Source organism: Phenylobacterium sp. (assembly GCF_030697305.1).
Classification (GTDB): domain Bacteria; phylum Pseudomonadota; class Alphaproteobacteria; order Caulobacterales; family Caulobacteraceae; genus Phenylobacterium.
Genome location: NZ_JAUYQL010000063.1, coordinates 1 through 51,679 on the forward strand (window position 1 = coordinate 1; position 51,679 = coordinate 51,679).

The 51,679-nt window shown below is 67.3% G+C and carries 43 protein-coding genes; 19 read left to right on the top strand and 24 right to left on the bottom strand.

Going from position 1 to position 51,679, the window contains the following annotated elements; translation table 11 throughout:
- The coding region (locus tag Q8R27_RS07185; protein ID WP_305698370.1) for a tannase/feruloyl esterase family alpha/beta hydrolase at nt 1-936 on the top strand (936 nt) is incomplete at its 5' end.
- On the opposite strand, the gene Q8R27_RS07190 is transcribed toward Q8R27_RS07185, so the two are convergent.
- Nucleotides 923-1,111 carry a TetR/AcrR family transcriptional regulator C-terminal domain-containing protein gene (locus Q8R27_RS07190; protein ID WP_305698371.1) on the bottom strand — a complete coding sequence of 63 codons (189 nt, stop codon included), beginning with the start codon at nt 1,109-1,111 and terminating at the stop codon, nt 923-925. The two genes, Q8R27_RS07185 and Q8R27_RS07190, sit on opposite strands and share 14 nt — an antisense overlap.
- A gap of 91 nt (nt 1,112-1,202) precedes the next feature.
- On the opposite strand from Q8R27_RS07190, the gene Q8R27_RS07195 reads away from it, so the two are divergent.
- Both Q8R27_RS07195 and Q8R27_RS07200 read left to right on the top strand, forming a co-directional pair.
- The gene (locus Q8R27_RS07195) at nt 1,203-1,907 is read left to right on the top strand and encodes a hypothetical protein (RefSeq protein WP_305698372.1); all 705 of its coding nucleotides are present in this window, start codon (nt 1,203-1,205) and stop codon (nt 1,905-1,907) included.
- Between the two features lie 2 nt (nt 1,908-1,909).
- Nucleotides 1,910-2,671: an FkbM family methyltransferase gene (locus tag Q8R27_RS07200; protein WP_305698373.1), complete on the top strand. Its 762-nt coding sequence runs from the start codon at nt 1,910-1,912 to the stop codon at nt 2,669-2,671.
- On the opposite strand, the gene Q8R27_RS07205 is transcribed toward Q8R27_RS07200, so the two are convergent.
- Nucleotides 2,668-4,575, bottom strand: a complete 1,908-nt coding sequence (locus tag Q8R27_RS07205; RefSeq protein WP_305698374.1) for a bifunctional 2-polyprenyl-6-hydroxyphenol methylase/3-demethylubiquinol 3-O-methyltransferase UbiG — start codon at nt 4,573-4,575, stop codon at nt 2,668-2,670. The genes Q8R27_RS07200 and Q8R27_RS07205 overlap by 4 nt on opposite strands.
- A 135-nt stretch (nt 4,576-4,710) precedes the next feature.
- Here Q8R27_RS07205 and Q8R27_RS07210 point away from each other — a divergent pair, with 135 nt between their 5' ends.
- From Q8R27_RS07210 to Q8R27_RS07225, 4 genes are all read left to right on the top strand, one after another.
- The gene (locus Q8R27_RS07210) at nt 4,711-7,110 is read left to right on the top strand and encodes an HAD family hydrolase (RefSeq protein ID WP_305698375.1); all 2,400 of its coding nucleotides are present in this window, start codon (nt 4,711-4,713) and stop codon (nt 7,108-7,110) included.
- 180 nt (nt 7,111-7,290) lie between these two features.
- Nucleotides 7,291-10,773, top strand: a complete 3,483-nt coding sequence (pyc, locus tag Q8R27_RS07215; protein WP_305698376.1) for a pyruvate carboxylase — start codon at nt 7,291-7,293, stop codon at nt 10,771-10,773.
- A 47-nt stretch (nt 10,774-10,820) separates the two neighbouring features.
- Entirely contained in the window at nt 10,821-11,735 is a 915-nt protein-coding gene (locus Q8R27_RS07220; RefSeq protein ID WP_305698377.1) for an aldo/keto reductase, read from the top strand.
- Between the two features lie 134 nt (nt 11,736-11,869).
- Nucleotides 11,870-13,210: an MFS transporter gene (locus tag Q8R27_RS07225; protein ID WP_305698378.1), complete on the top strand. Its 1,341-nt coding sequence runs from the start codon at nt 11,870-11,872 to the stop codon at nt 13,208-13,210.
- Nucleotide 13,211: 1 nt separating this feature from the next.
- Here the strand turns inward: Q8R27_RS07225 and Q8R27_RS07230 are convergent, their stop codons facing one another.
- The 4 genes from Q8R27_RS07230 to Q8R27_RS07245 all read right to left on the bottom strand — a co-directional run bounded on the left by Q8R27_RS07230 (nt 13,212) and on the right by Q8R27_RS07245 (nt 19,520).
- Nucleotides 13,212-15,344: an ATP-binding protein gene (locus Q8R27_RS07230; RefSeq protein ID WP_305698379.1), complete on the bottom strand. Its 2,133-nt coding sequence runs from the start codon at nt 15,342-15,344 to the stop codon at nt 13,212-13,214.
- Between the two features lie 255 nt (nt 15,345-15,599).
- Nucleotides 15,600-17,690, bottom strand: a complete 2,091-nt coding sequence (locus Q8R27_RS07235; RefSeq protein ID WP_305698380.1) for an ATP-binding protein — start codon at nt 17,688-17,690, stop codon at nt 15,600-15,602.
- Nucleotides 17,691-17,848: 158 nt separating this feature from the next.
- The gene (locus tag Q8R27_RS07240; protein WP_305698381.1) at nt 17,849-18,589 is read right to left on the bottom strand and encodes an SDR family NAD(P)-dependent oxidoreductase; all 741 of its coding nucleotides are present in this window, start codon (nt 18,587-18,589) and stop codon (nt 17,849-17,851) included.
- A 103-nt stretch (nt 18,590-18,692) separates the two neighbouring features.
- Nucleotides 18,693-19,520 carry a transglutaminase family protein gene (locus Q8R27_RS07245; protein WP_305698382.1) on the bottom strand — a complete coding sequence of 276 codons (828 nt, stop codon included), beginning with the start codon at nt 19,518-19,520 and terminating at the stop codon, nt 18,693-18,695.
- A 171-nt stretch (nt 19,521-19,691) separates the two neighbouring features.
- Between Q8R27_RS07245 and Q8R27_RS07250 the strand changes: the two genes are divergently transcribed.
- Nucleotides 19,692-20,474: an N-formylglutamate amidohydrolase gene (locus tag Q8R27_RS07250; protein WP_305698383.1), complete on the top strand. Its 783-nt coding sequence runs from the start codon at nt 19,692-19,694 to the stop codon at nt 20,472-20,474.
- A 4-nt stretch (nt 20,475-20,478) separates the two neighbouring features.
- On the opposite strand, the gene Q8R27_RS07255 is transcribed toward Q8R27_RS07250, so the two are convergent.
- From Q8R27_RS07255 to Q8R27_RS07265, 3 genes are read right to left on the bottom strand one after another with little or no spacing between them, the layout of a single operon-like run.
- Nucleotides 20,479-21,420, bottom strand: a complete 942-nt coding sequence (locus Q8R27_RS07255; protein WP_305698384.1) for a transglutaminase family protein — start codon at nt 21,418-21,420, stop codon at nt 20,479-20,481.
- On the bottom strand, nt 21,417-23,951 hold the full coding sequence (locus Q8R27_RS07260; RefSeq protein WP_305698385.1) for a circularly permuted type 2 ATP-grasp protein: 2,535 nt from the start codon (nt 23,949-23,951) through the stop codon (nt 21,417-21,419). The genes Q8R27_RS07255 and Q8R27_RS07260 overlap by 4 nt, the downstream gene beginning before the upstream one ends.
- The gene (locus Q8R27_RS07265; RefSeq protein ID WP_305698386.1) at nt 23,941-27,249 is read right to left on the bottom strand and encodes a DUF2126 domain-containing protein; all 3,309 of its coding nucleotides are present in this window, start codon (nt 27,247-27,249) and stop codon (nt 23,941-23,943) included. The genes Q8R27_RS07260 and Q8R27_RS07265 overlap by 11 nt, the downstream gene beginning before the upstream one ends.
- 262 nt (nt 27,250-27,511) lie before the next feature.
- Here Q8R27_RS07265 and Q8R27_RS07270 point away from each other — a divergent pair, with 262 nt between their 5' ends.
- Together Q8R27_RS07270 and Q8R27_RS07275 are read left to right on the top strand one after the other, a co-directional pair.
- Entirely contained in the window at nt 27,512-28,411 is a 900-nt protein-coding gene (locus tag Q8R27_RS07270) for a DMT family transporter (RefSeq protein WP_305698409.1), read from the top strand.
- A gap of 54 nt (nt 28,412-28,465) precedes the next feature.
- The gene (locus Q8R27_RS07275) at nt 28,466-29,692 is read left to right on the top strand and encodes an NAD(P)/FAD-dependent oxidoreductase (protein ID WP_305698387.1); all 1,227 of its coding nucleotides are present in this window, start codon (nt 28,466-28,468) and stop codon (nt 29,690-29,692) included.
- A gap of 75 nt (nt 29,693-29,767) precedes the next feature.
- Here Q8R27_RS07275 and Q8R27_RS07280 read toward each other — a convergent pair whose 3' ends face one another.
- From Q8R27_RS07280 to Q8R27_RS07295, 4 genes are all read right to left on the bottom strand, one after another.
- Nucleotides 29,768-30,328 carry a Rieske 2Fe-2S domain-containing protein gene (locus Q8R27_RS07280; protein WP_305698388.1) on the bottom strand — a complete coding sequence of 187 codons (561 nt, stop codon included), beginning with the start codon at nt 30,326-30,328 and terminating at the stop codon, nt 29,768-29,770.
- A gap of 185 nt (nt 30,329-30,513) precedes the next feature.
- A complete protein-coding gene (locus tag Q8R27_RS07285) occupies nt 30,514-31,347 on the bottom strand; it encodes an SDR family NAD(P)-dependent oxidoreductase (protein ID WP_305698389.1) in 834 nt (277 codons plus the stop codon).
- Between the two features lie 93 nt (nt 31,348-31,440).
- Entirely contained in the window at nt 31,441-31,953 is a 513-nt protein-coding gene (locus Q8R27_RS07290) for an aromatic-ring-hydroxylating dioxygenase subunit beta (protein WP_305698390.1), read from the bottom strand.
- 85 nt (nt 31,954-32,038) lie between these two features.
- Nucleotides 32,039-33,358: an aromatic ring-hydroxylating dioxygenase subunit alpha gene (locus Q8R27_RS07295; RefSeq protein WP_305698391.1), complete on the bottom strand. Its 1,320-nt coding sequence runs from the start codon at nt 33,356-33,358 to the stop codon at nt 32,039-32,041.
- Between the two features lie 450 nt (nt 33,359-33,808).
- Here Q8R27_RS07295 and Q8R27_RS07300 point away from each other — a divergent pair, with 450 nt between their 5' ends.
- Entirely contained in the window at nt 33,809-34,582 is a 774-nt protein-coding gene (locus Q8R27_RS07300; protein ID WP_305698392.1) for an enoyl-CoA hydratase, read from the top strand.
- A gap of 4 nt (nt 34,583-34,586) precedes the next feature.
- On the opposite strand, the gene Q8R27_RS07305 is transcribed toward Q8R27_RS07300, so the two are convergent.
- Complete coding sequence (locus tag Q8R27_RS07305) at nt 34,587-35,693, bottom strand: alpha/beta fold hydrolase (RefSeq protein ID WP_305698393.1); 1,107 nt, start codon at nt 35,691-35,693, stop codon at nt 34,587-34,589.
- A gap of 319 nt (nt 35,694-36,012) precedes the next feature.
- Between Q8R27_RS07305 and Q8R27_RS07310 the strand changes: the two genes are divergently transcribed.
- Together Q8R27_RS07310 and Q8R27_RS07315 are read left to right on the top strand one after the other, a co-directional pair.
- Nucleotides 36,013-36,393, top strand: a complete 381-nt coding sequence (locus Q8R27_RS07310) for a hypothetical protein (RefSeq protein WP_305698394.1) — start codon at nt 36,013-36,015, stop codon at nt 36,391-36,393.
- Nucleotides 36,302-36,805, top strand: a complete 504-nt coding sequence (locus Q8R27_RS07315; RefSeq protein WP_371134664.1) for a siderophore-interacting protein — start codon at nt 36,302-36,304, stop codon at nt 36,803-36,805. Before Q8R27_RS07310 ends, Q8R27_RS07315 begins: the two co-directional genes overlap by 92 nt.
- Here the strand turns inward: Q8R27_RS07315 and Q8R27_RS07320 are convergent.
- The 4 genes from Q8R27_RS07320 to Q8R27_RS07335 all read right to left on the bottom strand — a co-directional run bounded on the left by Q8R27_RS07320 (nt 36,802) and on the right by Q8R27_RS07335 (nt 40,157).
- Nucleotides 36,802-37,803 carry a hypothetical protein gene (locus tag Q8R27_RS07320; protein ID WP_305698396.1) on the bottom strand — a complete coding sequence of 334 codons (1,002 nt, stop codon included), beginning with the start codon at nt 37,801-37,803 and terminating at the stop codon, nt 36,802-36,804. The two genes, Q8R27_RS07315 and Q8R27_RS07320, sit on opposite strands and share 4 nt — an antisense overlap.
- 79 nt (nt 37,804-37,882) lie before the next feature.
- Nucleotides 37,883-38,821 (bottom strand): methyltransferase, encoded by a 939-nt coding sequence (locus Q8R27_RS07325; RefSeq protein ID WP_305698397.1) that lies wholly within the window; start codon nt 38,819-38,821, stop codon nt 37,883-37,885.
- Nucleotides 38,818-39,378 carry an SRPBCC family protein gene (locus Q8R27_RS07330; RefSeq protein WP_305698398.1) on the bottom strand — a complete coding sequence of 187 codons (561 nt, stop codon included), beginning with the start codon at nt 39,376-39,378 and terminating at the stop codon, nt 38,818-38,820. Before Q8R27_RS07330 ends, Q8R27_RS07325 begins: the two co-directional genes overlap by 4 nt.
- Nucleotides 39,375-40,157 carry a DUF3313 family protein gene (locus Q8R27_RS07335; RefSeq protein ID WP_305698399.1) on the bottom strand — a complete coding sequence of 261 codons (783 nt, stop codon included), beginning with the start codon at nt 40,155-40,157 and terminating at the stop codon, nt 39,375-39,377. The genes Q8R27_RS07330 and Q8R27_RS07335 overlap by 4 nt, the downstream gene beginning before the upstream one ends.
- A 140-nt stretch (nt 40,158-40,297) precedes the next feature.
- Between Q8R27_RS07335 and Q8R27_RS07340 the strand changes: the two genes are divergently transcribed.
- From Q8R27_RS07340 to Q8R27_RS07350, 3 genes are all read left to right on the top strand, one after another.
- A complete protein-coding gene (locus Q8R27_RS07340) occupies nt 40,298-40,465 on the top strand; it encodes a hypothetical protein (protein WP_305597293.1) in 168 nt (55 codons plus the stop codon).
- A gap of 7 nt (nt 40,466-40,472) precedes the next feature.
- Nucleotides 40,473-40,901: a hypothetical protein gene (locus Q8R27_RS07345; RefSeq protein ID WP_305698400.1), complete on the top strand. Its 429-nt coding sequence runs from the start codon at nt 40,473-40,475 to the stop codon at nt 40,899-40,901.
- A 72-nt stretch (nt 40,902-40,973) separates the two neighbouring features.
- Nucleotides 40,974-41,144 (top strand): hypothetical protein, encoded by a 171-nt coding sequence (locus tag Q8R27_RS07350; RefSeq protein ID WP_305698401.1) that lies wholly within the window; start codon nt 40,974-40,976, stop codon nt 41,142-41,144.
- A 101-nt stretch (nt 41,145-41,245) separates the two neighbouring features.
- Here Q8R27_RS07350 and Q8R27_RS07355 read toward each other — a convergent pair whose 3' ends face one another.
- The 4 genes from Q8R27_RS07355 to Q8R27_RS07370 all read right to left on the bottom strand — a co-directional run bounded on the left by Q8R27_RS07355 (nt 41,246) and on the right by Q8R27_RS07370 (nt 46,316).
- Nucleotides 41,246-42,559: an aromatic ring-hydroxylating dioxygenase subunit alpha gene (locus Q8R27_RS07355; RefSeq protein ID WP_305698402.1), complete on the bottom strand. Its 1,314-nt coding sequence runs from the start codon at nt 42,557-42,559 to the stop codon at nt 41,246-41,248.
- A gap of 278 nt (nt 42,560-42,837) precedes the next feature.
- Nucleotides 42,838-44,151, bottom strand: a complete 1,314-nt coding sequence (locus Q8R27_RS07360; RefSeq protein ID WP_305698403.1) for an MFS transporter — start codon at nt 44,149-44,151, stop codon at nt 42,838-42,840.
- Between the two features lie 132 nt (nt 44,152-44,283).
- A complete protein-coding gene (locus tag Q8R27_RS07365; protein WP_305698404.1) occupies nt 44,284-45,414 on the bottom strand; it encodes an alpha/beta fold hydrolase in 1,131 nt (376 codons plus the stop codon).
- Between the two features lie 149 nt (nt 45,415-45,563).
- Nucleotides 45,564-46,316, bottom strand: coding sequence for an IclR family transcriptional regulator (locus Q8R27_RS07370; protein WP_305698405.1), 753 nt, complete (start codon nt 46,314-46,316; stop codon nt 45,564-45,566).
- Nucleotides 46,317-46,546: 230 nt separating this feature from the next.
- Between Q8R27_RS07370 and Q8R27_RS07375 the strand changes: the two genes are divergently transcribed.
- The gene (locus Q8R27_RS07375; RefSeq protein ID WP_305698406.1) at nt 46,547-47,410 is read left to right on the top strand and encodes a VOC family protein; all 864 of its coding nucleotides are present in this window, start codon (nt 46,547-46,549) and stop codon (nt 47,408-47,410) included.
- 42 nt (nt 47,411-47,452) lie between these two features.
- Here the strand turns inward: Q8R27_RS07375 and Q8R27_RS07380 are convergent, their stop codons facing one another.
- Nucleotides 47,453-48,259, bottom strand: a complete 807-nt coding sequence (locus Q8R27_RS07380; protein ID WP_305698407.1) for a crotonase/enoyl-CoA hydratase family protein — start codon at nt 48,257-48,259, stop codon at nt 47,453-47,455.
- 359 nt (nt 48,260-48,618) lie between these two features.
- Between Q8R27_RS07380 and Q8R27_RS07385 the strand changes: the two genes are divergently transcribed.
- A complete protein-coding gene (locus Q8R27_RS07385) occupies nt 48,619-50,274 on the top strand; it encodes an FAD-dependent monooxygenase (protein WP_305698408.1) in 1,656 nt (551 codons plus the stop codon).
- A 60-nt stretch (nt 50,275-50,334) separates the two neighbouring features.
- A complete protein-coding gene (locus tag Q8R27_RS07390) occupies nt 50,335-50,664 on the top strand; it encodes a hypothetical protein (protein WP_305594691.1) in 330 nt (109 codons plus the stop codon).
- A gap of 378 nt (nt 50,665-51,042) precedes the next feature.
- On the opposite strand, the gene Q8R27_RS07395 is transcribed toward Q8R27_RS07390, so the two are convergent.
- Nucleotides 51,043-51,636, bottom strand: a complete 594-nt coding sequence (locus tag Q8R27_RS07395) for a TetR/AcrR family transcriptional regulator (protein WP_305594315.1) — start codon at nt 51,634-51,636, stop codon at nt 51,043-51,045.
- Between the last annotated feature and the right edge of the window lie 43 nt (nt 51,637-51,679).

Below are 51,679 nucleotides of genomic sequence, written 5' to 3' on the forward strand. Positions count from 1 at the left end.
GAGGGCGTCATCGCCGGGGCGCCGGCCTTCGCCAACCGGCCCCTGGCCAGCATGACCATGGCCGGCCGCGCCTTCGCCGATCCCGCTTCGAAGCCCTCGAAGGCGCAGATCTCGTTGATCAACGACTCGGTGCTGGCGGCGTGCGATGCGAACGACGGGCTGAAGGACGGCCTGGTCACCGAACCGCTGAAGTGCGCCTGGGACCCCAAGGTGCTGGCCTGCAAGCCCGGCCGGTCCGGCGACGCCTGCCTGACCCCCGCCCAGGTGGCGGGCGTGCGGGCGGTCTATCAGGACCACCATGCGGCGGACGGGACCTTGGTGACCTTCGGGCTGCCCAAAGGGTCGGAGCTGAGTTCCTACGGCTTCTTCGTCACGCCGACGCGCGACATCCAGTATGTCTGGGGCATGCACCACCAGGCGGCCGGCCTGGAGCGCGACGCCGACCTTGACCTCTCCAAGAACGATCCGGTGGCCAACTACGCCGGCGAGCGGAACGCTCTCTCGAACGTGCTGATCTACAGCGAGAACCCGGACATCTCGCCGTTCATGCGCCGCGGCGGCAAGCTGCTGATGTGGACCGGGACCTACGACCAGCTGATTCCGGCGCGTTCGACCTACGACTACTTCGAGGCGATGCGCAGGGTGACCGACGTGCAACTCAAGGCGGGCGCCAGCAAGATCGAGGTGACGGATCGCACGCGGCTGTTCACCGCCGTGGGCGTCTCCCACTGCGGCGGCGGCGCGGGTCCGGGGCGGTTCGATGCGTTGTCGGCGCTGGAGGCCTGGGTCGAGAAGGGCGAGGCGCCTTCTCAGCTCGTCGCCAGCGATCCGGAGGGCGCTACGCCACGCCGCTCGCGCCCGATGTGCCAGCACCCGACCCTGCCGCGCTACAAGGGCGGCGACCCCAACAGCGCGGCGAGCTTCACGTGCGGCTAGTCGGCTCGCGCCGATGATCGCCGGGTTGCGGGCCGAAAGCGGCCAGGAAGGTCTCAACTGACTGGTCCACCTCGAGGCGGATCTCCGTGTCGTCGGGCTCGGGGACGGCGTTGCACATCCGGGCCTTCCACAGCCGGCTCTGGCAAAGGCCGATCAACTGCTGTGCGGCGACCATCGGATCGCAAGGGGGCCGGTGGCCGCCGACTAGGGTCTCGTTAACCATAAACTCGCATGCTCGCCGCTTACGGCTGTGCGAGGAGGCTCAGTTGACGGAAGACCACGCTCTCTGCGTCGCTAAGCGCCTGGCCGAGGCGATCGGCGCGGCCACGATCGAGTCCCGCCCGAGCGAGAACTTCTACATCGAGGACGCCTTCGCCCCTGAAGTGTTCCAGGAAATCCTCGCCCGCCTGCCGGCCGACGAGGCGCTGGACGACATTCGCCACCCCGACGCCGTCGCGCCGGATGGCCGCGTCACCCGCAAGCTGCTGGACTTCACCGAACAGTCGTTGGAGCGGCTGGATGCGGCCGACCGCGAGTTCTGGCGAGGCCTGACCCAGGCGCTGACCTCCCAGACGCTGCTGAACGCGCTGGCCGCCAAGTTCCGCGTCACCCTGGAGACGCAATACGGCGCCGACCGCCCTGCGATGACCGCGGTGCCGCTGCTCTACCGCGACCTGCCGGGCTACCGCATCGGCGTGCATCCGGACGCGGCGACCAAGATCGCGACTCTGCAGTTCTACCTGCCGGCCGACGATAGTCAGGTCCACCTGGGCACCACGTTCCACGAGCGTACGCCGGACGGCTTCCAGGAGCTGAAGACCAATCCGTTCAAGCCCAATTCGGCCTACGGATTCGTGCGCACCGACGAGAGCTGGCACAGCGTCAAGGAGCTCGGGCCCGACGAGGCGATCCGCAACTCGCTGGCGCTGACCGTCTACCACCGCGGCCTTCAGTATAGCTCGGCGATGTAGCCATGATCGACGTCGACGTGGCGAGCGCCCTGGGCCTGGGCGATGTGGGCGTCACCTCGACCCCGGCGGGCCCAATCTTCTTCGCCCGCCAGGGCAGCGGCTGGCGCTACGACACCCTGCTCACCAAGGAGCCGGAGACTATCGAGTGGATCGACGGCTTTGAGCCCGGCGAGACGCTGTGGGACATCGGCGCCAACGTCGGCGTCTATTCGCTGTACGCGGCCAAGCGGGGATTACGGGTCCTGGCCTTCGAGCCGCATTTCGCCAACTACTTCCACCTGTGCGCCAACATCATGCTCAACGGCCTGCAGGACCAGATCACCGCCTATTGCCTGGCCTTCGCGCAAGCGCCGGCGGCCAGCACCATCAACCTCGCCGACGTCAGCTTCGGCCACTCCATGTCCAGCTTCGGCAGCGACCTGGATTTCCGCGGGCGCCCCTATGAGGTCGCCTTTCGGCAGGGGATGATCGGCTACGACATCGATGGTTTCTGCCGCGACCTCGGCGTCGCCGTCCCCGACCATGTGAAGATCGATGTCGACGGCATCGAACTCGACATCGTGCGCGGCGGCCGCTCCGTGCTGGCCGACGCGCGCGTCAAGTCGGTGTCCATCGAGCTGATCGAGACCGACGCGGCCCAGGTCGCCGGCGTCGACGAGGTGCTGGGCGCGGCGGGGCTGACCTTCATCCACAAGAAGCAGAATCCGGAGTTCCGCGACACGCCCACCGGCGATGTGCTGAACTTTCTGTACCGGCGCCCCTAGAATCCCACGCCGGCGAGGCGGCGGTTCTCCTGCTCCAGGTCCTTGGCCCAACTGGCGAGGCCGAAGCGTCGTGTGTCGATCTGGCGGGCGAACAGGCCCGGGCTGCGGCGCCACAGCGGCAGGTTGGCCAGCGCGCTGGCGCACTGCGAGCCCATGTCGATCACCTCGGCCAATTCCTGCAGCCCGAAGGGCAGGGGGCTGGCTGCGTCGCCGATGACCTCGGTTGTGGGGGCTCGGGCGGCCTCCAGGGCTTCGCGCACGCCAGCCTCGAAACAGGCGCGCGCCGCGCCTTCGTCTCCAGCGGTCAGGTGCAGTCGGCCTTCGAAGAAGCTGGCGGCCACGGTCTTCGTGGCCAGCAGCGGCGAGAACGCGCGCCAGTCGAGCTCGGCGGCCTTGCGGTACCAGGCGATGGCGCCGGCATGGTCGCCCGTGAGCTCCATCAGCTTGCCGGCCAGGAAGGCGTGGGAGATGCGCCAGCGCGCGGTGTGCGCGTCGCCGCCGTTGTCGCCTGCCGCCTCGTAACTCTCGATCAGCCCGATGACGTTCGGCACGTCGTCCAGGCTGCGACCCTCGAGTACGCGATAGCCTAGCACGGTGATCGCGCCGCCGCGGTCCGGGGAATCGGCGCGGGCGTTCTCGGCGATCATCAGCGCCAGGCGGAAAAGCTTGTCGTCGTCGCGCAGCCGTTCGCCCATCTGAATCAGCGTGCGGTAGAGATATGGGTTGTCGTAGGAGCCGGCGAAATCCACCACGGTGGGCAGGCTCGCGCCGTCGGCGGCGGCGAACTGCGGATGCCGGAAGTCGGCGATCTGCGCCTCGTCCGCGGCGAAAGGGTTGGCCGAGACCACCGCCAGCAGCCACTCGGTGTCGTCGTTGGCTTCCATCGGCCACTGGCGCAGCAGGCGCGGAGATTCCGGCAGCTTGAAGCCGCCCGGCGCCGACTGCACGTACTTGGACTCCAGGATGAAGTGCTGGCCGAGGCCCTGTGCAAGCTTGTCCCAATCGAAGACGTGCAGGTGGTGGGGATTGGGGTCCTCGCCGGTCTCGTCCATCCAGCGGTCGGGCACCGAACAGACGACGCGGCCGTCAGGCTTCAGCACCCGGCGAAAGGCGGCGACCGCGGCCTCCCAGTCGGGCACGTGTTCGAGCGTCTCCATCGAGACGATCAGGTCGATGGAGCTGTCGGCCACACCCTCCAGAACGGCCACGTCGCCGGCGGCGTAGCGCAGGCCGGGCCCGCCGTAGTTGGCCTGCGCGTACTCGGCGGTCTCCGGGTCCAGGTCCATGCCCAGGAAGTCCGCGCCGCGCGACAAAGCCGCCAGCACGGCGGTGCCGTATCCCAGGCCGCAGGCGCAATCCAACACCCGGTCGCCGGGCCGCACGTACTCCGCCGCCAGCGAATAGCGCACGACATGGGCGTCGGCGCGCGAGCCGGACTCGCGCAGCATGTCCATGTGCAGGCCGCGGTCTTTCTGCAGGTCCTCCACCGACCAGCGCGCGGCGGCCGCCGCCGGGATCCGCTGGTAGAAGTTGACGATTCCATAGGCCGTGTCGTTCAGGCCCTCGTACTCGTGGGTCAGCAGGCCGGCGGGGTGGCGGCGCCAGCCGGCCGCGAACAGCACCTGGTCGCCCTCCCAGCGGTTCACCTCGAGGCAGCGCAGCACCAGGGTGTCGGCGCTCTTGAAGCCCGACAGGGCGCGCAGGATCGGCGCGATCGGGCTGACGCCAGCGAGGTCGAGGATGACCACGTCGAACGCCTCGCCCACCGCGTCCTCGGCGCGGCGCGCGCGGCAGCCGTTCAGCGCCAGTTCGCGGACCAAGGCGTCGTCCTCGGATGCGCCGACATGGACCATTGAGCCGGCGCCGACGCGCTCGACGATGGCCTTGGCGAATTGGATGCTCATACGCGGCTCCGCGAGGGGGGCTTCGGACCGTCGGACCCTCGCGCGCGTGGAGAAATTTAGCGTTAACGGAAACCAAATGCCCAGCGCCTAGGACCAGAGCCAAGGATCATCGCCCTGCTCGAAAGGCGCACCCTCATGACCGAACGGTCGATCACCCCCGATCGCCTGGCCAGCGCCCTCGACGGCGCGCCCGCCGGCCTGAAGGTGCTGTCGCTGGACTGCTTCGACACCCTGATCTGGCGCAACACGCATGCGCCGCGCGACGTGTTCGCCGAGCTGTTCTCCGACACCGCGGGCGTCTACCACCGCATGTGGAGCGAGGAGGCGGCGCGCGAACGCGCCATGGTCCGCCACGAACGCTCCGAGATCACCATCGCCGAGATCTACGATGGGTTGCTGGAAGACGCCGACCCTGCCGAGCGCGCAGACGCGATCGCCCGTGAGCTGGCGGCCGAGACCCGGCACACCTTCGCCTTCGCCCCCACCGTGGCGCTGATGCGCGCGGCGAAAGCGCGCGGCATGAAGGTGGTGGTGGTCAGCGACATCTACCTCAGCCGCGACCACCTGGAAGCGCTGATCCGCTCGGCCGCCGGCGACGAGGTGCTGGGCCTGATCGACCGGATCTTCTGTTCCAGCGAGTACGGCGTGACAAAGTCGACGGGCCTGTTCCGTGATGTCCTGCGCGAGTTGGCCGTTCCCGCCGGCGCCGTTCTGCACCTGGGCGACAACCGCGTCCCCGACTACGAAGCGCCGATCGCCATGGGTATCAAGGCGATCCACCTGGAGCAGTTCGACGAGGCGACCACCCAGCGCCTGCGGCTGGAGGCTGCGGTCAGCGCGATCATCGAGCCGGCCGGCATGGCCGCCCAGGCGATTCGCCAGCCGCACCGCGCCCAGATCGCCATGGTCGGCGCCGACGTCTCACCGGCGCCACGCTTCGGCTACGCGACCCTGGGCCCCATCCTCCACGGCTTCGCCCGATGGGTGAAGGACGAGGCGAAGGCGCTTCGTCAGCATACGGACGGTCAGGTGCGCCTGGTGTTCCTGATGCGCGACGGCCACCTGCCGCGCAGGGTCTACGAGGCGATCGCCGACGCCGACGGTCCGCCCGTCTCGTCGCTGGAGCTCAGCCGGTTCACCGCCACGGCGGCGGCGATGACCGATGCGGAGAAGATCCGCCGCTTCGTCGAGAGCGAGCTGACCATCACCCGCCAGGACGTCATCGCCCGCCAACTCCTGTTCGATCGCGACGAGGTGAAGCGCCTGGTGCGCGACGCCGACGGATCGGCCGCCGCATTCGCCGAGGCCGTGCTCGCGCCCAAGTCGATCGAACGGATCATCGCCCGATCGACCGCCTTCGCCGCGCGGCTGATCAAGTACGTCGCCAAGGAAACCGGCGCGCGGGCCGGCGACACCCTGGCGCTGGTCGACCTGGGCTATAACGGCACCGCCCAAAACCAGATCGCGCCGCTGTTCGAGACCGCGCTCAAGGTCAAGGTCGCCGGCCTCTATCTGCTGTTGCGCGCCCAGGAGCGTACCCGCCACGACAAGCGCGGCTTCATCGGTCCGGACCACTACGACTTCACGACGCTGTCGGGCCTCAGCACCAACGTCTCGGTGTTGGAGCAACTCTGCACCGTGGCGCAAGGCTCGGTCGTCGACTACACGGCCGACGGCAAGTCGGTGCGGGCCAAGGTCAGCGTCAAGGGCCGCCAGAGCGCGGTGCGCGAGGCGATCGGCGAGGCCTGCGTCGACTATGCGCGAAGCTACGGTCAGGCGTTCGTCCGACCGCCGGCTTCCGACGACGCCGACGCCAGCCGCCAGGCCGCTGCGGCCGCCATGGCCCGTCTGATGTTCCTGCCGACCAAGGACGAGATCGATGTGCTCAAGGACTTCGAGCACGACGTGAACCTCGGCACCGAGGACATGTTGAAGCTGTTCGACGCCGACCGCGGGGCCGAGGGCTTGCGCCAGAGCGGGCTCTACTACCTGAAGAACGCCGACCGGATGTACCTGCCGGCCGAGATCCGCGACGAGGGCCTGCCGCTCAGCCTGGCGCTGCTCACCCAGCGGCGGTTCGGGCTTCAGCTCCGCTACGCCGATTTCCTGCACAAGCCGACGATGATCCCGATCATGGTCGCCGGCGGCGGTTCGGTGGAGCTGACCCAGGTCGAGGCCTACGCCACCCACGACGGCTACTTCCGCGCCACCGCGCCGGTGGGCGACTGCCGCTTCGCGATCGGACTGCAGTTCGGCAAGCTGTATGAGTTCGTGCAGATCGAGGCCGTGTCCTTCGCGCCGCTGCAGGACCTGGAAGTCAAGGTGGGTCATGCCCTGGCGGCGCCCATTCCCGCCCAGCGCCTGTACGAAGGCATGAGCGAGGCCGCGCCGGGCCTGTTCCGCTGCGACGACGAGAACGCCTTCATGATGGTCCCGCCGCCAGCCCGCAACGACGACCGGCCGATGGTTCTGAACGTGATCTTCCGCCCGATCGCTGAACGGGCGCCCTCAGCCGGTCAGGTCGTCGCGGCCTGAACCGGCCGACGGCAAAGCTGCGAGATTGCATGCAGGCCTGCATTTTTTGGGCGCGCGCCTGCCCGCCTCTCGTATAGAACGCAGCCGTGCCTGCCCTGGCGGCAGGCGGGACGTTCCGGGGGCGGGCGAAGGGCCGGTTCAAGGATTCCAGCGTCTTGACCTCAAGCCGAAGATCATCACTTGCGCGCCATCAAACGCCTGCTCGTCGCCAACCGGTCGGAAATCGCCATCCGCGTGTTCCGCGCCGCCGCGGAAATGGGGATCGCCACGATCGCGATCTATGCCGAGCAGGACAAGCTGTCGCTGCATCGGTTCAAGGCTGACGAGGCCTATCTGATCGGCGCCGGGATGGGGCCGATCGAGGCCTATCTGTCGATAGACGAGGTGATCCGCGTCGCGCTCGAGGCCAAGGCCGACGCGATCCATCCCGGTTACGGTTTCCTGTCGGAGAGCCCCGAATTCGCCGAGGCCTGCGCCGCTGCTGGCATAGCCTTCATCGGTCCCAGCCCCACCACCATGCGCGCCCTTGGCGACAAGGTGGCGGCGCGCAACCTGGCGATCTCCGCCGGCGCGCCGGTGATGCCAGCGACCACACCGCTGCCGAACGACCCGTCGGAGATCAAGCGGATGGCCCAGGCCGTCGGCTATCCGGTGATGCTGAAGGCCTCGTGGGGCGGCGGCGGGCGCGGCATGCGCCCGATCGAGTCCGAGGGCCAGTTGCTGGACGCCGTGGCCTCGGCCCGGCGCGAGGCCAAGGCGGCGTTCGGCAAGGACGAGGTCTATCTGGAGAAGCTGGTCCAGCGGGCGCGGCACGTCGAGGTGCAGTTGCTGGGCGACAACCACGGCAACCTGTTCCACCTGTTCGAGCGGGACTGCTCGATCCAGCGCCGCCACCAGAAGATCATCGAGCGCGCGCCGGCCCCCTATCTGGACGAGGCGCAGCGTGCGGAGCTTTGCGAGGCGGCCCTGAAGATCGGTCGCGCCGCCAACTACGTGGGCGCGGGCACCGTCGAGTTCCTCATGGATGTGGACACCGGCGCGTTCTATTTCATCGAGGTCAATCCGCGCATCCAGGTGGAGCACACCGTCACCGAGACGGTCACCGGCATCGACATCGTCAAGGCGCAGATCCGCATCACTGAAGGTGGACGCCTGGGCGTCGCCGAGGAGACCGGGGTGCCGCCGCAGGCCGAGCTGCGGCTCAGCGGCCACGCGCTCCAGTGCCGGATCACGACCGAGGACCCCGAGAACAACTTCATCCCCGACTACGGCCGGATCAGCGCCTATCGCGGCGCGTTCGGCTTCGGCATCCGCGTCGATGGCGGCACCGCCTATTCGGGCGCCGTGGTCACCCGCTTCTACGATCCGCTGCTGGAGAAGGTCACCGCCTGGGCGCCGACGCCGGCCGAGGTGATTGCGCGGATGGACCGGGCGCTGCGCGAGTACCGGATCCGCGGGGTGGCGACGAACCTCGCCTTCGTCGAGGCCGTGCTGGCGCATCCGAAGTTCCAGTCGAACGCCTACACCACCCGCTTCATCGACGAGACGCCGGAGCTGTTCCGCCGCAGCGCCCGGCGCGACCGGGCGACCAAGCTGCTGCGCTATGTCGCCGACGTCAGCGTCAACGGCCAGCCCGAGGTCCGCAACCGTCCCAGGCCCTCGCCCCAGGCCCGCAAGCCCGTGGCGCCGGTGTTCGCGCCGGCTGCGTCGGCCGACAGCGCGCGCAAGCGCCTGGAACGTCTCGGGCCCAAGGGTTTCGCCGACTGGATGTTGGCCCACGACCGGCCGCTGGTCACCGACACCACCATGCGCGACGCCCACCAGTCGCTGCTGGCCACCCGGTTCCGCACCATCGACATCGCCCGCGCCGCGCGCGCCTACGCCGACGGCCTGCCGGAGCTGATGTCGCTGGAGTGCTGGGGCGGGGCGACCTTCGACGTCGCCATGCGCTTCCTGCTGGAGGACCCGTGGGAGCGGCTGGCGATGCTGCGCGAACGCACGCCGCATGCCCTGATGCAGATGCTGCTGCGCGGCGCCAACGGCGTCGGCTACGCCAACTATCCCGACAACGTGGTGCGCTTCTTCATCCGCCAGGCGGCGGACGCCGGCGTCGACCTGTTCCGGGTGTTCGACTGCTTCAACTGGGTCGAGAACATGCGCGTCGCCATCGATGCGGTGGCCGAGGCCGGCAAGATCGCCGAGGGTGCGATCTGCTACACCGGCGACATCCTCGATCCCTCGCGGCCCAAGTACTCGCTGGCCTACTACGTGGGCGTGGCCAAGGAGCTGGAGGCCGCCGGCTGCCACGTGCTGGCGATCAAGGACATGGCCGGGTTGCTGAAGCCCGCGGCGGCCAAGGTGCTGATCACCGAGCTGAAGCAGCAGGTCGGCCTGCCGATCCACCTGCACACCCACGACACCTCCGGCATAGCCGGGGCGACGATCCTGGCCGCGGTCGACTCCGGCGTCGACGCCTTCGACGCGGCGATGGACGCGATGTCCGGCACCACCTCGCAGCCCTGCCTGGGCTCGATCGTCGAGGCGCTGCGCGGCACGCCCCGCGACACCGGCCTCGATCCCGAGGCGATCCGTTCGATCAGCTTTTACTGGGAGGCGGTGCGCGGCCAGTACGCGGCGTTCGAGAGCGATCTGAAGTCCGGCGCCTCGGAGGTCTATCTGCACGAACTGCCGGGCGGCCAGTTCACCAACCTGCGCGAACAGGCCCGCGGCCTCGGCCTGGACTCCCGCTGGCATGACGTGGCCCGCGCCTACCGTGCGGCCAACGACATGTTCGGCGACATCGTCAAGGTGACGCCGTCTTCGAAGGTCGTCGGCGACATGGCGCTGATGATGGTCTCGCAGGGGCTGACGCCCAGCGACGTGCTGGACCCCGCGCGCGACGTGGCCTTCCCGCAGTCGGTGGTGGAGATGCTGCGCGGCGACCTGGGGCAACCGCCTGGCGGCTGGCCCGCCGATCTGCAGAAGAAGGCGTTGAAGGGCGCCGAGGCCTATACCGCGCGCCCCGGCTCGCTGATCCCGCATGCCGACCTGGAGGCGGTGCGTACGGCCGTCAGCGCCCGCGTCGGCCGTCAGATCGACGACAAGGGCCTGGCCTCGTCGCTGATGTATCCGAAGGTGTTCGAGGACTTTTGCGCCAGCGACCGCGCCTATGGGCCGGTGTCGCGGCTGCCGACGCCGACCTTCTTCTACGGCATGAGCGTTGGCGAGGAGATCGCCGTCGAACTGGAACGCGGCAAGCGGCTGGTGGTCACCCTGCGCGCGATCGGCGAGGCGGACGACGACGACGGGCTGGTCTCGGTGTTCTTCGAGCTCAACGGCCAGCCGCGGGTGGTCAAGGTTCCCGACCGGTCCGTCACCGGCAAGACCGCCGTGCGGCCCAAGGCCGACGACGAGGACGAGGGCCATGTGGCGGCCCCGATGCCGGGCGTGGTCTCCTCGATCAGCGTGCAGGAGGGTCAGACGGTGGCGCGCGGCGATCCGCTGCTGTCGATCGAGGCGATGAAGATGGAGACCCAGCTCTACGCCCAGGTCTCCGGCATGGTCGCCAAGCTGCACGTGACCCCGGGCGCCGCGATCGACGCCAAGGACCTGCTGATCGAACTGGTCGTCGTCGACGAGCCGGTCCTCGAGACGTTGGACTAGACCGGCTCCGAGCCCATAGGGTCCGCGCCGCCAATCAGGAGCTGCCTATGAGCGATCTCGAACGACGTCAGCTGGGCCGGACCGGCCTTTCGGTCACCGTGCTGGGCTTCGGCGCCATGGACCTGGGCGGGCCGCCCGCCGCCAACGAGATCACCGACGACGAGGCGGGCGCGGTCCTGAACGCGGTGCTCGACGCGGGCATCAACTTCATCGACACGGCGGTCTGCTACGGCGTCAGCGAAGAGCGGATCGGCAAGGCGATCTCCGGGCGCCGCGACGAGTTCGTGCTGGCCACCAAGTGCGGCTGCACGCCGGGCGCTGGCATGGGCGGACCCCACGTCCATACCCAGGAAAACATCCGCGCCGGCGTCGAGCACAGCCTGCGCACCATGAAGACCGACCACCTGGACGTGGCGCAGTTCCACCGCAGCCTGACCCGCAAGGGTTGGGAGGAGGACGGAGCGCTAGAGGAACTGCTGAAGCTGAAGCAGGAGGGCAAGGTCCGCTACATCGGCGTCTCGGGCACGCTGCCGGAGCTCGCCGAGCAGGTTGATGCGGGTGTGTTCGACGTCTTCCAGATCCCGTATTCCGCATTGCAGCGCGAGCATGAGGCGATCATCGCCAAGGCCTCTGCGGCCGGAGCGGGCATCATCATCCGCGGCGCCGTGGCCCGTGGCGCACCCGATAACTGGGATAAGCGCTACTACATGCTGAGCCGCGACGAGATGACCGGTCGCTGGGAACAGGCCAAGCTCGACGACCTGATGGATGGCATGGGCCGCATCGAGTTCATGACCCGCTTCGCGCTCGCCTCGCCCGATCTCGACACCACGATCATCGGCACCAAGAGCCTTGAACACCTGCGCAGCAACGTCGAGGCCGCGCGCAAGGGGCCGCTGCCCGCCGACGTCGTCGCCGAAGCCAAGCGACGGCTGGACGCCACGGCGTCGCGGCCGTCCTAGGAAGGGCGTTAGCTTCCCGCCCAAGGATCGTAGGCTGAGTTCACCACCACGCGCGCGGCGGAATCGCGATGACGCTACGCCGCCCGCATCGTAGAAGCGGATGACGCCTGGGCGGCGGGTATTGGGGAACCACGATGGCTGAGACCGGCGCCACGTCCGATCTGTCTCCGGTCGGCGCCGTGGGGCTGACGCCCATGCAGCGTCTGCGCAACATCCTGGGTGGATCGGCAGGCAACTTCGTCGAGTGGTTCGACTGGTTCGCCTATGTCTCCTTCGCCATCTACTTCTCGTCGGCGATCTTCCCGGACGACGACCAGACCACCCGGCTGCTGAAGACCTATCTGCCGTTCGCCCTCGGCTTCGTGGCGCGGCCGCTGGGCGCCTATCTGATGGGTGTCTACGCCGACAAGGCGGGGCGCAAGGCGGCGCTGACCTTGTCGGTGTCGCTGATGTGCGCGGGCTCGCTGATGATTGCGCTGATCCCAACCGGCGGCCAGATCGGCCTGCTCGCGCCGGTGCTGCTGACCATCGCGCGGATCGCCCAGGGCCTGTCGGTCGGCGGCGAGTACGGCGCCTCGGCCACCTACGTCAGCGAGATGTCCAGTCGCAAGCATCGCGGGTTCTGGTCGGGCTTCCTCTATGTGACGCTGATCGCAGGCCAGCTCGCCGCCGTGCTGCTCCTGGTGATCCTGCAGCAACTGCTCACCGAGGCGCAGCTCCAGGCCTGGGGCTGGCGCATCCCGTTCGTCATCGGCGCGATGTTCGCCGTGGTGGTGTTCTGGATCCGCATGCGCATGCACGAGACCCCGGCTTTCGCCACGGCCGGTGAACATGAGTCCCGCGGCAAGTCGATGATGCTGTTCACCCACTATCCGCGAGAGACGGCGATGATCTTCGTGCTCACCGCCGGCGGCGGCGCGGCCTTCTACTTCTTCACGACCTACATGAAGGACTTCCTGGTCAACAGCGCGGCAGGGCCGGGAGGCGACGGCTTCGGCAAGGAGGCCGCAGCCCTGATCACCACCGCCCTGCTGGTCTGCTTCATGGCCATGCAGCCGCTGGTCGGCTGGCTGTCAGACCAGGTGGGCCGCAGGCTGATCCTGATCGCCAGCTTCGGGCTCGGGGCGTTGATGACCTATCCGATCAGCATGGCGATCATGGCGGCGACCACTGCGAGCCAGGCGTTCCTGCTGTGCCTGCCGCCGCTGGTCGCGCTGACCGGCTACACCGCGATCAGCGCGATCATCAAGGCGGAGCTGTTCCCCGCGCATCTGCGCGCCTCAGGCGTCGCGGTGCCCTATGCGCTGGCTCAGGCGCTGTTCGGCGGCAACGTCGGCACGACGGCGCTGTCGCTGAAAAAGGCCGGGCACGAACCGGTGATGTTCTGGATCATCGCCGGCCTGCTGGCCGCTGGCCTGGTGGTCGCCGTGCTGATGCGCGACACCCGCCGCCACAGCCTCATCCTCGAAGATTGAGCTAGGCGATCAGCGCCTGCGGCTCGGCGTCATCGGGCCGCTCCAGCTCATCCAGCGCCGCACAGAGCTTCTTGATGTCCAGCGGTTTGGCAAGAAAGGCGTCGAGGCCGGCGGCGATATACTCGGCCACCTGGTGCTTCATGGCGTTGGCGGTCAGGGCGAGGATGGGCGTGTGGCCGCCACGTTCGGCTTCCAGTTCGCGGATACGCCGGGTGGCGGAGATGCCGTCCATCTCCGGCATCTGGATGTCCATCAGGATCAGATCGAAAGACCCCGTATCCCACGCCTCGACCGCCTCGCGGCCGTTCTCGACGATCACCGCGGTGAGGCCCAGCGACTGCAGCACAGTCTTCAGCACCAGTTGATTTGTCGGATTATCCTCGGCCGCGAGAATGCGCAGCGACCCGACCGGCGTGGCGGCCGGCGTCTGGGTGTCGTCAACCTGCGGCTCAGGACCAATCCATTCCAGTGGTAGTTCCAACGTGAACCTGGAGCCCTCACCGACGACGCTGGAGAGGGTAATCTCGCCGCCCATCAGCCTGGCGAGGTCCTGGGCGATCGCCAGGCCCAGGCCTGCGCCGCCAAAGCGCCGAGTGTGGGCGTCGTCGGCCTGAACGAACTTGGCGAACAGCCCGGACTGCAGATCGGCCGAGATCCCCGGACCAGTGTCGGTGACGCACAGGATGAGGCGGTGTGCGCCGTCCGCTTCGCGCGCCTCGATGGTCACGCCGACCCGCCCACGCTCGGTGAACTTCACTGCGTTGGACGCCAAGTTGTAGAAGATCTGCCGCAGCCGCGAGCAGTCGCCGCGCCACACGCCGCGGGCGCTGTCAGCGGTCTCCACCTCGAAAGCCAGGCCCTTGGCTTCGGCGAGCGCGGCGAAGGCCGCGCACGCGCCGCGCGCCATGTCGGCAAGATTGAACGGCGCCACCTCGAGCTCCAGTTTCCCGGTCTCGATCTTGGAGAGGTCGAGCACATCGTCGAGGATCGCCAGCAGCGCTTCGCCCGATTGGCGGATCACCGCGACACGGTCCTGTTCCTCAGCGGCGAGGTCGCCGCGCTGCAGCACCTGGGCCATGCCGAGGATGCCGTTCAGCGGCGTACGGATCTCGTGGCTCATGTTGGCCAGGAACTGGGATTTTGCGTGGTTGGCGGCCTGGGCCGCGTTGCGCGCCTGGACCAGATCGACCATCGCGTGACGCAGCGAACGCAGGTTCATGCGAAGGGCGCCCATGGCCAGCAACAGTCCAAGGCCCAGGACGGCGGTCGCCGCGGTGACCATCGGCAGCGCTGCCGACAGCAGTTGGCGCCCGGGGCGCTGCGGCGTCCAGACTATAGTGGCGACGGTCGCGCCAGAGGGCGTGCGAAGCGCGGCATGGGCGAGGTCGGGGCCAAGCGCGGTCGCGCCGACGATCAGCTGCGGCTGTTCCAACAGATAGTGGGCCGACAGCTTGGCGAATGGGGCGTCGAACCGCACCGCGGTCACCAGCACCGGCGCTCGGGCGCCTCGGGGCAGCACGGTCCCGAAGTCCGGCTGGATCAGCGTCGCGGTGACCAGATAGGGCGCGCCCCCGATGATCTGCGGCGTGCTGGCGCGGATCGGCGTCGAGATGACCTTTGTTCCGGTCGGGTCGGGCTTCAGCGCGCCGCGCGCCGCTTCCTGCTCGCGCAAAGCCCGCACCAGCGGGATGGCGGCGCTGGTCAACGCCGTGAGCGATCGGGTCGGGACCTCGCGTCCGCCGGACATCGCGTAGAGGGGATCTCCTGAACCGGCGAAAACCACGGCGTTCTGCATCTTCACCGACTGATCGATGAAGGCGCCGATATTGGTCGACACCCATTCATGGTCGAAAGCGCCGTCGATATGCGCGACGGCCTCGTCCCACTGGGTGACGGATGTCAGGGAGTCTTCGATCTCGCGGATCTGCGAGCGGACGCCGTTCTCGACCAGCCGGATTTCCCGACCCTCGCTGATCACGTCCACCCGCGCCGACCAGAAGAACAGCGCGGCGAAGAGCAGGGCGACGGTCAGCAACCCTGCGCCCAGCGCCAGGGCGAACACCCGATTGGTCGTCCCTTCGCCGGAGATCGTTCCGTATCCGCGCCGCTCGGCGCCCAAGTGCAGGCTCGGCATCAATCCTGCCCGTCGCCGCGATGGCTCGCGCGCGGATCTGATCCAAAGCAACTCATCTGAACTGTCCCCGCGGCCGGCATGGGGTCCGGCTGCGGCGAGCTTAAGCGCGTCAAGGTTATCAGACCGTGCGCGAGACCCAGCTCAAGGTGTCGCAGCACCGCGGTCAGGTTGTGCGCGTCCAGCCGCGAGCGCTGCGCCGCCGCGATCGGCGAGGCGGTCAAGCCCCGCGAAAACGCGTGGCGCGTGCCGACAGGTTCAGGCGACGTGTTGGCTGGAATTTGGCTCAGTCGTCACCGCGTCGTCCGCGTTGATCGCGTCCTGTATCGCGGACAGCAGGAGAGCGGCGTTGATCGGCTTGGCGACGAAGCCGTTCATCCCTGCAGCGAGGTAGCCCTCGATCTGATGGGTCATGGCGTTGGCCGAGAGCGCCAGGATCGGTGTCTGTGGACCAGCGCGCGCCGCTTCGATCGCCCGCATCGCCTGGGCGGCCTCCACGCCGTCCATCTCCGGCATCTGGATGTCCATCAGCACCACATCGAAGGCGCCTGCTTTGAACGCGGCGACGGCTTCACGCCCGTCGGCGGCGAGCGTCAATTTGACGCCCAATGGCTCCAGCAGAGCCTGGAGGAGCATCTGATTGGTGGTGTTGTCGTCGGCCGCGAGGATCCGCACTGCGAGGTGTTCCGGCTCGGCGGGTCCATCCTTGCGCGCCGCCGAAGCCACAGCCGCCGATCCGCGGACAAGCGGCAGGGTAAGGGTGAAGGTCGAGCCGACGCCCTCCGTGCTGCTCACCGCCAGCGCCCCGCCCATCATCTCCACGAGCTCGCGACAGATCGAGAGGCCCAGGCCGGTGCCGCCGAAACGGCGCGTCACCGAGGCGTCGGCCTGGACGAACTTGCTGAACAACCGCGGCATGGAGTCCTTAGTTATGCCGAGGCCGGTGTCGCTGATGGTCAATTGCAGGCCGCCGGGCGCGCAGGCGACTTCCACGCGGACACAGCCATGGTCGGTGAACTTGACGGCGTTGGAGGCGAGATTGCCGACGACCTGGCGAATGCGCACCGCGTCGCCACGCCAGATCCCCAGCGCCGAAGGCTCGATCGCGATGTCGAACGCGACGTCCTTGCGGGCGGCGAGGCCTGCGAACGGCCGACAGACGGCGTTGATCGTCTCCTCGAGGTCGAAATCGCCGGTTTCCAGCTCCATGCGGCCGGCCTCGATCTTCGACAGGTCGAGGATGTCGTTGAGCACGGCCAGCAGCGTCTCGCCGGAATCGCGCACGATCTTCAGCCGCTCGGCGTGCGGCGAACCCAGGTCGCTGCGCTCCAGCACCTGGACCATTCCCAAGACGCCGTTCAGCGGCGTGCGGATCTCGTGGCTCATGTTGGCGAGGAATTCGCTCTTGGCGCGGTTGGCGTCCTGGGCCGCGTCGCGGGCGCGCACCAAATCGGCGATCGCCTGCGAGAGGCTGGCTTCGTTTGCGTCGAGGCGCATGACGATGGAGCGAACTCGGAACGCCAGCGCCGTAGCGGCGGCCAGCAGCGCCAGGAAGCCCATGACGATCACCGGCGCCGCGGAGCGCAGCACCTCGAGGCCCGGTCGATGCGCCTGCCAGGTGATGCTGCCGACGGCATGGCCGTTGATGTCGACGATCGGCAGCATGTCCTTGCCGGCCTGCGCCTGCGGCTGGATTGAGGCTTCCTGGACGCGTAGTTCCTGCTTCAGCGCTGACAGGAACTGGCCGTCCATGCGTTGGGCCGAGACCACGATGACGGCGGGGCCTGGGCGGCGCGGCGCGCTCCAGACTTCAGGCGTCACGGTGGATGCGGCGACGAGGTAGTAGTGTCCGCCGGACTTCAGGACGCCCCGCGTGGTGGTGGCGAGGCCCGGGTCGGTGGGCCTGCGGTCCTGGCTGGGGTGGCGGCTCCTCCGCTCGACCGCACGCATGCCGGTGAGCATCGGCCGTACGTCGAGCTCGAACTGGCGCATCGCCGCGGGCGCCGTGCGCCGGCCTTGTTCAAAAGCGTAGAAGGGTCGGTCGGCGCTGTCGAACACCATGGTGCGGTCATGACCGCGGTTGTTGGCGAAGTAGGTGCCGATCTCGGCGTCCGCCCACTCCAGATCGCCGCCCGGCGAGAGCTTGGCGTAGGCCTGGTCCCAGACGCTCGCCGTGGTGATGTCCCTCGCCAGCCGCTCTTCCAGGCGCTCGAGCGTGCGCTGGACGAGGAAGCGTTCTTCCTGGGACTGCAGACGGTCCACGGCCGTGGAGGCGAGCGCCAGCATGGCGGCGCTCCCCAACAGCACGATGATCACGACAATCGCGCCCAGGCCGAGCAGCCGTCGCACATCGCGACGGCTCGCGCTGGGGTTTTCACTTATAGAGGTCAAACTTTGCACGTGACGACCCTAGGTGGATCGACGTTAAAAGTGCGCCAACAAGTGTGGACTGCGGGCGATCTGTCGCAGGATGGAAAGCGGGGTAGCGTCGCACCGCGCTTGCGACCTCAAGAAGAGAGCGTGCGGCCCCCGTCGCTGACGATGGTCTGGCCAACCACATAGCCCGACAGCGGAGAGGCCAGGAACAGGACGACGCCGGCGATCTCCCTGATCTCGCCCAGCCGCCCGATCGGGATGCCCTTGAGGCGTTCGGCCAGGCGCTCCGGATCGGCGACGGTCACCTCGGTCATCTTGGTCGCGACCAGGCCCGGCGCCACACCGTTCACGCGGATGCCCTGGCCGGCCCAGGCGTCGGCGAGGGTGGCGGTCAGGTGGATCACGCCGGCCTTCGACGCGGCGTAGGCCGGGTTGCCGCGGGTGGTGCGGATGCCGCCAGCGGACGACACGGTGATCAGGCTGCCCTTGGCTTTGGCCAGCATCGGCTGGAACTTCACCGCACAGGCCATGAGGCTGTTCAGGTTGACCTCGACCACACGCCGGAAGGTCTCCATCTGGAACTCCGCGCGGCGATACTCCACCACGCCCTGGCACAGCACGAGGATGTCGAGGCTATCGAACGTCGGCGTCCAGGATTCCACCGCCGAGGTGTCTGACACGTTGAGCTGGCTGTAGTTCAGGCCTGTCAGGTCGGATCCCGAGGCCGGGTCGTACTGGTCCGCCGAAGCGCGCGTGCCGGTGACGTGGACAACAGCGCCTCTGTCCAGGAAGGCGTGAGCGACGCCGTTGCCGATGCCGCTCGAACCGCCGACCACCAGAGCGCGCTTGCCGCTGAAATCCAGATCCTTCACCGAAATCCCCTTTTGACCGCGTGACGGTCGGGCCTTCGATCAGTCGGGGGAGGCGGTCAACTGCAAATGCAACAGCGCCACGCCGCGCGTGAGGGGAGGAGATCTACAGGGACGCACTCTGACGTTCCGGCAGTTCGTCGGTGATCACCATGAACCCGGCCAGGAAGGCCGTGCCGAAGGCGGTGGAGATCGCCGCATCCGTGGCGTCGCGCCCTCGGGCCATCAGCACGCGGCCGATGCGCGGCGTGTTGTGGCGTGCGTCGCAGGTACGCCAGGCGCCATCCAGGTAGACCTCGAACCAGGCGCTGAAATCCATCGGCGCCGGCGAGATCGGCACCCCGATGTCGCCGAGATAGCCGGTGCAGTAGCGGGCGGGGATGTTCATGCACCGGCACAGGGTGATCGCCAGGTGGGCGAAGTCGCGGCAGACGCCGAATTGCTCCTCATGGGCCTCGAGGGCGGTCTTGGTCGCACGCGCGTGTTCGTAGCCGAAAGTGATGTGGCGGTGCACATAGTCAAGGATCGCCTGCACCCGGGCCGATCCTGGCGCGACGCCGCCGAACAGCGTCCAGGCGAGGTTCGAGAGCTGATCCGTCTCGCAGTAACGGCTGCCCAGAAGGTAGAGCACCACGTCGTCCGGCAGGTCTTCGACCGGCAATTGGCCGGCTTCGGGCAGCGGCGCATCGTGTGCGCCGCTGTCGCGGATCACGAAGCGGTTGCGCAGGACGATGCGTCCAGCCGGGGCCAGGATGCGGCTGACGAAATTGCCGAACAGGTCGTGGTACTGGCTCACCGACACCATGGGGTCGGTGACCATGACATCCGACGTCTCGAGGTCTCCGACGCGCGAAGGATGCACGCTGAGCTGCAGCAGCATCGGCGTGGGCGCCGGGCAGTCGAAGGTGATCTCGTATCCAGCGCTTATCCGCATGATGTTCCCCCTTCGCTGGTCATGCTGGGGCAAGGCGGAAATGCGAAACAGGTTGCACAGCGACCGCCACTCTGTAGTCGGAGGCGGCCAGCGCGCGTGCCGCTGCAGCGTTCACGGGCTGCGCTGGCCGGTTTCCAGGCGCCGGCGCGCCAGTCGGAGTTCACACCCTGAATGTCTTCGAAGCCGCTCCTGACGCCGGACGAGCCCGCCCCCGCCCTGGTCTTGAACCCAGGCGCAGCATCTCCATTCCTGCTGGTCGGCGACCATGCAGGACGGGCGGTCCCGCGCAGTCTCAACGGGTTGGGCGTGTCGGCTGCGGATATGGAGCGGCACATCGCCTGGGACCTTGGCGTCGCCGAACTCGGCGTGCGTCTTTCGGCGGCGCTCGATGCTTGCTTCCTGAGCCAACGCTACTCACGGCTGGTCATCGATTCCAACCGGGACCCGGCGCGGGCCGACGCAATCCCGCCGGTCAGCGACGAGACCGTGATCCCCGGCAACGTCGATCTGACGCCTGAGGCTGCGCGGGCGCGCGAGCGGGCGATCCATGCGCCTTACCAGGCCGCCATCGCCTATGAACTTGATGATCGCGCGCGCAAGGGCCTGCCGACGGTGCTGGTTGCGCTGCACAGCTTCACGCCGCGGATGGCGGGGTTCGACCGCCCCTGGCGCTATGGCGTGCTGCACCGTGGAGACTCGGCGTTCTCCGCCGCGGTGCTCGCGCTGCTGGTCGAGGCGCACGGCGACGCGGTCGGCGACAACCTGCCTTACCGGATGGACGAGGTGGACTACACCATCCCGTTTCACGCCGATGCGCGCGGGCTCGACTACCTGGAGCTGGAGGTCCGCCACGACCTGCTGGCGGACGCCGCGGGCCTCCAGTCGGTGACGGACATGGTCGCTGCGCTGTTGCCCAGGGCGCTGCAGCGGACGGGCGCCGCATCGCCCACCTGATCGGTCAGAGCAGGGTGCCCAACCCCACCGGCGAACGCATGCCGCCGGCCCGCATGGCGGCGACCAGTTCGTCCTCCGGGATCACGTCGACCTCGACCTTCAGGGTCTGTTCGCCGGGCGCCAGGATGATGCCGTCGATCGGCGCCACGTCCGAATAGTCGCGGCCGCGCGCCAGGACGATGTGGTCGTTCTGCGCGAGGATTCCGTTGGTGGGATCGAAGCCCACCCAGCCCAGGCCTTCGCCGCACCAAACCGCCGTCCAGGCGTGCGTTGCGTCGGCGCCCTCCAGGCGGGCCTGTCCGGGCGGCGGGATCGTACGCAGGTAGCCGCTGACGTAAGCGGCCGGCAAGCCCAGACCCTTCAGGCCGCTGATCATGATGTGCGCGAAGTCCTGGCACACGCCGCGGCGGGCCTTGAACGCCTCCTGCGCCAGAGTGGAGACCGTCGTCGCCTTCGAATCATAGGTGAAGTCCGCGTACATCCGGGTCATCAGCTCGCCGGCGGCTTCCATGATCGGGCGGCCCTCGGCGAAACTCGGCCGCGCATATTCGGTGATCTCGGCGACGATCGGCGTGCGGCGCGTCGGATAGAGGTAGGCCGCCGGGCTGTCCGGACCGAGATCGGCGTTGCGCACGCTGCGCTTGCGCACCTCGTCCCACGACGGACTGGGGGTCGTGAGCTGCAGGCTGGGCGCATGAACGTCGACGCGGGACCTCGCCTCGATGACCAGCGCCAGGTGAGGCTCCTCGATCACCGCCGTCAGCGTGTGCTCGCCGAACGCGCCGGTGCGCTCGATGACATTCGACGGCCTCGGCGTCACCGCCAGCGAGCTCTCCAGCACGGTCTGGGCCGGCGACGACTGGGGCGTCAGGCGAAGCACACAGCGCGCGAACGACACCGCGGATTCGTAGGTGTAGGTCGTGCGGTGGCGCAGGTTGTAGATCACGCCAGCCCGGCGAGCTTTGCGGTCGGCACCGCATTGGCGCCGCGCAGGAAGAAGCGCTCGCCGATGGCGTCGGAGAGCCGCATCAGCGCCAGCTCGAAGGCGATCATCTTCTCAGTGTTGATGCGGGCGGCGGTCTCGGTCTCCACCTGGGCGGCCAGGTTCAGCAACACGCGGTCCGGCTCCTCCAGCATGCCGTCGTCCTGCAACGCCGGCAGCACGTCGAGATGCTGCTTCAGGGTCTCCACCTGGAACGCGAGCGAACGGGTGTTGAACGGATCCAGCACCACCATGTCGCGCACCGGCGCCAGCGCCAGACCGACCAGATAGCGCGCCCGATAGGTGATCTGGCTGTCGGCCAGGTCGAGCAACAGGTCGAGGTCGTCGATGGTCGCCTCTTCATGCGCCAGGGCTCGGGTGAAACGACAGGTGTTCACCCCACGCTCGATGCGCCTGCCCATGTCGAGGAAGCGCCAGCCGGCGACACGGTTCATGTTCTCCTGCGCGAGACCAGAAAGCGCGGCCAGGATCTGCAGGGCGTTTTCCACCTGCTGCAGCACCTCGGCCTCGGACAGCAGTTCGTGGGCGCCCTCGACCAGGCTGGCCTCGAGGTTGATCAGCAGGGTCCAGAAGTCGGCCGACAGCCGTTCGCGCATGCTGGCCGCGGTGCGCCGGGCGGAGCGCACGAGGCTGACCACCGAACCGTAGGCCTTGTCGTCGTGCAGGGTGTCGCGCCCGGCGTCGATCGCCCGGCGGCCCAGGGCCTTCTCATCCAGCGCGCCCCACTCGATCAGCAGCTTCTGCAGGATGGCCAGCGTCTCGCCGGCGCTGTGGGTGGCCGACTCCGAGTCCATCAGGCTGGTGCACAGGCTGCGGACCAGGCGCAGCGTCGCCTCGGCGCGCTCGATGTAGCGGCCCAGCCAGAACAGGTTGTCGGCCGCGCGGCTGGGCAGATGCCCCAGGATGCGGCGCACCTTCACGTCCTCGGTGCTGGCCATCAGGGTGACGCGCTCTACGGGACGATCGGAGATCACCCACACGTCGTTGGTCCGCGCGTCCTCGCCCATGGAGATGGCGCGCACGTCGGGGTGGTCGGAGGTTCGGCAGAAGCCGCCGGGCATCACCTTCATGCCATCCGGCGTCATCGCGGCGTAGACCCGCAGCACAAACGGCGCGGGCTCCAGCCTGCCGTCGCGCAGCACCGGCGTGGTCGACAGGCGCACCACCTCCTGGCCGACATAGTCGCCGGGGCGGTCGTTGAGTCGGGCCAGGAACTCGGCCTTCTCGGCGGCCGACATGCTGGCGACCAGCCTGGGCTTGGCCATGGCGGCCAACGTGCCCGGCACGTTGAAGGCCGGCGCGATCGCCAGGTTCTCGAGGTTGCGCTCGACCAGCGCGCGCTCCATCGGCTGACCGCACCACCACGTGGCGACATTGGGCATCTTCAGCTCTTCGCCCAGCAGGCGGCGGCAGAGCTTGGGCAGGAAGCCTAGCAGCGCCTTGGACTCCAGCACCCCGGAGCCCGGAATATTCAACACGGCCACGCCGCCCGAACGGATCGCCTCGAGCAGGCCGGGCACGCCCAGGTGCGAGGCGCTGTTCAACTCCAACGGGTCGATGAAGTCAGCGTCGACACGGCGCAGGATGACGTCCGCGCGCTTGAGGCCGGCGATGGTCCGCACGTACACGCGGCCGTCGCGCACCACCAGGTCGTCGCCCTCGACCAGCAGGAAACCGAGATAGCGGGCGAGGTGGGCCTGTTCGAAATAGGTTTCGCTGAACGGGCCAGGGGTCAGCAGGCAGATGCGCGGATCGTCGCGCTCGGCGGTGGCCGCCAGACCCTTGCGCAGTCCGTCGAAGAACGGCGCCAGACGCTGCACGTTCATCGCGTTGTAGAGATTCGGATAGGCGCGCGAGAGCACCAGCCGGCTCTCCAGCGCGTAGCCGGCGCCTGAAGGCGCCTGGGTGCGGTCGTCCAGCACCCACCAGCGTCCGTCAGGGCCGCGGCCAAGGTCGGCGGCGTAGAGCTGCAGGAAGCGACCGCCAGGCGGCTTCACCCCGCGCATGGCGCGCACGAAATCGGCGCTGCCGGTCAGGGCGGCGGCCGGCAGAGCCCCTTCCGCGACCAGCGCGCCCTCGCCGTAGAAGTCCTGCAACAGCGCCTCGATGAGGTTGGCCCGCTGCTCGACGCCCTCGGCGATCTGCGCCCACTCTCCCTGGCTGAGGATCAGCGGCATCGGGCTGAGCGGCCAACTGCGTTCGTTCTCCTCGCCGTAGATGCGATAGGTCACGCCGGTGTCGCGGATATGCCGCGTCGCCAGGCTGAAGCGGTTCTCGAACTCGGCCTGCGGATACTCGGCGAACTCGCCCAGGAAGCTCAGCCAGTAGTCGCGCGGCCGCCCGGTGCGGTCGAACAGCTCGTCCGGTACGCCGGGCAGGGGTTTGTAGTTCCGCAGCCAACTCGACAATCGGTCGGCGGCGGCGGGCTTCAGGTCCTCCCGGCGGCGGACCGCGATGGGCGCGTCAGTGGCCAAGGGGCATCCTCAAATCGAGCGTCATTGGAAACTCCACGGTCGGCTCCGGACGCGGCGGCGACACCACGCCAGGACTATGCCCCTGCTCCTCGAAGCGGGCCTTGCGACGGGCCTGGGCTTCATAGGAGTTCACCGGGAAGGTCTCGTAGTTGCGCCCGCCCGGATGGCTGACGTGGTAGACGCAACCGCCGATCGAGCGGTTGTTCCCGCGGTCGATGATATCGAAGGTGAGCGGCGCGTCGACCGGCAAGGTGGGGTGCAGGCCATTGGCGAGCTTCCAGGCCTTGTAGCGGACGCCGGCCACCGCCTCCATCGAGATGCCGGTCGGCGTCATCGGCAGGGCCCGGCCGTTGCAGGTGATCGTGTAGCGGTCAGGGTTAAACCCGCGCGCGGTGATCTGCAGCCGCTCGACCGACGAATCGGCGAACCGCACCGTGGCCGAGTTCGAGCTTTCCTGACCTAGCACGTACCAGGGCTCCAGCGCATGGCGCACCTCCAGCGTCACGCCGCCATATTGCACCTGGCCGTGGATCGGGAAGCGGAACGCCCGCTGGGCCTCATACCACTGCGAATCGAACGCGTAGCCGGCGCGGTTCAGGTCAGCGAGGACGTCCATGAAGTCGCCCCACACGAAGTGCGGCAGCATGAACCGGTCGTGCAGAGCGGTGCCCCAGCGGACCAGCGAGCCGGTCTGCGGCTCGCGCCAGAACCAGGCGACGAGCGCGCGGATCAGCAGTTGCTGGGCCAGGCTCATGCGCGCGTCCGGCGGCATCTCGAAGCCGCGGAATTCCAGCAGGCCCAGGCGGCCGGCAGGGCCATCGGGCGAGTAGAGCTTGTCGACGCAGATCTCGGTGCGATGGGTGTTGCCGCTGACATCGACCAACAAGTTGCGAAGCAACCGGTCCACCAGCCACGGGGCAGGCGGCTTCTCGTCCGGCCCGGGGATCATCGAGAGCGCGATGTCGAGTTCATACAGCGCGTCGTGGCGCGCCTCGTCGATGCGGGGCGCCTGGCTGGTCGGGCCGACGAACAGGCCGGAGAACAGGTAAGACAGCGAGGGATGGCGCTGCCAGTAGAGCAGCAGGCTCTTCAATACATCCGGCCGGCGCAGGAACGGCGAGTTCTCGGGACTGGAGCCGCCAACCACCACATGCGCGCCGCCGCCGGTGCCGGCGTGGCGACCGTCGGTCATGAACTTGTCGGCGCCCAGCCGGCAAGCGACCGCGTCCTCATAGACGCCGGTGGTTATCTCGACGGCCTCGCGCCAGGTGGCGGCCGGGTGGACGTTGACCTCGATGACCCCGGGGTCGGGCGTGACCTTCAACACCGCCATGCGCAGGTCGTCGGGCGGGGGGTAACCTTCGATGCGGATCGGCAAGCCGTCGGCGGCGACGTCCAGGTGAGCGACGAGCTCCAGATAGTCCTCCAAGCGCGCCACCGGCGGCATGAACACATAGAGCCAGCCGTCACGCGGCTCGATCGACAGCGCGGTGCGCACGATCGGCGTCTTGCGCGGCTTGGGCTGACGCACCGCCGGCCCGAATGTCTGGTAGATCAAGTCCAGATTCGGCAAGGGCCCGCGCACCTCGTAGGGGTCCACCGGCGTGATGTGCGGATAGTCCTTGGGCTTCACCTCCGGCAGGGAGTCCAGCGGCAGGCGCAGGCCGACCGGGGAATCGCCCGCGATCAGGAACAGCCGCTCGCGCTTGAACCGCCAGGCCTCGCTGACCCAGCCTTCGCCCTCCGACTTGGTCATGGCGCGCCGTAGCGGCAGCACATAGCCCACGGCCTTGGACAGTCCGCCTTCCATCGCCTTGCGCAGCCGCAAACGGGCCGCGGCGTCGTCGAGCGCCGCATCGTCCAGCACGACGTCCTCGGGAAGGTCGGCTTCGGCCTTAATGGCGTTCAACGGGTCTTCACGGGCTGGCAGCACGTTGGCGGGATCCAGACCCAGCCTCCCGGCCAAACGCTGGATCAGGGTGGAGGCGTCGGCGATGTTGGCCAGCGGCGTCGGCGGCGCGTCGGCCGGCGCGATCTCGCCCCGCCACACGGGCTGACCGTCGCGCCGCCAGAACAGGCCAAGCGCCCAGCGTGGCAGGGGCTCGCCCGGATACCACTTGCCCTGGCCGTAGTGCAGCATGCCGCCCTTGCCGAAGCGGGTCTTCAGCCGTTGCAGCAGTTGGGCTGCGATCACCGGCTTGGTCGGGCCGGACGCATCGGTGTTCCACTCGGCGGCTTCGAAGTCGTCGATCGACACGAAGGTCGGCTCGCCGCCCATGGTCAGGCGCACGTCCTGGTCCTGCAGGTCCTTTTCCACCCGCTCGCCCACAGCCTCGAGCTCGGCCCAGGCCGCATCCTCGAATGGCCGGGTGATGCGGATCGGATCCACCAGGCGCGTCAGCGTCATCTCGAAGTCGAAGGTGGTCTCGGCCGGCTCGACGCCGCCGGTGATCGCCGCCGCCGAGCGGTAATGCGGGGAGGCGGCGAGCGGCAGATGGCCCTCACCGCACAGCAGGCCGGAAGTGACGTCGAAGCCGATCCAGCCCGCGCCCGGCAGATAGATCTCGGCCCAGGCGTGCAGGTCGGTGAAGTCGGTCCGCGTGCCCAGCGGCCCCTCGATCGGGTCGATGTCGGCCTTGAGTTGGACCAGGTAGCCGGACACGAAACGCGCCGCGAGGCCCAGCTTGCGCGCCACCTGAACCAGCAGCCAGGCGCTGTCGCGGCATGACCCCGAGGCAAGCGCCAGGGTCTCGTCCGGGGTCTGCACGCCGGGCTCAAGGCGCACCAGGTAGCGCACTTCGCGGGCGAGCTGGGCGTTCAGGCCGACCAGGAAGTCCACGGTGCGCGCGCCGTCGATCGGCAGGCTGGCGACCAGCGTATCGACCCTGGGGCCATCCTCAGCCACCTCGCGATAGGGCGTCAGGTCGGCGGCGAGATCGTCGGTGTAGCGGAACGGCAGCACCTCGGCGTAGGGCTCGACGAAGAAGTCGAACGGATTGACCACTGTCATGTCGGCGGTCAGGTCGACGGTGACGCTGAACTCCCGCGTCCGCTCGGGGAACACGAGCCGGGCCAGCCAGTTGCCGTGGGGGTCCTGCTGCCAGTTGATGAAGTGGTTGGCGGGCGTGATCTTCAGCGAATAGCTGGCGATCCGCGTGCGGCAGTGGGGAGCCGGACGCAGGCGCACGATGTGCGGGCCGAGCTCCACCGGACGATCGTAGCGGTAGCGGGTGGCGTGGTGCAGGCCGATGAGCGCCGACAGGACGATCTCCTTCTGGGAAGCTGCGAGTGCGCCCACCGTAACGCGGACCGCACGGATAGGGGCCGCAAAACAGGTCCTTGGCCGAACTTGCCCATCTTAAGGGCGGGTCTGACGCGCGCAGGGCGTGACGGCGCCGCTTCCCATCTCGTTCCAGGCTTTCCAGCGCCGTAGCTCATCGGCCTGTTCCGGGTGGCCCCGGAGAGTTTCGAAGGCTATGGGAGGCGACCTTGGGTAAGGGACGGCACATGATCGTCGGACACTGCGGAGCAGGACGCTGAAGCGTCCCTTTGGTTCCGGGCTGAGCGGCAACACGCGCGGGGCCCTGTGGATGCTGGGCGCGTCGCTGACGTTCACCATCATGACGTCGCTGATCAAGTTACTGGGCGATGACTACCCGGCCCCGCTGCAGGCCTTCTATCGGCAGGCGTCCATGCTGCTGATCCTCGTGCCGTTCATCCTGCGGCGCGGCGTCAGCGTGTTCTACACCACCCGGCCATTGATGGTGCTGTCACGCTCGGTGATGACCGTTTCCGGCCTCACGCTCACGTTCTACGCCTTCCAGAAGATGCCGCTGGCGGAGGCCAATGCGCTGTCCTTCACCCGCAGCCTTTGGGTGACGATCCTGGCCGCGGTGGTGATGCGCGAATACGTCGGTCCGCTGCGCATCGGCGCGGTGACCGTGGGCTTCGTCGGCGTTCTGGTGATGCTGGGGCACAGCATGGGGGGCGGGAATTCGGTCGGCTTGCCGGCGCTGGCGATGCTGGCGGCCTCGTTTCTGTTGGCGTTCAGCGTGGCGGGCATGAAGATCCTCACCCAGGACCACAGCCCGATGGTGGTGATGGTCTGGGCGGCTTTTCTGGGCGCGGTGTTAGCCATCCCAGGCGCGGTGCTGACCTGGCGCTGGCCGACCTGGCCCGACCTTGCGCTGCTGTCGCTGATGGGCGTGTTTGGGACGATCAACCAGGCGCTGTTCATCCGCGGCCTGCAGGTTGGCGACGCGGCCGCCATGGCCCCCATCGACTACACGCGGCTGGTGTTCGCCGCCCTCGTGGGTTTCGTGTTTTTCAACGAGCTGCCGGACGCCTGGACAATCGTCGGTGCGGCGATCATCGTCGCCTCAACCCTGTTCATCACGCTGTGGGAACACCACGTCTCGAAGCGGGCGGCGGCGGCGCAAGTCGCTCAGGGAACGGAATAATATGCGTTGGAGGAGAACGAACATGCAGGTTTCCAAGCCTGAACAGGGGTGGTGATGCGCGACGTGAAATACCTGTTGATCGGGGGCGGCCTTGCCTCGATCCGAGCCGCGCAACAGATCCGCACCGTCGATACCGACGGCTCGATCCTGATCGCCTGCGACGAGCCGGTGCCCCCGTATGACCGGCCGCCGCTGTCGAAGGAATATCTGCAGGGCGTCAAGACGATCGATGAGATCTCGCTGGGCGACACAGAGCAGCTAGTGGGCCTGAAGGTTGAGTGCGCCCTGTCCCAGGAGGTCACCGCGATCGATCCCAAGGCCAAGACCGCGACCTTGGCCGGCGGTGAGCAGATCCACTACGAGAAGGCGATGATCGCCACAGGCGGTCGCCCAGTGCAGCTCGACCTGCCGGGCTCGAGCCTGACGGGCATCCATTATCTGCGCACCGCGGCGGACGCCGACGCCATCGCGGCGGCGGCTCAGCCCGGCCGTAAGGCGATCATCATCGGCGGCGGCTTCATCGGCCTGGAAGTGGCCGCGACCCTGCGCAAGCGCGACGTCGACGTGACGGTGATCGAGGCCCTGCCGCGCATCTGGGAACGGCTCGGCAACGCCGACCTCGCCGACTACGTCTCGGGCTACTGCACGGCCAAGGGCGTTAAGTTCCGCTACTCCACCCTGGTCAGCGAGTTCCGGGGCGAGGGGCGCGTCGACGCGGTGATCACCAATACCGGCGACGTTCTGGAATGCGATCTGGTCTGCATCGGCGTCGGCATCCGTCCAAACGTCGAATTGGCGTTGGCCGCGGGGCTGGAGGTCAACGACGGGATCATCGTCGACGAGAACATGCGCACCTCCGACCCGCACATCTACGCCGCCGGAGACGTGACAAACTACTTCGACGCCCTGTTCCATCGCCGCCGTCGCGCGGAGCATTGGGGCCACGCCGAGCAGAGCGGCCGGGTCGCGGGCCTCAACATGGCCGGGGGCGCGGAGGTCTACGAGCTGTTGGCCTATGTGTGGTCGGACATCTTCGACATCCACCTGGAGTTCGCCGGCGACGAGCACGATCACGACGCCCAGGTGCGTCGTGGCGAGCTCGCCGACAACTCGTTCATGATCATGTACCTGAAGGAGGGTCGGGTGACCGCGTTCTTTGCGATCAACACCCCTGCACGCGAATATTCGATCGTGCGGCGGATGATCATGAAGAAGACCGATCTGTCAGGGCGCGAGGCGCAACTCGCCGATCCCGCGGTCGGACTGCGCAGCCTGCTCTAGCGGGCTGTCCGACCCAGACAAAAGGCGCCCCTGGTGACAGGGGCGCCTTTCTTCATTCCAGCGATGCGGCGCCTGTCAGGCGGGATCGGGGCCGGCGGCGGAGACCACGCCCTGTTTGAGGGCGGCTTCGCTGACCTTGATCTCGATATCGTCGCCGACGATCCGCAGATCGAACATCGGGATGTCGGCGGTGGCCAGCAAGGTCAGGGCCTTGCCGGTGCGCACGTCCCAGCGGCCGGCGTGCCACGGGCATTCGACGATGCAGCCTTCCAGGAAGCCTTCGCCGATCGGGCCGGCGGCGTGCGGGCAGACATTGCCGAACGCATAGAAATTGCCTTCCGCATTGGCGATCACCACCAGGTCGTGGAAGACGATCTTCATATCCTCCTCGGCGATCTCCGAGGTCTTGGCGACCTTGATGAAGTCGGTCGGCAGACTGGAAATGGTCACTTTGCCGTCGTCGCGCTTGTCGACGTTGTCGATCCACTCCTGGGGGTCCTCGCCGAAGTACTTGGCGAGCCGCTTGGAGGTGTTCTCGTTCGGAATGGCCGTGCCGGCGATGAAGGTGTTCAGACGCGAACGCTCCAGGGCGAGCTGGCGCGCGACGGTGTCGACGTTCACGCCCTTCTCAGCCATGGCTTTCGTCAGTCTGTCAGTTAGCCAAGTCATAGGCCTCCCCTGGTGGATTGAGGTTACTCAGGTCGCGCGGACCCTACTGTCGTTGATGGTGTCTAGGATACCGATCAGCCTGCACTTAACAGAAGCGCACGAGCCTGTCGCCCCGCCTTGCTCCAGGCGGGAACACTCAGGCTTTCAGCGTTTCAGCGCGCGCCCGCCGGCTGCAGCGAGGCGCTCCAGGCCGGCGGATTGATCTCCGCGTAGCGCTGCAGGGTGGCGGCGTCCGAGAGCTCACGGATGATTTCGGCGTCGGTCTTGACGTTGCCGGTGTAGGTGTCGGCGGTCTGCATGGCGAGCAGCACGGCCGCGTCCAGGTAGCTGTAGGCCGGCGTCAGGTCGCTGGGCTTTACTTCGCTGTTCAGCAACACGCCCGGGGTGTCGACGAAACCGAAGGGGCGCAGGCTGTTCACCGCCACGCCGTCCACCTTCAGCTCGTCGGCCAGTCCGATGGTCAGCGTCTCCATCGCCGCCTTGGTCGCCTCCAGCGGTGAGCCGCGGGTGCGGGAGCGTCCCGAGACGTTGATGATGTTGCCGAAGCGCTTGGCCTGCATGGCCGGCAGGACGGCGCGGATCACGTGGAAGGCCGCCAGCACGTTGACCTGCAGCATCTGGTCGAAAAGGCGCAGCGGTATGCCGGCGACGCCTTCACCTTCCGGCATCACATAGGCGGCGTTGTTGAGCAGCACGTCGATGCGGCCCCAACGGTCGAGCACCTGGTCGACCATGCTCTCCACGGCCGCTTCGTCGGTCACGTCGCAGACGATCGCCAAGGCCTGGCCGCCGGTGAACTCCTCGATCGCCTCGGCCGTCTGGAAGACGGTGCCGGGCAGGCGCATCGGATTCTCTTTGGCGTTACGCCCCACCACGACGACCTTGGCCCCCTCGGCGGCGTACATCATGGCGCAGTGCTGACCGAGCCCTCGGCTGGCTCCGGTGACGATAGCGACCTTGCCGGCCAGTCTTGGCGCGCGCTGCATCCGATGGAAATCCTGACGTGGGTCTGAACTGGGTTTCGCTCACGTCTGCGCCGGCGCGTGCAGGACGCGCCGGCGCATCGCGATCGGGGTGTCTTAGACGATGAAGCTGACCTTGCCGTGCGGGCGCAGGGCCTCGAGGTCCAGGATGGCGCGACGTTCGGCGATCTTGAACGAGCCGTTCCGCGGCAGCAGCTTGTAGGTGTACTCGCCGATGTACGGGTCGATGTTCTGGAAGCGCATGCGGTAGACCACGAAGTTGGCCTTGACGATCAGCATGTCGTCTTCCCAGCCCTTGATCCGCACGTTGCTGATCATGTGGCGGGTGCGCGACTGCGGGTTCTCGGCCCAGGTCACGCCGCTCAGCAGCTGCGCGACGCGCGACTTCAGCTTCGGCATGTCGTCGGCGATCAGGAACAGCGCGGTGTTGTGGTCGCTGTAGGGCGCGTCGGTGGCCGGGATGTAGAAGCTGCCGCGTTCCTCATCGAACAGCGCCAGCCATTCGTTGAGGTTCCAGGTGTCCAGCATCTCCGCCTCGGCGTAGAGCCATTCTTCGATTTCCTGCCGTGTGACAGTGACTTGTTCTCGGTTCAGTGTGGCCGTCGCCAAGGCTAGATCCTCCCCAATCAGGTTTGTTGCGTGGTTCGCCGCCCCGGGGCCGCGGCTGATCCTAGCCCCGGGTCGGCATGCTTTTCTAGTCGCCAGTGTACTCGGCGTGTTGTCCGGTGGTGAGGCGGGCCTCCCATTCGCGCCAGAAGACGCGCATCTGCAACTCGGTGGGACCGCCTTTGGTGTTGCCCTTCATGCCGCGCGAGATGTCCGACCACTCGACTTCCTTGTGGGTCGCAAACCCCATCTGGCAGCCTTCGAGGCCTTCGACGTCGTCCGGGGTGGCGAAGCCGCCCGGACCCTGGAAGCCCAGGTACCAGTCGAGGCGCGCCTTGCGCAGTCCAGGCGAGTCCTCCTTCGGCATGGCCGCCCAACCGCTGATCTCCATGTAGTCCGGGCTGGTCGGATAGAAGGTGCGGAATACGCACCAGCCGTCGATGATCAGCAGGTTCGGGAAGATCAGGTAGTTGCCGGCCCGCCCTTCGATCATCCGGGCGTTCTCATCGCCGTGTTTCTTCACCAGCCCCTCGCGGAACTGCTCAAGCTCGGCCCCGGCGAACTTCTCCAGATACGAGGCCTGCCCGCTGATAGGCCGGTCGCTGGTCGGCCATGCGGTCGTCACATGGCCGTTGCCCATCGGTTGCGCGCCGCGCCGCTTGCCGTCATTCGGCGGCGTCGGTTGAGGGGTCATCGGCCCACCACCGCCACCCAGGCCCATGCTGGGCAGCCAATGGGTGAAGAAGCGCTCGTGGGTGAAGGCGGCGTGGTAGCCGTCCATGCTGTTCTCGACGAGTAGCTTCCAGTTGGCCCGCATCGAATATTTGAAGTGGCCTTCGACGAACTCCATGTCGCCGAGGTTCAGCGTGTTGTCGATGACCATGAGCGCGTCGGGCCCCATGTAGGACTCGAAGTCCTCCATGTCGGGATCGAAGCTGATGAAGATACAGCCGCGGTGGTTGTGCATCTTGGGCGCCGGCTCAAGGCCCAGGGATTCACGGTCGAACGCTTCGCTATAGGCCTCTTCGCCCGGGATGCCTTTCAGCTCGCCGCGCGTGTTGTAGATCCAGCCATGGTAGAAGCAGCGGAACACCTCGGCGTTCGAGCCCTTGTGCTCGCGGCACACCAGATTCCCCCGGTGACGGCAGGTGTTCATCAGCGCGCGGATCTCGCCGTCATCGCTGGTCACCAGGATGATCGGCCGGCCGCCGACGTTACGGGTGATGAAGTCGCCGGGCTTGGGGAACTCCGAGATGTGGCCGGCGAACAGCCAGGACTTGTCGAAGATCCGCTCGCGTTCGAGTTTCAGGATGTCGTCGTCGATGAATGCGCTGCGATGAACCCGGAAGATCCCGGATTCCCGGTCATCGATGATCAGACCCGCTGCATTGCCACCAAAATCCGGCATTGACGCCTCCTCCATCGCTGCGCACGCGCCAGCGTTGATCTCGCTTTGGTCACACTCCTTGCGGAGCGGCCATATCATTGGCGACGGAGACATGAGCCCGGCTAGTGAAAAGGGGTGTCCAGCGCTGCGCGCCGACCCACGATCCTGCGCCTTGCGCCGTTCGACGCCGGAACAGTCATGGGATGCGGAGTGCGCGCCGGCCAACGTCTCCTCCTGGCCGGTCATGACTCGTCGACGCTCTGCGGCGTCGTTCGCCTCACCGGAGCATAGCTTTCGACAATGGTTGGACCATTGTCAATAACCTTCGCGTTCACGTAGCGTCAAAGGAGCGCGAACGTATGGGGCAAAGACCGCAGGCAGGATCACCCCTGCGGCTCAGCCAGGCACTTGCCGGCGGGTCGCCGCCGCATCACAGTCAGCGCACGACTGTGCAAATTGGAGCCCGAGGGAATGAGTCAGACGCTGTTGATCGAACGTGACGGAGCCGTCGCGATCCTGACGTTGAACCGACCGGAGAAGCTGAACGCGCTGTCGGGCGAGCTGCGCAGGGCGCTGCATCATGCTCTGCACGATCTGGATGCCGACGAGAGCTGCGGGGCGATCATCCTCACTGGCGCAGGCGATCGCGCGTTCACCGCCGGCATGGACCTGAAGGAGGCCGCCGAGCGGCGCGGCCAGCTTGCCGCGCCGGACGAGAACCCCGCCGCCGCCATCGACCAGTGCCGCAAGCCGATCATCGTGGCGGTCAATGGCCTGTGCATCACCGGCGGCATGGAGATCATGCTGGCCTGCGACATCATAATCGCCTCGACCAACGCCAAGTTCGCCGACACCCATGTGCGGGTCGGGCTGCTGCCAGGTTGGGGCATCTCCCAGCGCCTGTCGCGCCAGGTTGGGCCGCAACGGGCCAAGGAGATTTCTCTGTCCGGCAACTTCTTCGAGGCGCAGCGGGCTTTCGACCTCGGCCTGATCAACCGGGTTGTGGAGCCTCATGAACTGATGCCGGCGGCGCTGGCGCTGGCGCATGACTTCGCCAGCGCCAACCGCAAGGTGATGCTGGAGTACAAGCGCCTGATCGACGACGGCTTCGAAATGGAGCTGAAGGACGCCCTGGCGCTGGAGCTCGAGCGGAGCCGCGCGTTCACCCAGTCGCTGACGCCGGAGGACTTCACCCGCGGCAAGGAAGCGGCCAGCCTGCGCAATCGCACGCAGGCCGGCCTCTAGGGGATCAGGCGGGGACGGCGTCGAGGGCCTTGAGGCCCGTCTTTAGCGTCTCCGGGTTGGCGTACATGGCGGGGTTCGGCTTCGGGAAGCCGCCCTTGGGCTCTTGAATATAGCGGGGGTCGATCGGACGGCGCAGCGACACGCCGGCCTCGACTGCGAGCGGCCAGCTCACCTTGCCGGTCTTGAAGAATTCCAGCGCGACCTTGTTGAAGGTGTCGGGCCGGTCGGTCTGGCCTTGGTGGCCGGTTTCGGTGGGATAGAAGAACTGGATGTTGGGAACGGCGTCTTCCTGATGGAAGCCGTTCTCCACCGGCAGCAGCACGTCCTGCATGCCATACAGGTAGATCATCGGAATCGTCAGCTTGTCCAACCGGCCCTTCGTCGAGAAGATCTGCTTCTCGTTGGGTTCCGTCGCGCGCAGGGGCTGGCGTTCGACGCCGAAACGCGCACGGACCTCGCGCTGGGCGTTGCCGGCCAGCGTGCGCATCTGCACCAGCGCCGGCCACACCGCGCCCTTGGCGTAGATGATGCCGTCCATCAGGTGCTGCATGCCTTCCGGCGTGCCATCCCAGGGCTTCATCACATAGGACGGGTTGGGCGTGAACTTGCCGTCCTTGGGCGGCACGTTGGGCACGTCGCAGATGTCGCCCAGGAAGCCGGCGATGAACATCACGCTGAGCACCCGCTCAGGATTGCTGACCACGTAGTCGCACGAGACCATGCAGCCGGCCGAGTTGCCGCTGAGGTGGAACTTGTCGAGGCACAGGGCGTCGGCGAACATGTTGAGGAAGTCGACGTTGGCCTTCGGGCCTGTGTCGAGATACTCGAGCTTGCTGATGTCGGAGAGGCCGAAACCCGGGCGGTCCGGACAGTAGACACGGAAACCCGCCGCCGCGAGCACGGGAGCCATGAACCGCCATCCGGCGGTGCCCGACGATCCTTCGATGCCGCCGTGCAGCAACACCACTGCGGGACCCTTGTCGCCGGCGGTCACGTAGTGGGCCTTGCGGCCGTCCGCCAGGCGGACCCAGCGGCTGGCGATGCCCGGAAGGTCGATGATGTTCTCGTCAGTGAGTTTCAGGGTGTCCGGCGTTATCGCTTCGTTCGCCATGCGTGTTCCTCCGCGGCCGGTGCTGGATGCACGGCTCTCTATTGGTTTGACCATTGGGTTAACGGTGGTGTCAATGACGTAGCGGAACCGCGATGGAACCCCTCACGTTCGCGAGGCGAGCTCGGCGTCTCCGCGCGCTTCCGCCCGCCAGGTCGGCAACCAATGCGCAGGCGACTGAGACCCGTCACCGCTGACGAGCGACGACTTGCGAGCTTGATTATCGATATATCGATATTATATCAAACTCACAATCGATGCGATGGGCCCGTCGCGGTCCGCGCAAGCTGTTTTCGGCGCCGCATGGCGCAGGGGAGACCAGATGACTGACACCACCAACGCTTCGCTGCGACCGGCCCCGACGCTCTCGGTTGAGACGATCGACGCCATGAAGCGGCGCGGCATGGCCGCCTTTTCGCTGACGCTCGCCGACGCCCGGCAACTCACCCCGCACATGCGCCGTCTCAGCCTGGCCGTGCACGGTGATGATGCGTTTGAGCCCAAGCCCGGCCAGGACATGGTGTTCATGCTGCCGGACGATACGGGCGAGTTGAACCGTCGGCATTACAGCGTGCGCGGTTTCGATCGCGCGGCGCATCGACGTCGATGTGGTGCTGCACGGCGGTTCGACGCCCGGCACACGCTGGGCGCTGGATTCCAAGGCCGGCGACGCCGTGACAGCGTTCGGGCCGCGTGGCCGTAACGTCATCCAGCAAGGCGCCGACTGGCGACTGTTCATCGGCGACGAGACAACGTTGCCGCCGATCTTCGCCATGCTCGAGACGCTGCAGGCCGGCGAGAAGGCGCACGTGATCCTGGAGGTGGGAGACGAGGGCGAACGTCAGAGCGTCACCACCGCCGGCGACGTCACATTCCAGTGGATTTTCCGCGGCGGGCGGCACGCCGAGGCCTCCAGCCCGGCGCTGATCGAGGCGCTCGCCGGCTACGAGTTTCCGGCCGGCCGGGGCCACATCTACCTGCTCGGCGAGACCAGCACGATCCGTCGTCAGCGGCACGACCTGCTGGCCCGCGGGATCGCCAAGGAACAGATCTTCGGCGAAGGCTACTGGCGTCCGGGCCGGTTAGGCGGCCACGACCACCTCGAAGAGCACTAGACGGCTCTGGACGAGCCCCGCCGGCGCGGCGCCGCACTTGAGCGCTCGAGCAACCGCGCCAGGGCTGCAGCAAGCAGCTCAGTGGAGCGCAGCTTGTCGCGCCACGAGAGCGCAATGATCGGGCCGACGTCGGTCTTGTTCACGTCGACGATGTAGATTCGTCCGCTCAGGCGATCGCGCAGGATGTCGAGGCCGCCCCAATCTAGGTTCATCGCTGCGCAGAAGCGCTCGATCGAGGCGAGCTCGTCGACGCTGAACACCGCCTCGGGCCGATGCAGGGTCACCGCGAGGTTGTGGATGGAGAACCGCGCCCGCGCCGGTTTGCGCTTGATCCAGACCGCTGCGGGGCGCCCGCCGATGCAGGGCGTGCGCAGGTCGTAGGTGAACGTCCCGTCGCTGGTGTCGACGAGCCGCTGGTAGCAGCGGCCCGGCTCGGCGGGCGTAGGGCAGGCGACTATGCGCCCGTCGTGGGCGCCGTTCAGCTCGCCCTTCTCGACGGCCGGCCCGGTCCACAGCGCAGGATCGACGGTCAGGGGATAGCCGAACACCTGCTCGAACACCTCCGCCACCCGCGACTTGGAGATGTCGGGGCACTGGCCGTTCAGCGCCGGTGTGGAGGGCGGCGCGGCCCAAGTGGCGTCCTCGAAGGCGAAGTGCGCGTCGGCCTCCTGCGGGCTGGTCGCGACCCGCCCGCCCAGCCAGGCCAGCGCCGACCAAACCAGGTACCAGGGCCGCGGCCGGTTGGGCGTGAACCAGATGCGCGGACCTTCGCGGCCGCTCAGCATCAGCAACCAGGAGCGCGCCCGCACGACTAGATGATAGCCCAGCCATATGGCCGCCTCGCGGACCAGCGTGCGGTCAAGCGCGAGATCGGCGCCGGTGTCGAACACCCGCACGCGGCCGCGCCGGATGCGGAAGTCCCTGAACCAGAAGCCGCGACGCCCGGCGCTGCCCGCGCCGCGCGCAGAGGAACCTGAAGCCGCGACGGGTTGGGACATGGGAAAGGCTCCGACGCGGGCGCCTGTCGTGAGGGCGGCGCGCATCCCACGCACTACGCTTGAGCTTGGCCGAGGTTCCTCAGGCGTCCTTGACCATCACCGCGCCGACCGCCGCGATGCGCTCCACCCCCCAGTAGGCGCGACGCAGCAGAGTCGAGGGAAAGACGTCGGGATCGATCTCGCGGTAGTCGAGGCTGCAGCCCACATCACGACAGGTCGCCTCAAGTCGCGGGCGAAGGCTGTCGCCGTCCCGGGTTATCGCCGCGCCGCTGTAGAGCAGCATGCGCCCGCCTGGAGCGAGCCGCGCGAGGCCCGCCTGCGCCCAGGCCACCGACAGCTCGGACCCGAGCGCGCCGCCACCGCGGCTGTAGATCCTTCCGGTCTCTCCGCCGAGATAAGGGGGGTTGGCGAGCACGACGTCGAATGCGGCGCCGTCAGGCGGCAGGCCGTCCGAGTGGGACAGTTCGGCGTCGACGCCCGCGAATACGGCGTTGATGCGCGCCAGGGCGAGCGCGCGGGGATTGATGTCAGAGAGGCTCAGTTGTGCCCCCGCATTCAGGCTGGCGGCGACGATCCCGCCGACGCCTGCGCCCGCGCCGATGTCGACGATCCGCGCGCCCGCGCTCAAAGGCGGCGTTTCCATGCGGACGAAGTCGGCGAAGCGATAGCTGTCGGGCCCGAAGAATACGCTGTCGGCGCCACGCAATGGGAAGGCTGAGTGCAAGAACAGCAGCGAGCCCACGCTGGCGACGCGAAGCCCGCTGACGACCTTGCCGCCCAGGCTTTCGAGGATATCGCCTTCCCGCATCAGTCGGATCATCTGCGGATCGAAGGCGGCCGCATCGAACGGTAGATTCCAACCGAATATGTCATCGAGGTCGCGCGCATCCACCCGCCCGCGGCGCAGCAGGATACGCCGATGGGTGGCCGGCGCGGGCGTCGTGAACCGGTAGCCTGCGTCGGCCAGCCAGTTCAGCAGGGCGAGCCGCGCTGCCTCGACTCCAGCCGAAGGCTTCACCGATGCGCCCGCGCGACGGCTTCGCGCCGCAGCGCCAACATCGCCTGCGGCATGCCCTTGGCGACGGCCTGCCGGACGAGCGCCACGGGGACCGGGCCGTTGACCGCGACCTCGGTGCGGTAGTCCACATGCGTCCCGACGCCGCCGGCGATGGGCGAGAGGTTCCATTCGCCTTCCGAACGCTTCCAGTCGCCGGCCACCCTGTGGAACGACAGCCTGCGAGGCGCCGTGAAGTCGGCGCGGAAAACGTTGCGCATTTCGGCCTTGAGCAGACCCCCGCGCAGTCTGTGCTCGCGGAGCTCCCATCGCCCGGCGGGGTCCTTCTGCAGGACCTTGCAGCTGATCAGCTTGGGCATGAACCGCGTCGCATGTTCGCAGTCGATCAGGGTGGCCCAAACCACCGCCGGCGGCGCGGCCACGTCCATCGTTGCGTGGATGCTGGCGGCCGATCCAGCCGAGGAGGCCGCGGTGACGACGGGAGGCGCATCATAGGCCTGGGCCAGGCTCGCCGTCGCCGCCGACCATGCCAGGGCGGCGAGCAGGATCGCGCGGCTCATGGCGTCGCCACGCCGACCGGTTGCGGCTCAGCGGCGCGGGCTCCGCTCATGCCGGGCACATATAGGCCGGTGGCGACCTTGGCGAGGAAGCCTTCAGGACGGAAACGCGCGCCGTAGACGGCGCACGGGTCCGGTTTGTCGACATTGCGATGTTCGGCCTCTGGCGCTGTCATCGCTTTGGCGGCGGCGTCTGCGAACGGCTCGGCGAATTGCAAGGCGTCGCCGATGCGGCTGAGCGAGGGTCCGTCCGTGCCCACGGGGGTGGCGGCGCGGTTCCAGCTGATCGCGGCGAGCTGGCGGCCGTCGGGATGCATCAACTCGGCCTCGGCTCCCAACGCGCCAAGCGTGCCGGGCGCGCGCAGTTTGATCGGTCCAGGAATGAAGAAGCCGGCCGCCGCTGCGGCGGCCGATGCGGCGCGGCCGGTCGGCTGCACATTGGTCACCGCCGCACGCACGCGCGCGTCGGCCGCGTCGTCAGCGGCGATGGCGTAGCGCTCGGACAGTTCAAAGCAGAGCTGCGCGTCGACCTCGCGCAACAGCAGTTGACGTTCGGCGGGCGTCATCCATGCCGGATCAGCGCCGTCGGCGAAGCGGGTGGGCGCGATAAAGACCCGCTTCAGCCCCGCGAGCTCGTCGCCGCCCGCACGGGCGCTGACCTTGGCGCGCACGCCGCGCTTGTCGGGTTGAAGGCCGTCATAACCGCTGAGGAATCCGGACTGCGTCGCAGGGCTCGCACACGCGCCCAGCGTCAGCGCGATCAAAGCGAGAAGCATCCGCATGGCGTTATCCCTTCAAGAAGACCTTGGTTTACGCGTCAGGCCCGCGTTCGTTGCGCCAGGCACGCCGTGCCTTGCGCGCGACAGCCCTTGGGATATCAGTCAGCCGACGCCTTTCGCGGCGCGCGGGCAGGAAGCCGGACATGACTGAAGCGCCACCCCCAGAGGAAACGCCGATCCAGCGCGCCCTGCGGCTGAAGAAGGAAGCATTGGACGCCAAGCCCAAGCCGCCGCGCGGCGGGCGCTTCCAGCGCGAGCAGGCGGCCGCGGCGCACTCGACCTCGAAGTCCAAACCCTGGATGAGCCGTTAGGTAACTGATGAACAGCAAGCCCGTCCTCCGCCGTCTCATCGACCTTCCCGGCGTCGCCGACCTGGAGCTGAAGGCGCTGATGAAGCGCGACTTCGCCGAGCCGCAGGCGCGAAGCGAATTCCCTGAGATCGACGCCTGCTCGCTGGCCATTTTCGGTCTGACGGCCGATCAGGCTGAGGATATCGCGCGTCCCGCCGGCTGGGACCGCGTCGAGCATCAGCCGATCCCGCGTCAGGTGGAGGCGTTCGAGGCGGCAGGCTGGGATGTCACCGACGACAAGCGTCGGCCCTTGCGCACCTTCGGCCATTTTAATCAGCAGCTCTGGCTGGCCCTGCGCGGCGTGGCCGGCGAACTGCCGTTCCAGGCCGAGGTCGAACAGGCCGATGCCTGGAGCACATCGCTGGCCGCCGATGCGGCCCGCTTCCGCAAGCGCTAAGCCGTCATCGTGCGGCGTTGAACACAGATTAGCGGATCGCCCGATCGGGCGCTCGCCAGCCTCGGGGCAGAGATGAAACCACCGATCAAGCGGCTCTCCGACCTGAAGGGAACGCCTCAGCGAACCGAGACCTACGCCCCGCCGACGCCGAAGGTGTCGCGCCAGAAGCCCGCCAAGGTGCTGACCGCCGCCGAACGAGCGGCGTTCCTGGCCTCCCGCCCTGACCTCAAGCCAAAAGGCTAGGCGTCCGGATACGCAGAAGGCCCGCCATCGCTGGCGGGCCTTCCGATCATGTGCTGCGTTGCCCCTGAGCCATGGCGGGCTCAGGGAAACGCTATCGGCCCCTAGTCGTCGGTGGTTTCCGCGTGCTGACCGGTGGTCAGTCGCGCGTTCCATTCACGCCAGAACACGCGCATCTGCAGCTCGCCCGGGCCGCCTTTGACGTTGCCGTTCATCCCGCGCGAGATGTCCGACCACTCGACTTCCTTGTGGGTCGCGAAACCCATCTGGCAGCCTTCGAGGCCTTCCACGTCGTCGGGCGTCGCGAAGCCGCCCGGACCCTGGAAACCCAGGTACCATTCGAGACGCGCCTTACGCAGGGCGGGGGTGTCTTCCTTGGGCATGGCCGCCCAGCCGTTGATCTCCATGTAGTCCGTGCTCGTGGGGTAGAAGGTGCGGAACACGAACCAGCCGTCGATGATGATCAGGTTGGGGAAGATCAGGTAGTTGCCGGCGCCGCCTTCGATCATGCGGGCCTTTTCCGGTCCATGACCGTCGACCAGGAACTTGCGGTACGCCGCGAATTCCTCAGGCGCGTACTTCTCAAGGTACGGCGTGGCCACGCCGCCGAGGCGCGCTGCCGTCGGCAGGCTGCCGGTCACGTGGCCGTTGCCAAGCGGAACCGCGCCGATGCGCGCGTTGCCCACCTGAACCGACTCATCCATCGGCTGGGGACCGCCGCCCAGGCCGACGCTGGGCATCCATTGGGCGAAGAAGCGCTCGTGCGTGAAGGCGGCGTGGTAGCCGTCCATGCTGTTCTCGACGAGCAGCTTCCAGTTGGCCCGCATCGAATATTTGAAGTGGCCTTCGACGAACTCCATGTCGCCCTTGTCCATCGTGTTGGCGATGACGCCTAGCGCGGCTTCGCCCATGTACGACTCGAACTCTTCAATGTCGGGGTCGAAGCTGATGAAGATCAGACCACGGAAGTTATGCATCCGCGGGGCCGGCTCCAGGCCCAGGGATTCACGGTCGAAGGCTTCGCTGTAGGCTTCTTCGCCCGGAATGCCCTTGAGCTCGCCGCGGGTGTTGTAGATCCACCCATGGTAGAAACAGCGGAAGACCTCTGCGCCCGATCCCTTGTGCTCGCGACAGACCAGATTGCCGCGGTGGCGGCAGGTGTTCATCAGCGCGCGGATCTCTCCGTCGTCGCTGGTCACGAGGATGATCGGACGTCCAGCCACCGTGCGAGTGATGAAGTCGCCGGGCTTGGGGAATTCCGACACGTGGCCGGCGAACAGCCAGGCCTTGTCGAAGATCCGCTCACGCTCCAGCTTCAGGATGTCGTCGTCCACGAACGCCGAACGGTGCACCCGGAAGATGCCGGATTCCTTGTCATCGATAATGAGACCGGCGGTGTTTTCACCAAAATCTGGCATCTGAATTCCTCCTCATTCGATAGCGGCGGTCGCGTGAATCCGACCTTTATCCAATTCCTGTGGCCGGTTCGCGTCGGCCGCGCGCCCGCTTAGCGCAGGCGACGGATCGTGTCGCCTGCCGCCGTCCTGACGATGCTGTCGCCCGCGGAAGCGTCAGCATCATGCCCTGAATGGCCTTACCATTCCATACATGATTTGCGCCGATCGGTCAGCGAAAACCTGCCCGGAGCTTCAGCAGCCCCTGAGACGTCTCGATCAGCTCGAGTTGAGCCCGAGAGCTACTCCGCCGGCGCGGTCTGCGGCGTCGGCGGAGCCGCGCGCTTGTCGGTCATCGGCCGGACCAGGAAGGTCAGCGCCGCGCAGATCAGCCAGGTGCCGATCAGCACACGGTAGGCCCATGTATAGGCGCCGGTCGCGTCGAACATCGCCCCGGCGAAGAACGGGCCGGACGCCATCGCGAAAGTGGTCAGGAACTGGGTCATGCCGGTGATCGAGCCCAGGTGCTTGCGCCCGAAGTAGGCCGGCCAGATCAGCGGCTGCAGCACCAGGAAACCGCCCAGCGCCAGGCCCTGGAACGCGGCCGCTGCGAACATCATCGTCTCGGTGTGCGCCATCAGATTGATGCCCACGCCCAGCGACGTGCAGATCGCCTGGATGACCACCGCATGCTGGACGCTCAGCCGATCGGCGACCGCGCCCCAGACGAACCGCGACAGGAATGAGAACACGCCATAGACCGCCAGCCCCCAGGCCGCGACCTCGGCGCTGAAGCCGAGGCTCCTGTAGAACGGCACCATGCTGGAGGCGTTTGTCGACATCGAGAACAGGCCGATGCTCATGGCCAGCGTCAGCAGCCAGAGCGTCGGCGAGCGCATCGCCTCGCTCAGCGTGTAACTCCGCTCGCTCGCCGCCGAGACCTGGACGCGTCCGGCGGCCGCGGGCTTGGGGGCGGCGCCGTCGTCGGGGAGCAGTCCCATGTCCTCTGGCGCGCGGCGCACGAACGGCAGGAACGGGATCAGCAGGGCGATGGTGAGCGCGCCCATCCATACCCACCCTTCTCGCCAGCCCGCGGTGTCGTTGATGGCGTTGGCGATGGGACTCATGATGAGGGCGGAGACGCCGCTGCCGGACACCGCGATGCTCATCGCCAGGCCGCGCTTGGCGACGAACCACTTGGGGATCAGCACGGCCGACAGCAGCCTTCCGGTGCCGATGCTGCCGACCCCGCCCAGGACGCCGAACAGCAGGATGAACACCCACGGGTCCTTGACCCAATAGAGCGCGATCATCGAGCCGCCGTCGAGCAGCACGCCGACGAGGGTGATGATCCACGGACCATGCTTGCGGTCGAAGTACTTGCCGACCAGCAGGCCGCCGAACCCGCCCACCAGCCAGCGCACGGTCAACGCGCCCATGATCTCGGCGCGCGGCCAGCCAGTATCGGCCTGCATGGGCCCGACGAACACCTGCAGCGCCCAGAACGCCATGCCGTTGCTGACGAACATCGACATGAAGCCGGCGGCGACGATGGTCCAGCCGAAGTAAAACGGCAGGCCGAACGGGCGGCGCTTCGCGGTGGTGTCGAGGGTCATGGGAATCGCCTGATCGCGGTTTTTGGCTATCGCATCAGGTTAGCGGCCAGGCCGGCGGTGTCTGGCCATTTTCGGACCTTATGGGGGCAATCGTCCCGGCGCCGCGTGGCGACGCCGGGAGCGTCGCGCCGCCTAGGCCGGTACGGCGTCGAACGCCTTCAGGCCGATCTTGAGGCTTTCCGGGTCGGCATACATGCCGGGGTTCGGCTTGGGGAAGCCGCCCTTGGGCTCCTGCACGACGCGCGGGTCGATCGGGCGGCGCAGCGAAACGTTGGCCTTCACAGCGGTGGGCCAGCTGACCTTGCCGTCGCGGAAGAACTCCAGCGCCGCGGCGTTGAAAATCTCCGGCTGATCGGTCTGGCCCTGGTGGCCGCATTCCTGCGGGTAGAAGAACTGGATGTTCGGGGCGTAGTCCTCCTGAACGTAGCCGTTCTCCACCGGCAGGATCACATCCTGCATCCCGTACATGTAGATCATCGGGATGGTCAGCTTCTGGATCCGGCCCGCGGTCTGGAAGATCTGCTGCATGTTCGGATCGGGGCCGTCGGCGACGTCGGCTGGCGTGCCGTAGGCCTTGCCGGCCTTGATGCGCGCCTCGCGCTGGCGGGTCGCGGCCAGATAGCGCATCCGCACCAGCTCTGGCCACACGGCCTTGGGCTCGTAGATGATCCCGTCCATCAGGCGCTGCATGCCGGCCTCAGTGCCGTCCCACTGCACAGCCTCGCGCATCTCCTGAGAATAGCGCTTCGGATTGAACTTGCCGTCTGACGGCTTCACCAGGGTGGTCAGGTTGATGTTGTCGAGGAAGCCCGCGATGAACATCACGCTCAGCACCCGTTCCGGGTTGCTGACCACGAAGTTACAGCAGGTGATGCAGCCCATGGAGTTGCCGGCGATGTGCGCCTTGTCGATGCACAAGGCGTCCATGAACATCTTGGCGAAGTCGTTGCGGGCCTTGATGCTGTTGTCGAGGTAGGCCGGGTTGCTGACGTCGGACAGACCGTAGCCCGGCTGGTCGGGGCAATAGACGCGGAAGCCCGCGGCGGCCAGCACCGGGGCCATGAAGCGCCAGCCGGCGGTGCCCGATGAGCCTTCGATGCCGCCGTGGAACAGTACGACGGCAGGGCCCTTGTCGCCGGCGGTGATGTAGTGGGCGCGGCGCCCGTCGGCCAGGCGCACCCAGCGGCTCGCCAAGCCCGGAATGTCGATGATGTCTTCGTCGGTGAGGCCGCGGCCCGGCGCGGAGTGCTGATCGTTCGCCATTGTCTGCTCCCTTGGCGTGCAGGCGCGGGTCGTGTGCCGCCCGGCCTTCGCATCGTCTGCATGCTTCATAGGGGGTTTGGGGAACGCCTCACAGTATACGGCTGCTTTTTCACACACGTGAAATCGGCGACCACAGTATTGGGCGGGCCTCAGTGCGGCGGGGTCGCTTCGAGCGCCGCGATCCGCCCGCGCATTTCCGACAGGATGCTGTCGCGCTGCTCTTCGAGCTGGTGGGCGTGGATCGCCACGCCGAGCGCAAAGGTGCGTCCGTAGCGGCTTCCGGGCAGCAGCATCGACAGCACGGCGCTGTCGGGTATCGGCATGTTGACGGTGATCATGTAGCCCTCGCGCCGCGCGAATTCGATCTGTTCGATAATCTTGCAGTAGTCGACCGGCTCGGCCGCAGCCTTGGCGTAGTTGATGTGATGGCAGATGCGCTTGATCTCCTTGTCGGAGTGCTCGCTGAGCAGCATCAGGCCGACGCCGGACGCCGCCAGCGGGCGCAGCGTCCCGGGCGCCGCCTCAAAGTGCAGCAGCGGTTGCTCGGCCACGGTGTGGATGTATTGCGCCGAAAGCCCGCTCTGGGTCGCCAGGATCACCACCTGACCGGTCGCCGCGTGCAGGTCCTTCATCAGCCGCAGGATCTCGCCGTCGCCGAACAGTGCCGCCTCCACCCACAGGCCGAGATGGGCGATCCGCATGGTCGGCAGGTAGGTGCGGGACTTGACGTTGAAGTCGAGGTAGCCGAGCGAGACCAGGCTCTTAAGCAGGGCCGAACCGCTGGACGGCGCGTATCCGAACTCCTCGCAGATCGACTTCAGCGACAGCGGCCGGCGCTCGCGATCGAACATCTCGAAGATGGCGAAGGCGCGCTGGGTCGACTTGACGACCGCCCCGGCCATCAACCCACCATCCCAGGCGTACGCGCCGCGATTTCACGCATATGAAAATGTGGCGGCTGACGAAAAAGCAAAATGGATTTTCCGCGGGGCTGTTACAAATGAGACCATAGCTCTTGATGAACCATCCCGAAACGGGAGGCGGGGGCGACTGGCTGCGGCCACCCGGCTGCGACTGACGATCCTCGGCGGCGCGTGGACGCGTAACCGCGGTGAAGGGAGAGGAAACGTCGATGGCGATTGTTGACCGGCTTGGCTACGTGGCGCTGGGCGTCAGGAACCTGGAAGAGGCGGTGACGCTGTACTCCCGGGTCGGCAGGCTCGAGGAATCGGAGCGGCGCGGCCGCACGGCGTTCATGAGCGCCGGCATCGACCACCACTGGCTGCGCCTGGAAGAAGGCGACACCGACGGCGTCAACCGCGTCGGCTACGAGGTGGCGGGCCCCGAGGCGCTGGAGGCCGCGCGAGACGTGCTGGGCCAGTGGAACATCGACTACGACGAGGCGAAGGATCCGGCGAACGAGCGGGTGGCGCACCGCCTGCGCTTCGTCGATCCGGGCGGCATGCCGGTGGAGCTGTTCTACGGCATGCAACAGCGCGCCAACGAGTGGTCGGGGCAGGGCATCAAGATCAAGAAGCTGCTGCACGCCGGCTGGGCCACCCCGAACATCGACGAGGTCGCGCGCTTCTATCAGGAAGGCCTGGGCTTCAAGCTCTCGGACCAGATCGAGGATCTGGCGTTATTCATGCGCGCCAACGATCGTTACCACCACTCGCTGGTGCTGCTGGGCCTGAAGGTGGACAAGGCCAGCTTCGGGCACTTCTGCTTCCTGGTGGATTCCCTGGACGATGTGATGCGCATCCGCACCAACGCGCTGCGCAACGACGCCAAGATCAGCATGGACCTGATGCGCCACGCGCCGTCGGGGTCGGCGGCGGTCTACTTCCGCGACACCGCGCGAATGTTGGACTTCGAATACTGCTTCGACCACGCCCAGATCGACGACGCGACGCACAAGCCGCGTATCCTGCAGAACACCCCGGAAGCCGGCAACGTCTGGGAAAAGCAGCTCTCCGACCCGATCACCTTCAACTGAGGCGTTCCGCGCACCCGTTCCCGACGGGTGCGCGGGCCTTGGCTATCTGGCCGACCAGACGGGTTTGCGCTTCTCGGCGAACGCCAGCACGCCTTCGCGCCCGTCCGCCGACGCCATCACGCCCGGCATCTCGGCATAGGTCTGGGCCCAGCCGCTGGTCTCACGCTCGACATGACCGTTGATCGAACCGCGGGCGATGCGCTTCGACGCCTGGACCGCCAAGGGCGCATTGGCGGTGATCCGGGCGGCGAGCGCCAGCGCGGTCTCCAGCACCTGCTTCTGCGGGGCCACCGCGTTCACCAGCCCGAGCTCCAGCGCCCGCGCCGCGCTGATCGGATCGCCGGTCAGCAACATCTCCATGGCGATCTTGGGCGGAAGCTGCGAGGTCAGGCGGAAGGCTCCGCCGGCCCCGGCGATGATCCCGCGCTTGACCTCGGGCAGGCCGAAACTCGCCGTATCGGCCGCCACCGCCAGATCGCTGGCCAGGGTCAGTTCGGTGCCGCCGCCCAGCGCGAAGCCGTTCACCGCGGCGATGGTCGGCTTGCTGATGTGGTGGGTGGCGTAGCCCGCGAAGCCCCAGGCCGCCTGGGCAGGATCGTCCGGCCCCAGCTTCTCGCCGCGGGAGATGGCCTTCAGGTCGGCGCCGGCGCAGAACGCCTGGTCGCCGGCGCCGGTGATGATCACCGCCCAGATCCCCGGGTCCTTGTCGGCTTCCTCCATCGCCAGGCCGACGCCCATATGGACCCCCAGGTTCACCGCATTGCGCGCCTCTGGCCGGTTGATGGTGACGATCATCACGTGTCCGTCCCGGTCGACGAGGACAGGCTGGGATGACTGCGGTTGGCTCATGCGATTCCTCCTGATGCGGTCTTGTGCGCCGCGCCGTGCAATACGGGGCGGATCAATCGAACAGATCGTTTGGGCTGCGGCAACAATCAGAAGAGAGGAAACGCCACGGCCGACCCGCAACTTCACGTCGGCCGGCGCTGGCTGAATTCGTGCGGCTCGCCCTGGCGCGACCACATCTGGCCGGCCGCGAACGCCAGGTCGGTTGACGCCCTGACGGCTTGCGCGAGCTTTCAGGTTTTATCAATTCGCCAGTTGAGGCGAATGTCTGGTCCCATCGCGCGTGGTCCTCGCTATGGATGCGGGAACGACGTTCGTGCGGGGACCCTAGAAACCCGGCGAGAGAGATTAGGGAGCCCTAGATGACTCAGGCGGCCGCGCTAGACTTCGACGTGATTGTTGTGGGGGCCGGGCCGGTCGGCCTGACGGCGACGATCGACATGGGCCGGCGCGGCGTCAAGGTGTTGATCATCGAGCGTGATCCCGACACCGCGCCCTGGCCGAAGATGGACCGTTCCAACCAGCGGACCATGGAGATGTATCGCCGACTCGGAATCGTCGACCGGGTCCGGGAGCTGGGCTACCCGGCCGACAATCCGATGGACGTGATCATCGCGGAGCGGGGCTCCGGGCCGCTGGTCGCGGTGCAGAAATACCCCTCGGTGGCCGAGCGCCGCGCGATGATCGCGGAATCGGAAGACGGCTACTGGCCGCTCGAGCCCTATCAGCTAGTCGCGCAGAACGCGATCGAACCGCTGCTGCGCCAGGTCGCCGAGCATGAGACGCCGAACACCACCGTGCGCTACGGCCTGGCGTTCACTGGCCTCGAGCAGGACGAGACCGGGGTGACCGTCCACGCCCGGCGCATCGACGGCGGCGAGGAGACCTTCCGCTGCGCCTACCTCCTGGGGTCCGACGGTGGCGCGAGCGCGGTGCGCAAGGCGGCCGGCATCAACCTCGAGGGTCGCGCGGCTCTGCGCGAAACCCGGCAGGTGATCTTCTGGTCCGAGAAGCTCTACGAGAAGCTGGGCGAGACCATCGGCAAGGGCCGCCACTACATGTTCATGCGCGGCAAAGGCGTGAGTAGCCTGATCGCCCAAGGCAACCGCAAGGAGTTCTCCACGGGCACCTTCCTGCCCGCTGACACCGACTTCGAACCGCTGATCCGCGACATGCTGGGCTTCGGCGACGAGGTGGACATCGAGATCCGACATGTCACCAACTGGCGTCTGCACCTGTTGCTGGCCGACAAATATCGGGTTGGCCGGGTCTTCCTGGCCGGAGACGCGGCCCACCTGGTCATCCCCACGGGCGGCCTGGGCATGAATTCCGGCATCGGCGACGCCATCGACCTGAGCTGGAAACTGGCCGCCATCGTCAAGGGCTGGGCCGGACCGCAGATGGCCGACAGCTACGAACAGGAACGCAGGCCGGTCGCGCAGCGCAACATCCAGGCTTCCGCCTGGGCTTCGGACGGCGCCGATATCTTCGGCCTTGGACACTTCCGGGTCGAAAATCTGGCGGATACGCCGGAGGCCCGCGACGCCCGCAAGAAGATGATCGACACCCACTTCCTGGAGATGGGTCGGATGCACAACATGATCGGCGCGGAGACCTGCTACACCTACGCCGGCTCGCCCATGGTGGCCCACGAACCCGGCAACGTGCCGATCTGGGATATCAACAAGATCGTGCCGCACGGTCGGCCGGGCATCCGTATCCCGCACATGTGGCTGAAGGACGGTAGTCCGCTGCAGGACAGCCTGGGCTACGACTACAACCTCCTGGATCTGCGCGGCGACCAGGACACCAGCGGGTTCGAGGCGGCGTTCAAGGAGATCGGCGCCCGGCTCGAGGTGAAGCGCATGGACGAGCCGAAGCTGCGGAAGGTCTACAACGGCGCGCTGTTCCTTCTCCGCCCTGATCTGCACATCGCCTGGCGTGGCGATGGCCCGCCGGCGGATGCGCGGGCGATCGCGCTGATGGCGACCGGGCACGGTCCGGCCTTCAAACCCTAGGCGCCGACGCGATCCGGCTTTTGCCGCCCCCCAGCGCCAGACCATATCAAGGAGACAGACTTGAGCGAGGACGAGACGAAATCCGAGAACTACGGCGGCGGCGACACGCCGCGGACCCGGGGCTTCGGCGAGGTCATGACCGTCACCGGCGAGACGGTGATCTACAGCGGAACCGAACTGACGATTTTCTCGATCCAGAACCTCGAGCCGCTTGAGGGCGGCGCCACGGGGCTGTTCAGCTACCGGTTAACCCGCGCCGAAACGCCGATGACGACCGTCGACGTGGCGCCCGGCGTTGGCATTCGCCACAATGTGACCGGCCTGGTGCTGAATGTGAAGCCAGGCGGCAAGCCGTGGAAGTGCGTGATCCAGCAACTCGTGCCTGGCTGACCCCGTCGTAGCCAGACGCTCAGGTCGCTGAGCGTCCGGGTGACACAGTCGCGAGGCCTCCGGTCAGGAACGCCACGGCCGAGCAATCTTGACTGATAGGGCTGCCCCTACCTTATGTCAGTGGCCCTTATGTACCGTCAGCGACAGGCCAAACGAGCAGAAAGCGCCAAATTCGCAACAGGTTAGACGCGAGATCCCACGTGGGGTTTTATGGCGTTACAGCGTAACATTTTGCCGCCGCCCGTCGCGCAAGCGCATCGGCGTAGGGCAAACGCTCAGCACCGGCCGCTTTTAAGATCCAGGTTCGCAATTGGGTGGCGCGCCTTACTGCGAGCTCATCAGCATCTTGGTGGCGGCTTGAGGCGAGTGACGGAGATGCTAGCGAAACGGCAATCCGCTGCGCTGTCGCACAACGGTTAGCGACGCAGCCAAGATCTGTCCGGATTCTAGGGGGTCGGGTTCGGCGCGTGCCTGGCAGAGGGCGCCGACCATCTCTGCCAGCAACGACGTCGCCGTCGCGTCTACCTGCTGACCACCTCTCGCCCTCAGTGGAACGGCTATAAACTCGCGCACCGATTTAGCTTCCGCGGCGTAGTGCTGGCGTGCGCCGTCCGGCATGCGCAGCGCCTCGCTGGCAAGGAGTGGGAGTACACACCCTGCAATGCTATCGTCGCGATGTTCCGGCGACAGATAGTGATCGATGAATGTCATCAACGCCTGCGCCGGAGAATCTTCTGCCGCGGCCCTCTCAACGCGCCTGCTGCGGTTCGACTCGATCATGCGTTCGACGGCAGCATCGACCATGGCGTCGCGCGAGGAGAAATGTCCGTAGAACCCGCCGTGGGTTTTTCCGATCCGCCTGACGACGCCGTTGAGTGTGCAAGCGTGTACGCCCGCTGCACGGATCGTGCGAATTGCCTCCTCAAGAAGCAGCTCGCGGGTCTTGGGGGCCTGGGTGGATTTGGGTCTCACGGTCAAACGACCTCAATATGATAATCATCATGGCGAAGGCGCG

Bases quoted from the DNA above. Each gene is read 5' to 3' on its own strand.
- Q8R27_RS07190 (WP_305698371.1), bottom strand. From the start codon at position 1,111: ATGGTCGCCGCACAGCAGTTGATCGGCCTTTGCCAGAGCCGGCTGTGG.
- Q8R27_RS07200 (WP_305698373.1), top strand. From the start codon at position 1,910: ATGATCGACGTCGACGTGGCGAGCGCCCTGGGCCTGGGCGATGTGGGC.
- Q8R27_RS07205 (WP_305698374.1), bottom strand. From the start codon at position 4,575: ATGAGCATCCAATTCGCCAAGGCCATCGTCGAGCGCGTCGGCGCCGGC.
- Q8R27_RS07210 (WP_305698375.1), top strand. From the start codon at position 4,711: ATGACCGAACGGTCGATCACCCCCGATCGCCTGGCCAGCGCCCTCGAC.
- Q8R27_RS07220 (WP_305698377.1), top strand. From the start codon at position 10,821: ATGAGCGATCTCGAACGACGTCAGCTGGGCCGGACCGGCCTTTCGGTC.
- Q8R27_RS07225 (WP_305698378.1), top strand. From the start codon at position 11,870: ATGGCTGAGACCGGCGCCACGTCCGATCTGTCTCCGGTCGGCGCCGTG.
- Q8R27_RS07230 (WP_305698379.1), bottom strand. From the start codon at position 15,344: ATGCCGAGCCTGCACTTGGGCGCCGAGCGGCGCGGATACGGAACGATC.
- Q8R27_RS07245 (WP_305698382.1), bottom strand. From the start codon at position 19,520: ATGCGGATAAGCGCTGGATACGAGATCACCTTCGACTGCCCGGCGCCC.
- Q8R27_RS07250 (WP_305698383.1), top strand. From the start codon at position 19,692: ATGTCTTCGAAGCCGCTCCTGACGCCGGACGAGCCCGCCCCCGCCCTG.
- Q8R27_RS07275 (WP_305698387.1), top strand. From the start codon at position 28,466: ATGCGCGACGTGAAATACCTGTTGATCGGGGGCGGCCTTGCCTCGATC.
- Q8R27_RS07280 (WP_305698388.1), bottom strand. From the start codon at position 30,328: ATGGCTGAGAAGGGCGTGAACGTCGACACCGTCGCGCGCCAGCTCGCC.
- Q8R27_RS07285 (WP_305698389.1), bottom strand. From the start codon at position 31,347: ATGCAGCGCGCGCCAAGACTGGCCGGCAAGGTCGCTATCGTCACCGGA.
- Q8R27_RS07295 (WP_305698391.1), bottom strand. From the start codon at position 33,358: ATGCCGGATTTTGGTGGCAATGCAGCGGGTCTGATCATCGATGACCGG.
- Q8R27_RS07300 (WP_305698392.1), top strand. From the start codon at position 33,809: ATGAGTCAGACGCTGTTGATCGAACGTGACGGAGCCGTCGCGATCCTG.
- Q8R27_RS07305 (WP_305698393.1), bottom strand. From the start codon at position 35,693: ATGGCGAACGAAGCGATAACGCCGGACACCCTGAAACTCACTGACGAG.
- Q8R27_RS07310 (WP_305698394.1), top strand. From the start codon at position 36,013: ATGACTGACACCACCAACGCTTCGCTGCGACCGGCCCCGACGCTCTCG.
- Q8R27_RS07320 (WP_305698396.1), bottom strand. From the start codon at position 37,803: ATGTCCCAACCCGTCGCGGCTTCAGGTTCCTCTGCGCGCGGCGCGGGC.
- Q8R27_RS07330 (WP_305698398.1), bottom strand. From the start codon at position 39,378: ATGAGCCGCGCGATCCTGCTCGCCGCCCTGGCATGGTCGGCGGCGACG.
- Q8R27_RS07335 (WP_305698399.1), bottom strand. From the start codon at position 40,157: ATGCGGATGCTTCTCGCTTTGATCGCGCTGACGCTGGGCGCGTGTGCG.
- Q8R27_RS07340 (WP_305597293.1), top strand. From the start codon at position 40,298: ATGACTGAAGCGCCACCCCCAGAGGAAACGCCGATCCAGCGCGCCCTG.
- Q8R27_RS07345 (WP_305698400.1), top strand. From the start codon at position 40,473: ATGAACAGCAAGCCCGTCCTCCGCCGTCTCATCGACCTTCCCGGCGTC.
- Q8R27_RS07350 (WP_305698401.1), top strand. From the start codon at position 40,974: ATGAAACCACCGATCAAGCGGCTCTCCGACCTGAAGGGAACGCCTCAG.
- Q8R27_RS07355 (WP_305698402.1), bottom strand. From the start codon at position 42,559: ATGCCAGATTTTGGTGAAAACACCGCCGGTCTCATTATCGATGACAAG.
- Q8R27_RS07360 (WP_305698403.1), bottom strand. From the start codon at position 44,151: ATGACCCTCGACACCACCGCGAAGCGCCGCCCGTTCGGCCTGCCGTTT.
- Q8R27_RS07365 (WP_305698404.1), bottom strand. From the start codon at position 45,414: ATGGCGAACGATCAGCACTCCGCGCCGGGCCGCGGCCTCACCGACGAA.
- Q8R27_RS07370 (WP_305698405.1), bottom strand. From the start codon at position 46,316: ATGGCCGGGGCGGTCGTCAAGTCGACCCAGCGCGCCTTCGCCATCTTC.
- Q8R27_RS07375 (WP_305698406.1), top strand. From the start codon at position 46,547: ATGGCGATTGTTGACCGGCTTGGCTACGTGGCGCTGGGCGTCAGGAAC.
- Q8R27_RS07380 (WP_305698407.1), bottom strand. From the start codon at position 48,259: ATGAGCCAACCGCAGTCATCCCAGCCTGTCCTCGTCGACCGGGACGGA.
- Q8R27_RS07385 (WP_305698408.1), top strand. From the start codon at position 48,619: ATGACTCAGGCGGCCGCGCTAGACTTCGACGTGATTGTTGTGGGGGCC.